We start from the raw sequence: 54,370 nt of genomic DNA on the forward strand, positions 1-54,370 counted from the left end.
GGAAAACGCCACCGGGACCGGAGATCGAGATACCGGTGAGAGTCCCGACCTTCTCGCCTGCAGCGGTGAGGGCCGCGTTCAGCAGGTAGGTCGTGCTCGTTTTGCCGTTGGTGCCGGTGACTCCGTAAACGTCCATTGCCCACGACGGATACGAATGGATACGTGCGCTGACCGGTCCGGCGCATCGTCGAGGATCATCGACGACGACCGTAGGCAAGATCGCTCCGGCACGATCGGAGACCGCCGCGACGGCACCCCGGGCACATGCTTGGGCTTCGAAATCGAGCCCATGTGCATGTGCGCCGGGTAGCGCCAAATACAAATCTCCCGGTTCCGCGGCACGTGAATCGGTGCAGACTCCGGTAAAAATGACAGCCGCACTGGAGGGGACCGAAGCTTCGAGCCACTCGGCCAATTCGACGAGGGTGAAGGCCGGTTCGGCCGACATCAGGTCGGGCAGGGGCCGCGGGGTACCGCTGCACGTCATCGTCACTCTCTACCCCCGCGATGACATGGGCAAACAATCCAGAAGCACCGAGTCAGGAACGAATCTGTACCACGGTGAAGTTCCAGATGCGGTGGTGTCCTACGCGCCATGGGCGTAGGTTGGACACATATCGCTTAAGCCGTCAGGCGTATTGACCGTGCAGATACCGCAGTCAATCAGTAACTCGAATTCGCTGCGGCACTTCCCGATTAACTGATGCAGCGGAGGGTCGTTGATGGAACCGATCGTGTGGCCTAGAACAGATTCGATGGACGACTGGTGGAAGGGCGTGATGGCCCACGAGGACGTCGGGCATGCACCCACTCGCAGCTACCCTCCGGACTCGGCCATGGACGCCACTCGCCCTCCCCCTCAGGCACACCCGATGGCAAGTACCCACCCCAAACCCCGTCGAGCAAGCTGACCGCGTAAAGGACGGATACAGCCACCCGCGCTACTGTCGGGAGGATGACGGACGCATCGTGGGATGGGTATGTGCGCGTTCGCGGCGCCACCGAGCACAACCTGGCGGCAGTGGATGTCGATATTCCGCGCAACGCGTTCGTCGCGTTCACGGGCGTGTCAGGGTCAGGCAAGTCGTCTTTGGCGTTCAGTACCTTGTACGCCGAAGCGCAACGACGCTACTTCGAGTCGGTGGCCCCATACGCCCGTCGGCTCCTGCAGCAGGTGGGCGCACCGCACGTTGCTTCCATCACCGGACTACCCCCTGCCGTAGCGCTACAGCAACGCCGAGGCGCGCCCAGTTCACGCTCCAGCGTCGGCACGATCACCACTTTGTCGAACCTGCTGCGGATGCTTTACTCCCGCGCCGGTACCTACCCGGATGGGGCGTCACGCCTCGAGGCGGAATCGTTCTCCCCCAACACCGTCGCCGGAGCATGCCCACGATGCGGCGGGCTCGGCGTCTTCCACGACGTGACAACGAAGCTGCTGGTTCCCGACCCTTCGCTGAGCATCCGTGAGGGAGCAATCGCGGCCTGGCCCGGTGCCTGGCAGGGTGCGAACTTGCGCAGCATCGTCAGCGGCCTGGGCATCGATATCGACGCGCCATGGCGCAAGCTCAGCCGGAAGGACCGCGACTGGCTCCTCTATACAGACGAGCAACCGAAGGTATTCATCGAACCCCAGGCCGACCGCGTCGACCACAGTTACGAAGGCAAGTTCTGGAGCGCTCGCCGCCACGTCATGCATGTCCTAGCGGACTCCACGAGCGAGCGGATGCGCGAACGCGCGCTGCGATTCACCGAGAGTGTCCGCTGCCCACAGTGCTCGGGCAGCGGGCTACGGGCCGACGCATTGGCCGTCACTGTCGCCGGATACTCCATCGCCGCGCTCAACACGCTCTCATTGACCGAGGTCGCCACAGTGTTGCGACCGATCGCCGAACAGTCCGACATGGTCGCCGCGACGCCGTCGGCATCGTCCGGGGAAACAACCGAGGTGGCGGTACGCATCACCGCCGACCTGCTCGCCAGGATCGAGGTGCTGCTCGGTTTGGGTTTGGGATATCTGTCGCTGGGACGTAGCTCGACGACGCTGTCGCCCGGTGAGGCACAGCGTCTGCGGATCGCCACACAGCTTCGTTCCGGGCTTTTCGGTGTGGTGTACGTCTTGGACGAACCGTCCGCCGGCCTGCATCCGGCCGACGCCGAACCGCTGCTCGACGTGTTGGATCGGCTGAAGGAATCCGGCAACTCACTGTTCGTCGTCGAGCACGATATGGACGTGGTCCGACGGGCCGACTGGGTGGTCGATATCGGACCTGCTGCAGGTGAAGGCGGTGGCCGGGTGTTGTACAGCGGCCCGGTGGCCGGGCTCGAGCAGATCGAGGAGTCGGTTACCGGGCACCATCTGTTCGGGCGTGCAGAGTCCCCGCGTCGTCAGGCGCGACCGACCCGAGGCTGGCTTACTCTGGCCGGCGTCACCCGCCATAACCTGCGCGGGTTGTCCGTGCAATTCCCCTTGGCGGTGCTGACCGCGGTGACCGGTGTGTCGGGGTCTGGGAAGTCGACACTCGTCACCCAAGTCTTGTTCGAGGTGGCGCGTCATCGACTCGATACCGCTGCAGATGAGGACGTCGACGCGCAGATCGAGATCGACGTGACCGACGTCGACGGGTTCGACGAGTTCAGCCGGTTGGTCCGGGTGGATCAACGACCCATCGGCCGCACACCCCGCTCGACACTGGCCACCTACGTCGGAATGTTCGACATCGTCCGCAAGCTGTTCGCCGACACCGACGAGGCCAAGGCCCGCGGCTGGGCGCCCGGCCGGTTCTCCTTCAACGTCCCCGAAGGACGCTGCCCCACCTGCCAGGGCGACGGTTTCGTCGAAGTGGAGCTCCTCTTCCTTCCCGGCACCTACGGCCCCTGCCCCACCTGCCACGGCGCCCGCTACACCCCCGACACTCTCGAAGTCACCTGGCGCGAGAAAACCATCGCCGACGTGCTGGCGATGTCGGTGAACGAGGCCGCTGGGTTCTTCGCCGACATCACCAGCGCATCCCGCAGCCTCGAGACGCTGCTCGATATCGGGCTCGGCTACCTGCGGCTCGGCCAGCCTGCCACCGAGCTCAGCGGCGGCGAAGCACAGCGCATCAAGATCGCCAACGAACTGCAGCGCACCCGACCCGGCAACGTGCTGTACCTACTGGACGAACCCACCGCCGGGCTGCATCCAGCTGACGTCGCACTACTCATGCGCCAGCTCCACCGCCTGGTCGACGCAGGCAATACCGTCGTGATGGTGGAACACGACCTGGACGCCATTGCCTCTGCCGACTGGGTCATCGACCTCGGACCCGGCGGTGGGGACAAGGGCGGCACCGTGGTCGCAACGGGGACACCGACCGAGGTGGCCGCGTCTACGGACAGCATCACGGGCCCTTACTTGGCTCGACGGCTGCACTCCTGATCCGGAGAAACGCGGCCTGACATGATCGGCTACATGATCGAATCCCCGTCCGTCGAGCAATTCCGCCGGTTGGCTCAGTCGTCGCCGTGGCGCTGGACGACAGTCGAGTTCGAATTCGTCCCTCCCCGTCAAACTTCCGCCGTGCACGCCTGGATTCGACGCCCCGGATCTCTGCGGGTGGAGACCGCCGACGGCGAGATCGACGAACTCTGCTGTGCAACAGATCCTTTCGCAGGAACGACGACAGTGTACTCGGACGGAATATCGCGGCAGACCGAGACGAAGTGGGCCTCGGACGTGACTCCGGTCTTCGACGTCGACGGACTGGTATCGGCGCTGCCGTCAGTGACAGATTCGTGGCTGGTGGACTGGGATGACCCGTTCTACCAGAACTATCGGTGGATCGCGATGCTCAACCCGATCGAGCTCACCCGATCGGCCCACGACCATGAGTCCACGACGACGGTCACGGAACTGTCCGACGCGCAGATCGTGGACCACCACGGCCGACCGGCTTGGCAGGTGATCGCCCGCACCACGGACGAATACGACGCCCGATGCGAATGCTGCCCCCTACTGAACGGGCACTTCGACTACGAGACCGATCATTGGGTTACGGGGGCTCCGGTGACCGTGCGTCTCGACGCCCAGACCGGCATCTGCGTCTACATCGGCCCGGCGCCGGCAAATCCGACGTACGAGTGCGACCTCGATATAGCGATCCTCGCCGTCGACGCTCGGATGGACGACAGCCTGTTCACGCGCTCAGGCAGCTAGCTGTTCCAGTAGGTACGCGACCGGGCGGTCACTGCGCTGATGCGCGAAGTCGCAGGCTCGAGAACACGTGCAATCACCGGAATTACTACTATCGTACGTCGGCCAATATTCGGCGGAAGTCGTTGTGACCCAGCTTCAGCAGCGGTGAATGTGCGCACCCGCGTCGGCGATTGCCGCGTGGTGCTCGGTCGGGTCAGTTGCGCGTACCTGCTCGAGGAATACGTCGAGGTCGATCGGCTTGCCACCCACCCAGGTCCCCTCGACCGCCACGTCGGTAGTCAGCCGGGAGGCCTCCACTTCGTAGGGGTCGCGCGAAAGCACTGTGAAGTCCGCGAGCTTTCCGACCTCGATCGAGCCGATCTCGTGGTCTCGATGCAGGACGTGCGCCGCGTTGATCGTCTGCGCTTTGATGGCGTCATCCAGACTGATGACCTGCTCCGGGCCATGTAGCTGTCCAGACGGAGTCCTCCGCGTGATCACGGTCTGAATGTTCAGCAGCACATCGGGCGGGCTGACCATTCCGTCATTGTGAAATGCCACGACAGCACCTGCACGGAACGCGTCTCCGATCCGCTGCCACTGCGCCCCGATCGAGCTGTCGAAGATCTCGCCGTCCAGCAAGTCTCCCCAGTAGATCAGCTGGTAAGGCCCCATCGACAACACGACGCCAAGATTCGCAGCGCGCACGAACTGATCTCCCCTGCAGGCACCGAGGTGTTCCACCCGCCACCGGTGATCTGTACCGGTCATATTGTTGAGCGCCAGCGCGCGCTCGTAGGCGTCGAGAACGATATCGAGTCCGACGTCGCCGTTGACATGGAACGCGAACTGAAATCCTTTGTCGGCGTGGGAAGCAAGAGCCGCGTCCAGTGCGGCTCGAGAGTAGTTCATCTTTGTCTCGTAGGTCGCGCCGGGAGCGATCTGCGCGTTACGGGTGGTCGGGGTATCCAGGTAGGGAAAAGAAATCGCAATTGTTCCGACCCACGGGGCACCGTCCGCCCACAGTTTGATGCCTTGTTTGCGGAGCATGCTGTCCGGGACCGGCGAGCTGAACGGCTCGCCACAGGTCGACTCGGTCGACACGTGATAAAGCGAGACCCGAATCGGGCAATCCGACGTCGAGGCCAATGCCTCGAAGATCGGCTTGCTGTCATCGGAGTACGAGTGATCCGAAGTCGCGGTCACTCCGTGGCGAGCCATGAGCGCGTACCACTGAGCGCACGAGTGCAGCGGATGACTGACGATCTTCGGCAACATCGGCATCAGGACCTGAGCGATCGCCGTGCTTTCGTAAGCGAGTCCGTTCGAGGAGCCGTCCTCGAGGCGGCCGAACGACGCGCCGGCAGGATCCGCTGGGGGTGTGCCGTTCGGCCAGCCCAGCGCGGCGATCACGCCCGAGTTGAAGTACACCTCGTGACCCGAGTTGTCGAAGACGATCACCGCTCGATCAGGGAAATAGGCGTCGAGCTGCACTCGGTCGAGCTCCGGCGCTCCTTGAAGCATTCGATCGAGACCGTTGAACAACAGTGGCTGACCGGCAGGCTCTTCTGCGTTGGCCTTGTGGAAGAGCGCATCGACGTCGGCAAACGATGGGTAGCCGACGTAGGGAGCAATCCAATAGGCCGGTGCCTGCGTGACAAGCCCGGAGAGTCCTGGGTGATTGTGCGAGTCGATGAAACCAGGCAGCAGAACGCTGGACCCCAGGTCGGTCACAGTCGCATCCGGAGAGGCACCTTGGCAGTCAGCCAAGGAGCCTACCGCAATGATCACACCGGTCTCGGTGTCCACCGCAACCGCTTCTGCGCGCGGACGCTCCGCGTCGACTGTGATCACTGTCGATGCCTTGACGATGACGTGAGACATCTACGGCTCCTCGATTCCGGCGAAAAGAAAGGCCGGAGTCGACCGGCGAACCGGCTTTCTCCGCCGTCGAGACGGCCGTGAGGTGAGTCGAATTCAGGTCGAACACTCCGCCTATCACTGCTAGGAGATCACCCTATATCCGAGAAGACCGGACAGGTGGGGACTCATCACTCTTATGGCAGCTTTGGTTCGCCCATTGCAGAGATCGTTCAATTCTTGCTTTTCGCCTCGACGCGGCCGACGAAATGATCCATGGTGTTGTTGACGCCGAGCTGATTCATGAGCTTGTCGAACCAGCGAACCGGGAGCACCCGGGCCGGTGACAACAGGTTCACGAATCGGGGCATGATCAACTCGTGCCGGCCCTTCTCGATCGCTGTCAAAGTCTTCTCCGCCACGAACTCGGGCGTGAGGATCGGCAGGAGGAGTGGGTATTTCGTCTGCACACCCTTGAACATCCCGGTGCTGACGAAGTACGGACACACAACCAACGAGTTGACACCTGCGTTGGCTTTCGAGAGTTCCACACGGAGTGATTCAGCGAAACCGAAGGCGGCGAACTTGCTCGCGGAGTAGTCGGTTTGCTTGGCGACCCCCACAAGTCCAGCAGCGCTGGAGACGGTGACGACGGTACCGCGACGGTTCTCGATCATGTTGCCGAGGAAGGCCCGGGTGACCCAGAAGAGGGAAAGCGTGTTCACGCGGATCGTTCGCTCGATGGCTTCGTCGGAGGCGTCGAGGAGGTTCTTGCCGGTGACGATCCCCGCGTTGTTGATCAGGACGTCGACAGGCCCAGTTAGCTTCGCGGCGGCCTGGACGGAATCGCGGTCGGATACATCGACGGTGTAGGCCTCGGCGGAGTGACCCGCGGCAACGATCTCCCGGCTGACGTTCCTGCCGGCTTCGTCGGAAAGATCCCACACGATGACCCGGGCTCCGCGTTCAGCAGCGCCCAAGGCGAGAAGTCGGCCGATACCACTGCCGCCGCCGGTGACCAAGACGCTTTGGTTCCTCAGGGAATGAGACACAATTCTTCTCCTAGCAGTCGAAATCGATGAAGCAACATCCATACCGCAAGTATTGACCAACTGGTCAATGACTGCAATGTGAGCCTCGACAACTTCATATCTGCTGGTCGTATCGCTGGACAGGTCTAGGCTCTCGAAAGTGGCCGGAGCAAAGAAGTCAGAACCCGAGCGGCGGAGCGACATACTCGCCGCCGCAAAACTGGTGGCCCTCGATGGCGGACTGGAAACAGTCACCGCCCGGACTGTCGCTGCTGAAGCTGATCTCTCCAGCGGCCTCGTCTACTTCTACTACCAAACCAAAAACGGACTGCTTCACGCTCTGCTCGCGCAATTGCTCGAGACAACCCTGGACGGGCCGGAAGACGGTTTCGGCGAGGACCTTCTCGCAGACGTCGCCCTCCGCGAGATGATCACCACAGAACTGGAAGGCCTCCACACTCAGCGTGATGAAGTCGACCTACTTTTCCAGTTCTACTTCTTCCGAAGAAGCATCGACTTTCGTGACCAGATCAACACGGGCCTCCGGTTGTATACCGACGCGATTCACCCCGTCACCGACCGATTCGCTCGGGAACACGATCTCGATCCCGACGCCTTCCGATCCACACTTGTCGCTCTCATCCAAGGAGCTGCGATAGACGTCGTACGTCGGCCCGAAAGCTTCAGTGCCGCAAATCTTCTCCAAGTCGTCGCCGCCCTCGCGTCAGCGGCGCCGCGCACTTCCGAGCGCACCATCTGAGCTCGTCCGCATTTTCGATGAGCGAATCGGCCCAGCGTCAGGTGCGAGTGTTTCGCTTCACCCAACCCCACGCAGCGGTCGCTGCGAACAACACGATCCCGATGACGGCCAACCAGAGCAAGCCTTTGAAAACGAACCCGAGAATGACGAACACCAGCCACACAACGAGTAACAATCCAATGAGTCCAAGCATCCCCCGATCATGACAGACCTTTACGTCAGCTCGGTAGGAACCCATCGAAACGAACACCCTAGGTCCCTCGGATCGAAGACCGGTTTCCGTATTGATCTTCGACTGCGAGCTCCCGTGTTTTCGCGTTGACATACTCGTCGAACCACTTCGGCGTCCGCATGTGCACTTCAGCTTTCAGTCGCCAATTCTCCTTGCCGGAAACGTGACCGAACTCCCACTTCGGATCGACCGGATACCTGGTCAGCTTCGTCTCCGCATCGCGGAGGCGATCTAGGACAAAGAAAAATAGCCTTACACTTTGCGTTTCCGCAAGTGCAAGGCTATTTCTTGTGCGCCCGAAGGGATTCGAACCCCTAACCTCCTGATCCGTAGTCAGGTGCTCTATCCGTTGAGCTACGGGCGCATGTTCAATTGTGTTGATCCTTACGAATCAACGGTCCTGCGTCAAACTGGCTGGTCCTTGCGGATCAGCTTGGCGGAGGCGAGAGGATTTGAACCTCCGGACCCGGTGAAGGGTCAAGTCATTAGCAGTGACTCCCATTCGGCCGCTCTGGCACGCCTCCTAGGCTGCCGGCCCTCTCGGACCGCCGAGGAACGAGATTACACACGGTTGAGAGGAGAACGCAAAACGCCAGGTCAAATCCCGTTCACCTGAGGAACGAGTCGAACCAATCGAAAATTCTGGCCTGAGCTTCGATCAGGGCCGCCGCCGCCGGATCGCTGTCTTCGGTACTGCCGGGTGACGGCTGCGGTTCGTCGGCGCGGTGGCGCAGTCCGCTGTAGCTGACGACGTTGGTGGCTACGGATGACCGTGTGGCTGCGTCACGGAGGCCCTCGATGTGCTCCGGTGGGGTCCTGGGGTCGTTCTCGCCGTACAGGCCCAACCAGGGCGCCTGGAGCGAGGGCGCGGCGTCGATCAACGCGATGGCGTCGGCGTTCAGTGGTTCGACGATGCCCGCCGCCGCGACGCTGACCGCGGCACCGATCGGTCGGTTCGTTGCGACGATCAGCGCCGCAGTTCCGGCGTCGTCGAATCCGATGACGCCGACGCAGTCCGGGTAGACACCCCGGGAAGTGAGCCAGTCGAAGGTCGCATCGAAGTCGGAGAACAGATTGTCGCCGAAGACCTCTTCGCCCTCAGTTCCTCGATGGAACAGGTTCGGGGCGACGGCCAGCCATCCTTCGAGCGCGAGCGCACGCAGCAGGTCGAGTAACGATTCCGGTAGTTCGCGGGATTCGTGCAGCACCACGATCCCGCCTCGGACGTGCCCTTCCGGGGAGATGGCCGTCAAGGGCACCTTGTGCTGCACAGGCGGATGCTCATCGTCTTCCACATCGATTCGAAGCACTGCCACATCCGTGAAGATTCCCGACATGACACCAAAATAGTGCGACCGGCCGCGCCCCGCTGGATTACCAGCGGACGCACAGGAAATGATCAGCCCCACCTGGCGCATAATGTGAGCCGTGACCGCCCGCATCCGCACCGACCTCGACGCAATCCCCGCTTACGTACCCGGACGCAACTTCCCGGGCGCGATCAAGCTGGCCAGCAACGAGACGACGCAGGGCCCGCTCCCGGGCGTCCGCGAGAAGATCGCCGAGTCGGTCAGCACCGTCAACCGCTACCCCGACATCCGGGCCACTGCCCTCGTGGACGCCGTCGCCGCGCATGTGAAGGTCGACCCGGCCAATGTCGCAGTAGGCAACGGATCGGTGTCGCTGTGCCAGGAAGTCGTCCAGATCATGTGCGGCCCCGGTGACGAGGTGATGTATGCGTGGCGGTCCTTCGAGGCGTACCCGATCATCGCGCGCGTCGCCGGTGCGACGCCGGTAGAGGTCCCGCTGAACGCGGCGCACGTGCATGATCTCGACGCCATGCTCGCCGCGATCACCGAGCGCACCCGCGTGATATTCGTCTGCAACCCGAACAATCCTTCCGGCACCGTCGTGGCCAGATCAGCCCTCGAGCGGTTCCTGGACGCGGTGCCCGCGCATGTCCTCGTGGTACTGGACGAGGCCTATTTCGAGTACGCCCGCGAAAATCCGGAGGGTGAGTACACCGACGGTGTCGAACTGGCCCGCGACCGTCGCAACGTTCTCGTTCTCCGCACCTTCTCCAAGGCATACGGGTTGGCCGGGCTACGCGTGGGATATGCCATCGGCGATCCGGCGGTGATCACCGCGATGAGCAAAGTTCGCATCGCTTTCGCGGTGAGCTCCGTCGCCCAGCAGGCAGCTCTGGCGTCACTCGAGGCAAAGGACGAGCTCCTCGCCCGTACCGATACCCTTGTCGCAGAACGCGAACGGATTCGAACGGCACTGATCGAGCTAGGTTACGATGTCGCGCATTCGGAGGCGAACTTCGTGTTCCTACCACTCGGCACCCTCTCCGGCCCCTACACCGAAGCCGCGGCAGAAGCCGGAATACTGTTGCGCGCCTACGGAAACGACGGGGTTCGCATCACAATCGGCGACCCACACGAGAACGACACCTTCCTGAAATACGCAGCTACCGCCGCTCATTGATGACCCGCGCCTGCCGAGGGCTCATCCCGAACTCCTCACGGAACACCGCGTTGAAGGTACTGACCGAGCCGAAACCCGACTGATGGGCGATCTCGGCGACCGTCCGGTGACACTGAGCGGGGTCGTCGAGCCGAGCACGCGCCCGAACGAGCCGGCTGGTCCGAATCATCTCCGAAGGGTTGGTGCCCACCGACTGCGTGACGGCCTGCACATGTCGCAGCGACCAACCGAGCCGTCGAGCAAGGGTTTTCGGCGTAAGAGTCGGGTCGTCCGACTGCGTTTTCACGAGCGCCGACGCGGCCTGCGCGACATCCGGCCACCGGGACACATCGGATGCGACACCGACCAGCATCCTGGTGAGTGCATCGGATACCTCACGAAAACTGTTCGCCGAGAGGGTATCTCGTTGTACCGATAGCTGCTCGGTCATTACAGCTGCGACGGCGCCCATACCCGAGGCAAGGTCGAGAACCCGCGGCTTCACAGGAACGACCGAACGTGGCCAGGCCGATTCAGGGACGCTCACCACCCATGCGCGTGCATCCGGACCGTGCTCGATGGAGAATGGAGCTGCCATCGACATCGCGACCGCGGTGCCCGGGCCCACGATCGCGCGATCGTCACCGTGCGCAAATCGGAACGTGCCAGCCCGAGGGACCACGACTCGCAGGGTCCGGTCGTCGTCGGAGCGAGCAGCTGCGGCGCTTCGCGAGTAGACGATCGCATCCGAACTGAACTCCACCAGTTGAAATTCTTCGGACCGCTGCACGACGGTCTTCCCGCTGAAACCCATCGTTTCGTCGAAGGCGAAATCGAGACCACCATGGTTGAAGCGAACGTGCTCACGCCAGAAGCCCGGCCGATCCGTGGCAGGCAACAGTGTGGTGTCGATGGTCGACACCACATAATCCGCTGTGGCAGTCATAAGTTGTACCTTTCGCGCCTGAATCCGTGCGCCCGGCCGTCGATTCCGTGCGCGTCACCGGCAGACCCGTCGCATACATGCGCCTTACCGTGCAGAGAGTACACGTGTCCTCCATCACAGCGGAGGGTCACCGCGGCGGCAAGAATCTGTCAGGAGTCCGACATGAACACGATCCAGGTCAACGGCGCGACGCTGTCTTACGAGGTATCGGGACCGGAGGACGGCACCCCCGTCGTCCTCAGTCATTCACTGTTCTTCGATCATCGAATGTTCGACGCGCTGGCCGAGTTCTTGGCTTCCGCAGGGCACCGCGTCTTCGCCTACGACCACCGCAACCACGGCGAGAGCTCGACGCATTCGCGCGCCGAGGTGACCGTAGACATCCTTACCGAGGACGCTGCTGCGTTCATCGAAGAACTGCAACTGGGTCGAGTACATTTTCTGGGAAACTCGCTCGGCGGATTCGTCGCGCTTCGATTGGCGGCAAGGCGCCCCGAGTTGCTGCTGTCCGCAGTCGCAATGGGCTCTTCGGCGGAGGAGGAGCACCAGCTGGAGGTGTTTGCTCCCCTCGTGGAGCAACTGGCCGACATCGGGGGACGCGAGAATATCGACATCGTTTTGTACATCATGTTCGGAGACACCAGCTTGTCCGCAGGCACACCCGCCGTCGAGGAGTGGCGTGGCCGGATCGCGGAGCTGAAGCCCAGCATCGGCGACTCTGCCTACCAGGTGATTCACCGGTCGCGAATCGTCGAGGAATTGAACGGCTGCACGGTGCCGGTGCTCGCAATCTCCGGCACGGAAGATCACGCGTACCCGCCGCCCATCTCGGACGTCAACATCGCCGAGGCATCCGGCGGGACCCACTGCAGCGTCGACGCTGCGGGCCACTCGGTGTCGCTCGAGCAACCCGCAGCCGTTGCCGAGCACGTGCTCGCGCACTTCTCGGCGATCTGACCCCGTCGCGCGAGTCCTAGATGTTCAGAGCGTCGCGGAGCGTCGGCCAGGACTCGCGCAGATCGTCTTGCCAATAAGGCCACTGGTGGATGCCGTAAGGCCGATAGACGAACTTGGCCGGGATGCGAATAGATCGAAGTTTCGTATCGAACAATGTTGTGCAGTAGAGCGCGGCAGCTTCGAGCGGTCCGCCCATGGCGGCCGACTCGATGCCCGTGCCACCCGGTCCCAGTTCGTACGGGCCGGGCAAACCGGTGCCGACAGAAACATAGATGTCCTTGCCGCGCAAGGCTTCTGCGTTGCGCGACGGGTCATGCTCGACCCACTTCGGATCGTCGTTCTCACCCCACATGTTGCTCGCATTGCCACCATTTGTTGCGACGGTGGCGCGCACGGCATCTTTCAGGTTCGGCTGCGAGTTGTCATAGCAGCCACTCAGGCCTGCCACGCCGGTATAGAGATCGGGGTGACGGGTGATCAGATCCATTGCGCCTTGAGCACCCATGGAGACGCCGGCAATCGCGTTGGTACCGTTGCCGGAGAACCGAGCATCGATCAGCGGGGGAAGTTCCGAGGTCAGGAACGTCTCCCACATGTTGACGCCGAGAATTGGATCCGGAACATTCCAGTTGGTGTAATAACTACTTGAACCGCCTACCGGAAGAACGACGTTGACGTCCTTGTCCGCGAAGAAGTCCACGATGTCGGTCTTCTGCGTCCAGGTGCTCTCGGCGTAGTCGGATTCTTTGCCGGCACTGACGCCGTCGAGCATGTAGAGGGTAGGGCGCGGACCGCCCCTTGCAGGCAGCAACACCTGAACCTGAATGATCTTGTTCATCGACGGCGACTGCACGAACACAGCAGCACGACGGGGTGTGATCATCTCGATACGGTCGATACGAGCCGAAGAGGACTGTGCGGACTCGCCGAACGGCGCCGCAGGCCCATCGGAGCTTCCGGTCCCGGGCAGCGGTTGAGCAGACACCACACCGGTCCCCAGTATCGACAGCGCAATGCTGGTTCCTAGCGCTGCCAGAACACGACGGTGCATTCGACTGATCAATCCTCCTCCGCCGCACCCCTTCGGGCGCAACACGAACAACGTTTGATTCAAAGTGACCCACCAGTAGGTTCGCCTACTGCGGCCCGCGGTTCCGCCCAGAGTAGCCCTGATAGAGGTTGTACAAAAGTTCTGTCGATTCTTTGGGACATATCCAAGTAGGCCGCATGAGCAGGGCCGCAGCAGTCGGATTCGAACTGCCGCGACCCTGATGTACTACTTGCGCTCGCCCCAGTTAGCCGCGGCCGGTCTCACCTTGCAATTTGTCGATCATTTCCGACGCCTGTGCCTTGGTCAGATCGTCCGGTATCTCTTCGCCCGCTTCCTGCGCCAGAGTGCTCAAGTAACTTTTCTGCGGACCGGTGATCGGCTCGTCACCGGTCACCCAGTCCTCGGGATCCTTCTCTGGGTTCTGATTCACTCCACTGTCTTCGCTCATACGTTCGGAGTACGCACGTGGCTAGATTTTCAAACACGTAGTCCGATCGAATGACTTCGTTGACTCTTCGAACTCCTTAGCTAAAAGATCGACGCTGACAACCCCCTCTATCAGGAGCTATGAATGACAAGCAAGACCCTCTTCGCCCGAATTGGATTCGGTGGCTTCGTACTCGCCGCAGCAATGATGACGACTCCGGCCGTTGCCGCAGCAGATCCAATCACCGACTTCTTGTGCGGCACCGGCTCGGCACAGTTCTGCCCGCCGCCGCTCGCACCGATCCTCCCGCCACCACCAGCGCCGGCTCCTCAGAGTGCACCGCCCGCGCACGCTCCCAGCACGTTCCAGTACAAAAACTGCACCGAGGCACGTGACGCCGGTGCGGCGCCCGTCTATCGCGACGAGTATGGATACGGTCCGCATCTGGACCGCGACAACGACGGCATCGGCTGCGAGTAGAAGACTGTCGGCGGCACCGGTCGTACTTGCGCGAGCGAATACGACCGGTTCCCGCTCATCGAACGGCTGAACCGCTAATCGGAATGCCGATCACGCTCGGACTTCACCAGTTCCTTGGTTCGCACCAGGCGTAGGGCGGTGACCAGCCCGACGCCACCGATGATGTTGAAGCCCACCGTGTATCCGAACCAGTCGATCCACGCTCGGTAACCGATGTCCGCGCCCGCGTGGATGGCCCCGAAAATCAGCAGGGAGTCCAGGATCGAGTGGAAGAGCTGCAATCCGGCGAGCAGGAATGCAGCCGACATCGCCGCGATGATCTTCGCTACATCGGAATTGGTTCCCTGCTGCATGCGGGTCAGCAGGGTCATCGTGCTGCCGCCGAGGATCGCCAGGCAGATCGACTGCAGGTTCAGCGGGGCGTCGACGAAGTGGTGCGCGGATTCCGACAGTACAGACAGCCATTGTGGGAAGGCCTGCGCGATCAACCACATCACACACCACCCGCCTACCAGGTTCGACAACAATGTCCCGATCCACAGTTTCGCCAACTGCGCAGGTGTGCCATTGCGGGAAACCAACGCCGCGATCGGCATCAGGAAGTCCTCGGTGAACAATTCGCCGTGCGCCAGGAAGATCGCCACCAGGCCGATTCCGAACGCAAGCCCCGCCAGCAGATGATTGCCGGTCTCGTACAGCACCGCCAGATAGGCCATGACACCCAGCGCAACTTCGAGACCGCCGAAGAGTCCTGTGATCAGCACCGTGCGCACGGTTCGATGAAGACGCTCAGCGCCTTCGGAGACGACGGCATCGAAGCTCTCCTCGAGTTCCTCTTCGAGCGGACCGTCGTTGTCACCGTCGTTACGTCGCGCTTCTTCGCTCATCCGCAGGTAGTACCCGCTAGTCACCATTCGATACCTGCTCGTCGACGCAGTGCCGAATGCGGCCGGATTCGGTGCGTCGAAAGCGCGATCGAGTCTCCAGCACTAGGAACCCAAAATACTCGCTAAACAGGGCTCGGGTCGCTTAAACCTGGTTTTTAAAGACTGCAAACCTGATAAATCGACATCATTCTGTTACGGTTCGAATCGATTTCATTCGACTGCGCTCAGTCGGAGGAAGTCGATCAATGTCCAACCGGGGGATAACAGACTTCAATGGCAGACGCGAAGAGGCATTGGACCGCATGAAACACGATGCACAGACAACCTCGTGGTGGTCGATCGGCGAATGGCGCCTCGGCTGGAAGGTTATCGCGGTCTTCGCGGTTCCGATGTTCGTCGCCGTTCTTTTCGGTGGCCTCCGGATCCAGAGCGAACTGACCGACGCCGCAGACCTCAATACGTCAGCCGAACGTGCATTCGCTGTTCCTGCGGCACTTCAGCTGGAACAGGCTCTCAAGGCAGTGACAGTTGCGGCTGCTTCCGGTGCCGACACCGCCACAGCTACCGAACAAGCGACAATCGCGCTGCAGGATTTCACTGTTGCCGCGAACGTGTTCCGCACAGACGCAAAGCTCAGTGGCCTGGTCGACAAGTCACTGCAGAACAGCCGGACACTCATCGACGAGGTTCCGACCAGCTCTGAACGGCCCATCCAGCTGGTCGCTCGCTACAGTCAGGTGTCGACCGAGCTATGGATCCCGTTCTCAGATCTCTTGTCCCAATCCGAGCTACCCCTTCTGCGTGAGCGTGGTGCCGAGTTGGCGCCTTTGTGGGGCGCCCGTCGAACATTGGCCAATCAGCACATTCTGTTCGGCAACGGCGACGTCGATCCACAATCGCGCACCATCCTGATTTCCACTGCTGGTGCAGAACTTGGCAGTCTTGGTGGTCTCATGCCACTAGCTACGCCCGGTGGAGTACTTCCGCCCGTCCAGGCGGACACCTCTCAGGACCCTTTGGCCGAGCTGAACTCTCTACGCGCATCCACTCAGAGTCGCCTGGGCGCAATCGCGGCCACACCCCCGGGATCCCCTTTGAGCAGGGAGATCGGCCTCGGGCTCCAAGCCAGTAGCGATCAGTACGACGCCATCGCCGATGCCGCAATCGCGCGGTTCGTCCCCACCGCGAACTCCGAAACCGGCGCCGCCCAATCCGCAGCGCTTCGAGACGCCGCGCTGGTCGTCGGCACCGTCCTCGCAGCCCTCGTCCTCGCCCTCGTCATCAGTCGCTCGCTGGTCGAACCTATCCAGCGGCTCCGTTTTGCCGCGCTCACAGCAGCACGCCATGGACTCCCCGAGGCGATCGAAAGAATCCGCGCCGGCGAGCGAATAGTCGACCTCGAGATACCTCGTGTACCGGTAGAGACACACGAGGAGATCGGGCAACTCGCACGCGCGGTCGACGACATGCACGGGCAGGCGATTACGTTGGCCGGCGAGCAGGCAACTCTCCGCCGCCAGGTCAACGACATGTTCGAAACGCTCTCCCGTCGCAACAAGTCGCTCGTCGAACAACAGCTCGTACTCATCGAGCAACTCGAAAAGGACGAGGACGACCCGAACCGCCTCGAGAATCTATTCCGTCTCGACCACATCGCCGCCCGAATGCGACGCAACAGCGACAATCTCCTCATCCTCTCGGGCAATGAGGGACGACGCGCACGAACCGCACCGATCGCTCTTGCCGACGCTCTGCGCGCCTCGGCTTCCGGTGTCGAGGACTATCTGCGTGTCGAGCTCGGACAGATTCTGTCTGCTGTCGTCAGCGGCCAGGCCAGTGCAGACGTCGTGCACCTCGTCACCGAACTGCTCGACAACGCCCTGCGCTACTCACCGCCCGAAACAACGGTGACGATCGACGCCGCACGCACCAACGACGGTTCCGTGCTCGTAGAGATCACCGATTTGGGTATCGGAATGTCACCGGACGACTTACTCGACGCCAACAGACGCCTCTCTGCCGGAGGCGAGATGAGCCCCGACACCGCCCGCCACATGGGGCTGTTCGTGGTCAGCCGTATCAGCCTTCGCTACGGTATTTCAGTACGTCTGCGCCCGTCCGCGGGCACATCCGATCGCAGTGGCATCACTGCGATGGTTCATCTGCCGATTGCACTTCTCGAGGCGTCACGCGACACCGCGATCAGAACGTCGACGGCTGCAATGGCCTCTCAGGGTCGCGCAGTATCGCCGGTTCACTCTGTTGCGGCGGGTACACCTACATCGGGTCAAGGCGCCGTCTCATACCCGGTAGCAGGCGCCCATAATCCTGATTCTTCGGTGGCATCAGGGAACTGGCTACCCCATCGTCAATCTTCACACCCTGTTGCTGCCACTGTGCCGCAAGCTGTTTCAGGTGCGCCCTCTGCGTTTGCTTCGCAGACCAACTCCAGCGCCCCTCCCATGGTGAACGGACTTCCACGCCGTACCCCGGGGAGCAGTGGGGTACCCGGTACCGCCAATGCCTTCACGACCCAACCGATGGCTCCGCCGCCACCCAAGGCGGAAATGGTTGTCGACCAACCGCATACAGGTGAGTTCCCCGCCGCTCGACCTGCGCCCAGAGCCCCGTTCGGCGCCCCTAACCCGAACGTCACAGCGGCGTTCTTCTCTTCCCGGCCTCGCGACTCGACACCACGTCGCATCCCGACTCCACCGCGCGAAACGACACCACCTCGCGACTGGACTCCACCCCGAGACCCGACCCCACCGCGCGAAACGACACCACCGCGCGACTGGACTCCACCCCGAGACCCGACCCCACCGCGCGAAACCACACCACCCCGCGACTGGACTCCACCCCGAGACCCGACCCCACCGTCCGTGAGCGTCTTCAGCGCGAACGATCCCGAGGCCGGCTATGACGTTCCACCGGTTGCATCGCCGATCTTTGCCGGAATGGTGTCCGAGTGGCTGATCGACCCCACGGACGAAAAGTCCGGTGCCACGAACAGAAGCATCTGGACAACCGAGGCTGACGAGGGATGGGTTGCAGCTCACGCGTCGACGGACATGCCCTCCAGCAAGATGGCCGATTCGGGACTCCCGATCCGGGACCGCGGTGCGCGGTTGGTTCCCGGAACTGTCAGGCCCACCAATAGCTCTGCCCGTTCAGGATCCCACCGTCAACGCGTCGACCCGGAAACGATCAGACGCGGGTGGAGTGACTACCAATCCGGCCTCAGCCGGGGACGCCGACACGTTAACAGCGAGAACAACACAGCGTTGCACTCGATAACACATGTGCAGAAAGACGAAGGAGAACAGTGAATTCTGTCGGAGCCCCAGAAACTCCTCGCGCACTCGACTGGCTGGTGTCGGGTTTTGCACGCGACGTTCCGGGAGTAAGCCACGCCATCATCGTCTCTGCCGATGGATTGCTGAGCGCGGCGAGCTCGCACCTTCCTCTGGATCGTGCGGACCAGTTGGCTGCCGTCACATCCGGACTCGCCAGTCTCTCTGCCGGCGCGTCTCGGCTGTTCGACGGCGGCGCAGTTCTGCAATCGGTGGTCGAGATGGAAAACGGCTACCTACTCCTCATGGGCGTCGGCAGTGGCGCCTACCTTGCTGCGCTTGCCGTGGCGGGATGCGACATCGGTCAGATCGGTTTCGAAATGGTCACCCTGGTCGATCGAGTCGGAACGACCATGGACATCGCTCCCAGATCAGGTCGGGATACCTGACGCCGATGCCCCAAAACTACTCCGAGCACGCTGATCCCGAACCGAGTCTCGTTCGCTCGTACGCCATCACCGAAGGTAGGACGAAACCGTCCATCGACCTTCCGCTCGAAGCGATCGTCGCAACGGTAGAGGATGTCATCGCCAGCGGCCTGGCGCCCGAAGACATTCGCGCGTCGATTGTCGCGCTTTGCGGGCAGCGCATCTCGATCGCGGAAATCGGGGCATACCTCGGTGTACCGATCGGGGTGGCTCGGGTTCTGGTGGCCGATCTTGTTGTCAGCGGGGCATTGAAAGTGCAAGCCACTCTGCGAAGCGACGCGACTGCGGTCGAGCGCCGCGAATTGATCGAAAGGACCCTCCGTGGACTTCGGCAACTCTGACGCTCCGTCTCGCGTCACGTCGACAAAGATTGTGATCGCTGGAGGATTCGGCGTAGGTAAGACCACCCTTGTCGGGACGGTCTCCGAGATCGTCCCCTTGCGTACCGAAGCGATGGTGACCGACGCCAGTGACGGCATCGATCACCTCAGTTCGACACCGAACAAAGAGACGACAACAGTCGCAATGGATTTCGGTCGCATCTCGCTCGCCGACGACCTGGTTCTCTACCTGTTCGGTACACCCGGTCAGCGGCGATTCTGGTTCATGTGGGACGACCTCATCACGGGCGCGATCGGCGCGGTCATCCTTGTCGACACGCGCCGTCTCGAAGACAGCTTCGCTGCTGTCGACTTCTTCGAAGCCCGTGGTTTGCCGTTCATCGTGGCAGTCAACCGTTTCGACGATGCTCCGGTGCATGCAACGAATGACCTTCGTCAGGCTCTCGCGCTGTCCGACCACGTACCAATGATCGACGTCGACGCGCGTAACCGAGAATCGTCGAAGCAGGCCTTGATCACGATCACCGAGTACGCGCTCGAACGTATCGCGGCGACAGCGCCCTGCTGACACCCGGACAACAACGAATCTAAGGAACTGGCATGTCGGATGAAATGAACCATTTCTCCATGGGGCTCTGGCTGCTCGGGTTGGCGTTCGCGGTTGCAGTCTCGGGATCGGTCATCGGGTTGGAGTGTGCCCGACATGGCATGGCGGCACGTCACCCTGCGGCGCGAATGCGCTGGTTTCTCATGGGCGCATTGTCCATCGGTGGTGTAGGTATCTGGTTGATGCACTTCGTCGCAATGCTCGGGTTTGCGTTACCCGGCAGTCCCCTTCGCTACAGTCTGACCTGGACGATCATCTCCGCTCTCATCGCCGTCATCGCGGTCTTCGCCGCGTTGTACATGCTCGGAAACGAGTTCAGTTGGTCGCGGCTCCTGGCCTCCGGCTCCCTCGTCGGCATGGGGATCACCGTCATGCATTACACGGGCATGCAGGCCGTGCAATTTCAGGGCCAGATCAACTACAACACGCTATTGATCGCACTCTCACTCGTGATCGCTGTCGTTGGCGCCACAGCCGCACTGTGGTTCATGACGGTGATGGGATCCACCACGCTGCGATTGATCGCCGGTCCGATCATGGGCATCGCCGTAGTCGGCATGCACTACACCGGAATGGCCGCAGTAGAAATTGTCCGCGACACGTCCGCACCCGCACCCGTCGGACTAGCGTTGTTCCCGTTCATCTTTCCAGTCTTCGTCCTCGGGCTTCTCGCATTGGCCGTGCCGATCGTCGCCATCATGACAGTTCGCGACCGCGAGATCGCCCGCATGGACGCCACTTCAGACGACCTCGCTGACGAAGCACGAGAGTTCGCTGACCAGTAGGTCTGGACCGTTGATCGCGGAGCTCGCCGTGCCGGTGAAAGCATGGGCCGAAACGTTCTCGATCGCGAACAGCGCATCGTGAACTTTTAATGCGCCAGGCGGTACTGCGCAGCCTCCGCAGTGATCTGCGGAAACTGAGCACCCATCGCCTCGGACAAGGCCTTCGCCGCGGACAGTGGGCGGACCATCACCACGAAATCATCGATCAAGCCATTCTCGTCGAGGTGGAGGAAATCGCATCCGTTGATCTTCTTTCCGTCGACCGTCGCTTCGAAAACCAGCGCATGGTCGCGTCCGTCCACGCTCTCAATTGTCTTCGTGTAACGAAAATTCTCGAATACGCGGAGGACGACGCCACGCAGGATCGCCGACGTAATCGCCTTACCGTCATAGGGTTTGAACGCAACGGGGCTGGTGAATCGAACGTTATCGGCGAGGAGTGCCTCCACCGCGCTGTGATCGCCGGCCTCGACGGCATCTGTGAACTTCCGCATGATGAATAGACGACGTCAGTTGACGGTCAGCTTTCCGACGTTCGTCGTGCAGTAGATCGGAACGGCAATGTTGATCAACGTGCGGGACTGAGCGTCGTCGAGTCCGGTCGTCTCCGCAATCTTGACTCTGGTGGCGTCGAGGCTCGTGTCACCGGACAGCTCGTCGCAGGCGGTGCGAGCGGCCGCGACTTGATCTTCGGTGCTCCCGAAGCTGACGCCTTGGCTTTCGAGCGCCTGAAGGTACGCAGTGTCCTGGACGTTGCCCACCGCAGCCGACGCGGTGGCTTTGACACTGCTGGCCGCGGCCGAGGCACTACCCTGCACCTCGCTCGCGACACTGGACGCAATCTCGCGAGTGCTACTCGCCGATGTGTCGGTAGAGTTCGCGTTCTCGGTGTCGTTGTCGCTGCACGCCCCTGCGAACAATACGAGTCCGCAGAGTGCAAACATGGCCACAGTGCGCTTCATCGCCGCAGTACGTTTCATGAAGACGAGCATCCCGCTGACCGCGGCCCGTCACATCATCCGTCGCGGATGAAACCGCGACAGTGCTTCGCAGGCCTGCTGTTATTTTCAGAAGCTGCTGCACTCTCTGCCCTTACTTCCCGCAAGGCCCATACTGTCTGCTGTTGAAGTCCGCTCCACGGGCTAACATGCGCCAGTGGTCCTCGAACATGCGCTACTTCAGATCAAAGCTGGGCAAGCCGCTGAATTCGAAGCGAATTTCCGTCGCGCCAGGCAGATCATCTCGTCCATGACTGGGTTTCGAAGACTCAGTCTGTCGCGGTGTCTCGAACGAAGCGACTCCTACTTACTACTGGTGGAGTGGAACACGCTCGAAGATCACACTGAAGGATTTCGCGGATCGGCTGAATACCAAGAGTGGCGCACACTGCTGCATCACTACTATGACCCGTTCCCTGTAGTCGAACACTACGAGCAGGTGGACGGCGCATAGCTCGTGGCAGTCGAATTCTGAAAAACTGACACCTCCATCAGCGCTGGAGTCAACGCCGCTCTGATGATGCTGCGACCGCACAGCGTGCACTAGGCAACCGTCCGGACGCTGCCAGGATTTTGACGCAGCGTGGTGGGCAAAGGTAGGCAGAGAACGCTGCCACTGTGGGCGGAGCAGACAAAAGGCCCTGACCTACACCGACTGGTGAGATCAGGACCTCTGCCCATGGCGGAAGCGGAGGGATTTGAACCCTTCCCTATTGCCCTGTTGATATGCACTTAACAGTTCCGACCAGCAAATATAAGACTTTTTCGGTCCTACTTGATCTCAACCAATCGTGGCCAAGTGTGGCCAATATGTGGCCAGGAAAGACTGCCCCGTTCGGGGGATGGTAGCGATGGCTAAGCTCGGCTAGTGAAAAAATCGTCACCTAATGTCGAACGCGAGGGTCGAGACACTAGCTCACGGGGCTGGTGGCGCGCCGGGCTCGGCACGGCTGTCGGTGGCCTTTTGCTCGCGGCAGGTCCAGTCGTCGTCAGTATCGCGTACGGCAGCATCACAGGCCAGTCGTCCAGCTGGCGTGCCGGCGTCTGGTTCACAGTGGGCGTCATCATTTCATTGACAGGGGCCACGCTGGTCGGCTGGCAGCAACACTTATCAAATAAGTCGGCGAATCAGTCAGCGATGCATCTTACTAAGTACAACGACGAATTGAGTGGTCTCCACAAGGCTGTTGCACATCTACTTAACAGCGACTCGTCAGATCGTGATCGTCAGGAGTTCTTTCGCTCGGTGGTCGGCACGGCGAGTCATCTATTTCCGCTGACCGGCGTACGCGTCTGCGTATACGAACTCGACCGTTTCGAGAACGACAACGACATCGACGACGCGGTTGCTCTGAAATACGTCGCCTCCGGAGGTCGCCACGACGAGCCTCGACAAGCCTTCACGATGAACACAAAATACGGACGACGGGCGATCGAGACCGCTCAAGGGACCCAACACCGCTGCGTCGAAAACGCGGACGGATCGACAGGTGATATCAATCGCCCGCAAGGATCCACATGGAAGTCCTTCATGCAGGTCCCGCTCCGCCTAGACGCCGAAGCTTTTGGCCTCTTGAGCATCGACTGCCGAGACCAGGTTGCGTTCACAAAAAGTCATGTGACAATTGCGCGCGCGGCCGCAGCACTGATAGTCCTCGGAATGAAAGAGGTGAAACGTGCGGCCGATGACACGAAACCGGAGTTGGACCAGACCATGGCGCGGATTAGCGAGATCAGAGGATCGAAGGAGGACGGCAGGTCCAGCAGATCAACATCGACGCCGAGCGGTAGCATGGTAGAACCTGGAGCGAAGGACGGTGATAGCGATGGTGTCGAGCGTTGACGATGTTGCAGCCTACGTGATCAACGAGTTTCAGTCTCCGATCTCCACGATGAAGCTGCAGAAGCTGTGCTATATGGCACAAGGGTGGTCTCTGGCGATCACAGACGAGGCGCTCTTTAACGATGACTTCGAGGCGTGGAAAAACGGCCCCGTCAATTACCGGCTCTTCGACCAGCATCGAGGTCAGTTCCTAGTCGACGCTTGGCCTAGCGGTGACCCCCAAACCATCGCCCCGATAGCGCGTGCAGTCTTGGACGGCGCGATCAGAAACTACGGTGGGTTGAGCGGAATGCAGCTCGGAGAGCTCACACATCAAGACGAAACTCCATGGAGTCGGGCACGAGCAAAAACCAAAGCTACCAACGATGGTCGGTCTCGAATGACCATCGCGCGCGAGGATATTCAGTCTCACTTCAAAAAGCTGCTCGGGCTTAAAGCGGCCTAGGCCTTCCCCTACCTGAAGGTTCGGGCGCCTCGCTCAACTTAATGAGTGGCCTGCTGGTCCGCTTAGCCTCGGAAAGATTATGCCGGGGGTCTCGCCGGTTCGATCCGGTCGTCGGCAGTGAGTCGGACGCGAGCGCTCACGGACCCACGAGGCCTGTACTGCACTGGGATTTGGAAGCCGCACACCTCAACAGCTCGACCAGCTTCGAGGTCGGCGAGCAGTCGCGGCCATGGCGAGATGAAGAATCCGTCCTCGCACTCGACGCGTGCGGTCTGAGTGTCGACGAGGTGGCGGGTGCGCTCGATCATCGCGGCACGGAGCCCACTCTCGGGTCTACGCCCCACAGCGGAACGCCGGGCCATCAGCTCGGCACCTGCCAGCGCTTGGCATCGTCGGCGCGGCTCCACCTGGCGTTCGCGGCCCGCTGGTGCCGATCGGACTTGGCCTGTCCTTCGCCGTACGGGTTGAGCTTCCCGACGAGATCGACGACGAGACGATCGAGCGCACGAATCTCGGCGGACAGCTTCACGACGATCGACGGGTTCGGCTCGTCGGCTCTCATCTGAATTTGGAGCAGCTTTCGCACCGTTTCGGCACGGTCTACGGTCTCACCGGCACGCTCGAGCGCGACTGTTTCAGCCTCGGACCACACCAACTCTTCACCGGTCTGCGAGCTCGTACGGGCCAGTGCTGCATTCTGTTCCGCGAGCAACCGCTTCCCGGCGGCCGTGCGAGGTGCTCTCATAGCGGTGGGTCCTTTCGATCGATTCCGGTGGATTTCTCGTCGCAATGCACCGGGTGGGAGCTGCTATGCCCTCCGAAGGAACGCACCCCCCGGGGGGAGGACGTCACCGCACCCCCTTTGACCTGGTGTTTTGGTGCCGGGCTTGGTGCGTCGGTGTCGGGGGTGTTGTTGTGCGGCGGTGTTCGCTTGGTGTGCTGTGGTTCGTAGGGTCGAAGCCGGGCACGTTGTGGACCAACCGTGCCCGGCTTCGAGTTTGTGGGGTGGCGGGTCAGGCGGTGCCGGTGGTGCGGACCCGTCCCAGTAGCTCTTCGAACTGGGGGTCGGAGAGAGTGGCCAGGTGCTGTTCGAGGGCGAGTCGGTAGTTTTCGAGTCGCGTGAGTCGGGACTGTGTCTGGGTCGGTGCCATGTTGGTGTCCTCTCGGTTCAGGCCACTGGGGCGGGTTCGGTGGATCCGAGTGCGCGGCGGGCGGTCATGGCGTCGGCCAGTGTCGGTGTGTCGACGGGTGCTCGTACTGCGCGTTCTGCTGCGTGGAATCGTTCGGTGATCGCATTGCCTGATGGAACGAACGCGGAAGTGTCAGCGACTGTGAGCAGCCATTGTGTTCTGGTCATTCCGCTGGGCCAGATGCTGGTTCGTGTGCTGTGCTCTGGGCTCGCTGGTGCTGATCGGAGCCACTGCAGGTGTTCGGCAGTTGCGGCGTTGTCGAGCACGCCGGGCCTGTTCTGGGCGGCGCGGCGTAGGGCGTGCCACCAGGGTTCGATTTCGAGGCATTGTTCTACTTGTCCGGCGTGGACGAGTTGTGCGAGGCCGGCGCCGCTGCCTTCGGCGTTGATGAGGGTTGCGTGCGCTGCCCTGATGTCGTGGTAGCGGTCTGTCAGTTCGGAGCTGAGGGTGAACGCTTTCGGGTTGCCGGATCTGATGGCGTCCTCGGCGGTGAGGGCGGCGGTGAGTGCGGGGCGGTGGTCGTTGACGGTGGCGTACAGATCGGTGAGGGCGGCTTCGAGGAAGGCGAGCCCGTCACCTACTCCCGCTTTCACTACCTCGGCGAGCTGCTGGCGTGCTGCCTCGTAGGTCTCACGTAGGAGATCGTTGCGGCGGGTGGCGTTGGCGATCGTCCGGTCGGCGTCGAGCAGTTCGTCGACGGTGGCTTCGGGGATGGCTTTGCCTGCCTGCGCTGCGGTCATGAGTTGTTGGTGGACGGTGCGGGCGATCTCGACTGTGTTGGTGTGGACGGTACCTTCGGTGACCCATCGACGGCTGGTGTCGACGGCGCGGGCGGCTTCGGTGTATCCGGGTATCGCCTCGTGTGCCTGGTCGATGATCGAGGTCATTTGAGGCCGCCACCTCGGCGTGCCGCGTATGCCGCGCGACCCTTCGCGATTCCACCGGTAGCTGGTTCTTTCTGGGCGTTGTCGTCGGGTCGGGCTTCGGTGATCAGCTCGTCGAGTTCGTCGTCGGACAATGCGGCGATGAAGTCGATTACCTCGGATTTGGTTGCGGCCATTATGTTGTCGTCCCTTCGATGTGTTCGGTGATGGCGGCGGCGTCGAGTTGCCAGCGCCCGTTGATCAGTTGCCCACCGAGCTGTGGTGCTCGGCGTCGAACGTTGCGTGTCGAGCAGTGCATCCTGTCGGCGGCTTGTTCGGTGCTCAACCATTCGATGGGTTCATCATGCGTCTCGGGGTTGTTGTCTGTGTCCGATTGTCCTGTTGCGGAAGCGATTTCGAGGGCGGTGGATAGCGCTTCGAGGGCGCGTGACTCAGGGTGTCCGTTGCGTTGGCGTGCTCGGCGTGCGATGGCGAGTAAGTCGCGGGCGGCGGGGATGGCGCTACCGGTGAGCAGCACCACGCCCGGGGCGAGCACTTGGATCGGCGGTGGGGTCATGAGATCACCAGCGAGGCTCGTTCGGCGGCGTCGACGAGTCGGTCTGCGAGTTGTAGTGCTTCCGTTGTGGTCATTGCCAGTTCGAGGCCGGCGACCACGATGACGACGGGCCTGGTGTCCGTTCGTCGGACGTCGACTGATGGCGTGGCGTCGGGGATTCGGGCCTTCATGCGACGTCCTCTCTGGGTGTCAGGCGTGTGGATCGAGGGATCAGGCCGGCGAGGACGCGTCCTCTGCCCTTTTCGGTCTCGGCCCACGCCCGGCATTCGTCGAGGACAGGGCAGGCGTAGAGACACGTCTTCTGGGCGGCGAGGTGGCGGTAGCCGACCGAGTCCGGGTGCTCGTCTGGTTCGGCCGGATCGAACAACTCTGGAGAGCCTGCGCACGCGGCGCCAGCGAGCCGTGGACGGTTGGTCAGGATTTCGGTCAGCAGCACTTCCCAGGTCTGCCCTGGGCCTTCCTTGCGTGCACCCTGGCGTGTTCTCGGCTCGGTCATGATGCACTCGCCAATCTGCATTCAGCGCATCGTCCGGTGGAGTTCTCTCGGTTCAGTTCGGCGCCACAGTCCCGGCATGCAGAGATTGACCGTAAATGATCCCCGCTATACCCGCTATCTCCGTTCCTCCTGGTCAGGGGGTTAGCGGCGGCGAGGTTTGGCGGGTTAGGCGGGTTAGTGCCCTGGTTTGGCGGGTTAGTGGACCTCGGTGGCGGGTTAGCGGAATCGGCTTTCCCTGCTTTTAACCCGCCACCGTGCACCCCTTCCGAGCTGCCTTTATGTTCGCTCGGCGGGTTAGGCGGGTATGGCGAGGGTTCGTTGCGGGCAATCTCTGGACGAGGAGCCATCAGACGCCAGCGGACGGTCTTGTCCTTGTTCGCAGATCCCAGATTCTCCACCGACCATCCCATCGAACGCAGTGCCGGTGCGGACCGACGCAAGGTCGATGTCACGGACCGAGCCGACCGAGGCCACCCTCGTGGAGCTCGCCACCGATCAGATACTGGCGTGGCCATCGCCAGAATCTCGGCGGCCGATCCCTCGAACTCGTAGACCACCGATTCGGTGACCGCGGCGAGGAAGGGATCGGATGCGATGGTGTCAGCGGCGAGTGTCGCGGACTGCCCGGCGTAGCGAGCCAACCCGGCCGTGCCAATGACCTGATCGACAGCAGCAAGGATTCGGGCGAAGTCGGCCATGCGCGGCGATTCAGCCAGCACTACGGTCGGCAGGATCGAATACACCGTGGCGGCGAGATCGAGCAGACCACCAAGGATGCTCGGGTACACCGTTGCCCACGATTCGGCGAGGTCCGCCTCCGATCGACGTTGCTCGGGAGGTATCCGCTCCAGCGTGACGATCAGTGACCGCTCGGCGAGATCGCCCCGCATCGCGCCCCAGTCGATGCCGTTGACGACGATCACCCTGCGGAACGCCACCACGGACAGGCCAGAGTCGGTGTAGAGAGCTCGTTTCACGTCACCCTCCCCCGTTGCCGCTCGGCACAGTGAATCGGAGAACCAGTCACCGATCGTGGAGATGTTGTCGATGCCGACGACCCAAGATCCCGCGGCCGCGGTGACCCACGAGTCCATATCGCGAGGCGGTTTACGGACCGGCACCGACGATGGATCAGTCAGTGCTACAACAGTTTTCGTGGTCGTTGTCTTGGCCGTTCCTTGTTCCCCTGCCAGGGCGAGGACCGGATGCGGGACGTCGGGGGCGATGAGTGCAGCGACCATGGCGGCGAGCAACAGTGCTCGGTCGGACTCGGCGACATTGAGCGTGGACCACAGTGCTTCGAGATCTCCGTCACGTGACGGTTCGGGGAAGGGTCCAGTAAGCACGGTGCGACGAAACAGGACCGGGACGTCGAGGTTTCCGTACTCCCACCGTCCACTGCGGTCGATACGGATCACCGATTCGGCCACGTCGCCGACGTCGAGGTAGATAGCTCCGTCCGACTCTGCGACCCGTAGATGATTCGACGCTGGCTCGGCTTCGCAGCTTTCGCCTTCGAGAACCAACAGTGCATCGGCGAGGGCCTGTTGCGGCGCCGCGCGCTCGAACGTCCTGAAATACTCGCGAGAGAGTTCAGCACGTAGACCCGCCTTGCCGCCCCGAAGCGACCGTGCGACGTGGCCGCCGGACTTCGCGATTGCGTACGGGTCACCCTCCGGTGTCACACCGAGGGTGTAGCGGGCCATCGCCAGCTCCACGAGCTGAGTTGCAGCACTCTTACGCTCGGTCTTTTCTTCCGCAGGCTCGGCAACCGCGACGCAGTTCTTCACGGCAGCTCGGATGACGACGAGCTCCGAAGCATCGAGGCCGGCAGCAACGTGGTCAGCGAGGTCCTTACCCACGGCAGACTCGGCGATCGTCACACCCGCTTTGCCGTCGAGCAGTTCGGCGATCTGCTCGGCGTGCTTGCGACCCGGTTCGTCCTTGTCTGCGACGATCACCACGGTCTTGCCGTGCAGCGGCGTCAGGTCGACCAGGTGGGCCTTGCCTGCGCCCATCGGTGTGCACGTTGCAACGAGCCCGATCGACTCGGCGGCGAACACGTCCTTCTCCCCTTCCACGACATAGACCGCGGTTGCCTTGGCGAGCCGATCCGAGCGAAACAAGCTCGTACCCTTGGTGTTTCCCGCTTGTCGAAACTTCTTCTCAGGGCTGCGGTACACCTGGCGGCCGTCGGGGTAGTCGTAGCGCGCACCCTTGGGTTCGTCGAACAGATCACGTGGTGCGAGATTCAGCGCGTCGAGAACCTGATCGGTGGGGTCAGAGTGCGAGTAGATCAACACTTGCCCTGCGATGCCCGTGATGGTCACCGACCGATCTGCAGTTGAATGATTCGGCGCCTGCGCAGCGGCTCTGCCATGCCCTTTGTCGTCGACTATCAATCCGGCATCGCGGAAAGTTTCAACGACGCGCTCGTATGCCTTCATGCGACACCTGCCTCGGACTGGGCGTGGCGGGCGCATACGGGCCCGAGATGGCGCTTCACCGAGGATGGCGCAACGAGCCACGTTCCGCAGCGTTCGCACTGCACGGCGAGGCGGAAGCCACCTTGGGCGAGTGCGGCCCTGAGCAGCTTGTCGGCCGGATCTCGGAGCATCTCGAGGTGATCGTCGAGTCGATCGTTAACAGGTTCTTGCTCGGTAGAATCGGGTTGTGTGGTCATGCGTGACCGCTTTCTGGTGAGTGGGCCGGGCCGGTGAGGTTGAGAAACTTCACCGGCCCGACTGCGTTCGGAAAGGATTCGTTGCACCGGGCCCTTACGTGAACGCCATCAGCTGCCGATTGACCACCGCCGGAAGTCGAGCGCAATCCACAGAAAAGACTGTCCCGCAAGCAGAATGGCGAGTACGAACTCGGTAACCGTCATCCCAGTGTCTTACTCGCGTGGTCGCGGGATTCGATGAGCTTTGCCCTGAAATTGAGCTGAGGCGCGAGCTGGTCGAGTACCTCGAGCACAGGGCCGAGTACGTTCCGGGCGATGAGCGACAGTGCCGACGCCGAGACATAGCCCATCGAGTCGGAGTCGAGCTTGGCGATCCACGCGATCGAGACAGCGTCGACGGCGTCATCGTCACCGGCCGCGGCGGCCATGTCGTACATCATCAACGTGGCGTCGGACTGGATTCGGTCGATGTCAGCGATACCGCGGGGTGTCCCGTCACCGTTGACGATCATTGCGTGACTAGGGGTCTCGTTCATTGCAGTGCCTCTCGTACGGTGGCAGCGCTACGGATCTCGGTCTCGTCGCGTGCGAGCTGCCTGCTCTGGTGTGCTGTCTGCTCGCGGATAGCGCCTTGGAGCTGGTCGACGAAGCGGTGGGCTTCGTCGACGTCCCGGACCATGAAGGTGACGTCGTAGCCGATTCGGATGACGATGCAATCGTGTGCCGGCATAAAACTCACGCGGGGCTCGGCCGCGTCGAACATCACTTGGCCGTCCATCAGACACCACAGAGTTCGTCGAGGGCGCCGCGCCGCAAGGTGGGCCTGGCGTCGAGTTCGTCCACCACGAACTGTTCGATCTCCTCACGAGAGCGTCCGTCGAGGCGCATTGCCCTCGCTGCAACCGAGACCTGGAATGCCAGCATGAAGCTGGGCTGATCCTCGACAGGAATACCAGCGAATGTAGAAGCGTCGTCGGGGTCGTATCCCCACAGAATGAAGACTGCGAAGAGGTTGAAGGGCAGGTGAGCTATCGTGGTCATCAGTTCGTTTCCTTCGTGAGAGCTGGATTCGGGTGTTTCGCCCCCGATGCCCCTTGCCGGGCATCGGGGGTGTTTTCGTTCGAGGTCTGAGTGAGCGCTCGGTAATCCGCGACGATCTCGACGACCGTTTTCAGGAAGTCCGAGACGTGCTCGGGCAGCACCGTTAGATCGTTGAAAGCCGCGCCGCCGTCCTGATCGGAGCAGTCGAGTTGGATTCGAGGCGCGTCCTGCCATGCTTCGGTGCCGTCTTTGCCCTGGTAACGGGTGACCTCAGCCTCGAACGGGCCATGCTCCACACGCGCAAGCACCGTGTTCTCGCCACCGTCTGGATGCAGCCGAGCGATTACCTCGGCCGCGCTCAGCGTGTCCGGCAGTACGGACATCAGACCGCCACTGGACGATCGTCGGTGCGCTGGAACGTGTTCGCCTCGACGTAGGCGCGGAGATCGTCCCAGCGGTATAACACTCGACGCGGTCCGTGCTTGACGAACTTTGGACCGCGGCCCAGGTAGCGATCCTGGTTGAGACTCTTGGTAGTTGTGCGCAAGAACTCGGCGGCCTCTTGGGGCGTCGCCAGGGGTGACTGATTAAAAGAGGTCACGATCTTCCCTTCGTTCGAATGATGCAGTTTATCGGTCGGATGATGCTCAATACCTGTTAAGTCTTACCCGATCAATTGGAAACCTGCAAGCACTGACCTAGAATCTGCATCATGGCGACAAGGCGGGTAGCACTAGGTCCGACCGGTGAAACAGTTCGGGCAAACATGGCGGATGTCAGGAAGCGGCAGGGGCTTACCCTCCGAGATCTCGCAGATCGACTTCAGAACACAGATCGCCCGCTGGCGCATAACACCATCAGCGAGATCGAACGCGGTGCGAGACGGGTCGACGTAGACGATCTGGTTGCCATCGCGGGAGCACTCCGCGTGGCACCGAACCTACTGTTAATGCCGCGAACGGAATCCGGTGACACCGTTGTGACTGCCACAACTCGCCCCGAAATTTCGGCCCGCGAATACTGGTTCTTCCTCGAAGGTATGCGCCCACTGGACGTGGAAACGCTCACCCGGACAGAGGCATTCGACTTTGCTCTGCGGTCGTTGCCTGCATTCTTACCACTTCACACTTCCATGCTTCAGCGATCGAGCAACGAATCCCCGTTGCTCGTCAGACGCCGAATGCAGAGCGATGGTCTATCTGTTGAACTCGAAGCCGGTGTGAGCTCTCAAAGCATCTTCGTGGCCGGCTCAGGTCCAGTGCCGGAGATCGACTCGAATCGCATTCACTAGATGGCCACCGTCGAGAGCTACGTGACCGCGGCCGGAAAGCGTTGGCGCGTCCGGTATCGCACACCTGAGCGTCGATCGACCCAGAAACGCGGGTTTGCGTCCAAACGTTTGGCTCAGGACTTCGCCGCAACCGTCGAAGTCGAGATGATGCGCGGCGAGTACGTACCGCCGAAACTTGGCCGAATCACCGTAGGCGAATTTGGTCCAAATTGGCTGCAACGCAAAGAGTCTGATCTCAAGCCGTCAGCATTCAAGTCCATCGAGACGGCATGGCGTGTCCACGTGCAGCCGCGGTGGGGAGCAGTGCAAATTGCCGACATCACGCTCGATTCGGTCGAGCGATGGATCGGGGATCTCGGTCGAGCTGGCAAGGGCGCGACGGTCATCATCCGCGCCTACGGTGTTCTCGCTGGCGTGCTCGACTCAGCTGTGAAGGCGAAGCGACTGGCGAAGAATCCCGCACGCGGCGTCGAGAATCTGCCACGCAAACAACGTAAGACCCACGTGTATCTCTCACACGACGACGTCGAGCTGCTCGCGACGGCAGCTGGTCAGCACCGGGTGCTCGTGCTCGTCCTGTCGTACTGCGGTGTGCGATGGGGTGAGGCGATCGGCCTACGTGTTCGTCATCTCGATCTACTCCGGAGGCGTTTGAACGTCGTCGACAACGCGGTTCAGGTCGAGCAGCAGATTCACGTCGGGACTCCGAAGTCGCACAAGTCGCGTGCGGTACCGGTGCCGGCCTTTCTCGTCGACGAGCTGGCGCAGGCATGCGAGGGCAAAGGCCGTGACGAGCTGGTGTTCTCCGGCCGTGGTGGCGAGTACCTCCGACGCTCGGTCAGCTCGACGGGATGGTTCACGCGGGCCGTAGCCAAATCGGGGGTACCTCGGCTCACTCCGCACGACCTTCGGCACACCGCGGCAAGCCTGGCCATCAGTGCGGGTGTGAACGTCAAAGCCCTGCAGCGGATGCTGGGGCACGCGTCGGCGGCGATGACGCTCGACGTGTACGCGGACCTGTTCGACGATGATCTCGACGCCGTTGCGACCGCCCTCGATCGCGCTGTTTCCTCACGGAATGTGGCCAAAGTGTGGCCAGAAGGCACGCCGGCCGTCGTGATCTTGGCAGACAAAAGGCCCTGACCTGCACCGACTGGCGAGATCAGGGCCTCTGCCCATGGCGGAAGCGGAGGGATTTGAACCCCCGGACGCTTTTACACGTCTCTCGCTTTCAAGGCGAGTGCATTGGGCCGCTCTGCCACGCTTCCGTAGAAGATACTAAACGCCCCGTGCGCCGCGGGGCGAATCGCGGTCGGTCAGCGCGCCTGTACCTCCGACTCCTCCATCGCTGCGTCTACCTCCTCGAAGATGTCGCCGAGTACCGTCAGCTGCCGCCGTGTCAGCAGATCGACCAGATGCTTCCGGACGCTCGACACATGTGTCGGAGCCGCTTCAGCGAGCCTTCGGGCGCCTTCGTCGGTGATGACGGCGAGCACGCCTCTGCCGTCGTCGGCGCAGGTGTTCCGCGAGACCATCCCGTCGCCTTCCATGCGGCGAATCTGGTGCGTCAACCGGCTACGCGAGGACAGGACGCCGTCGGCGAGATCGCTCATACGTAGCGATCCGTCCGGTGATTCGGACAGCATCACCAAAATCCGGTACTCCGCCATCGTCAGGCCATGTGCGTCCTGCAAATCCTTGTTGAGTACCCCCATCAATCGTTGGCCGCCGTCTACATAGGCGCGCCACGCTCTCATTTCCGCAGCATCGAGCCACTGCGGGTCCCCCCCTGGACCAAAGGATCTTTCGGCCGTCACCCGACCATATTAGGCAAGGACTGCTACCGGTTAGTAGATCCCTGCCACCGATGTCCGATTTGTCCTGACAATACTTGCCGAAAACGTGCCGGGATTTACACTCCGCTGGGACGTTGAATGTGACTACAGCGCCGCGCCTAGGCTGGAAGCCATGCACGCAATCACACTGACCGAGTTCGGGTCCCCCGACGTCATGGCGTGGACCGAGGTCCCAGATCCGCGCGCGGGCCGTGGCCAAGTCGTCGTCGACGTCGCTGCCACCGCGATCAACCGTGCCGATCTCATGCAGCGGCAAGGCAACTACCCACCGCCTCCCGGCGCGAGCGAAATCATGGGGCTCGAATGTTCGGGCGTGATTTCCGAGCTCGGCGAGGGCGTACACGACTGGAAGGTCGGCGACCGAGTATGCGCACTCCTCGCGGGGGGCGGATATGCCGAGCAGGTCGTCGTGCCGTCGACCCAGTTGTTCCCCATTCCCGGTGAACTCGATCTGCACGCAGCTGCGGCACTTCCCGAGGTGGCATCGACTGTGTGGTCGAATCTCGTCATGTACGGCGGCATGCGATCCGGACAGGTCCTGTTGATCCACGGCGGCGGCAGCGGCATCGGCACGCACGCCATTCAGGTGGCAAAGGCGTTCGGCGTCACCGTCGCAGTCACAGCCGGCTCGACGTACAAACTCGACTTCTGTAGGACGCTCGGTGCGGACATCACCATCGACTACAAGAACCAGGACTTCGTCGAGGTGTTGCGGTCCGAGACCGACGGCCACGGCGCCGATCTGATACTCGACAACATGGGCGCAAAGTACCTGCAGCCCAACGTGAATGCGCTCGCAATGGACGGCACGCTCATCACGATCGGCATGCAGGGCGGCGTCAAGGGTGAGTTGAACTTCGGCGCGCTACTCGGCAAACGCGGAACCGTCCACGCCGCTGGGTTACGCGGTAGACCCGAAACCGGTCCCTCGAGTAAAGCGAACATCGTCTCGGACATGACCGCTCGCCTGTGGCCGATGATCAGCGAAGGACGGATCAGTCCTGTCATCCACGCCGAAATCCCGATTACCGATGCGGCACAGGGACATCGAATGCTCGACGCCGAAGACACCATCGGCAAGGTGATCCTGCGAGTGCAGTAATCGTGCAGTAGATGGCCCGGCGGTACCTACCTCGTGCCGTCCTGGCGTCTACGCCAGCTTGGACAATGCTTCGACGAACTGATCGATCTCGTATCGCGTCGTATACGGAGCGAGCCCGATGGTGACGGCACCACCCTCGTCGTTGACACCCAACGCATCGAGCAACCGGCTTCCGCTGTGGATTCCGCTCACCGTTCCGATCCGGGCCTGAGCGAGATGCTCGGCAACCTTGTCGGCAGAGGTTCCCGAGACTGTGAAGCTGAGCGTGGGAATGCGACTCGGCGAGTCGCCGAGGACCATCACATGATCGAGCGTTGCCAGTCGCCGAATCAAATAGTCGAACAGTTTGTCGTGGTAATCCTGCAGCGAACCGATGGACAGCTGAAGGCGTTCGCGTCGCGTCCCGGTGGCCCCCTCGTCGAGATTGGCGAGATAGTCGATGGAGGAGACGACACCGGCGAGCAATGCGTATTGATGCCCACTGACCTCCAACCGCTCGGCGCCCTTCGCAAACGGGTCGAGCGACATCGACGGTATGCGGTCGATCAAGCTGGGATCACGAAACACGAGCGCACCGACCTGAGGCCCGCCCCACGCGGAAGCGTTGACGGCGAGCACGTCGGCCCCGAGTTCTTCGATATCGACGTGGGCGTACGGCGCCGCACCTGCAGCATCTACGACGATGAGGCCGCCGACGGCGTGGACACGATCGGCCGCGACGCGGACGTTGGGAGCCGAGCCGACGATCGGTGACGCAGCGGTGACAGCTACGAGACGGGTACTGGAGGTGATGAGCTCCTCGAACTGCCAGCTGGGCAGCTCACAGGTGTCGATCTCGACCTCGGCCCAGCTCACACGTGCGCCGTGGCGATTGGCGATGCGCAGCCATGGCGCAACGTTCGCTTCCTCGTCGAGCCGGGAGAGAACCAGGCCGGTCCCGAGCCCGAGGCGGGTCGACAGCGACTCCGCCAGCCACGCCAGCATCGTTCCGCGATCGGGCCCGAGCACTACCCCTGCCGGATCACCGCCGACGAGGTCGGCGATGGCCTGCCTGGCCGCTTCGAGGAGCCCGGCGCTACGACGGGAGGACATGTGTCCGGAGTTGTGATTCGGCGCACTTCCACGAAACGCCGTCGATACCGCGGTCGACACACGATCGGGGATCTGCATCCCGTTTTGTGGGTCGAGGTGAATCCAACCGTCGCCCAGTGAGGGAATCGACCCTCTGACACGTGCGACGTCGTACCCCATGCCGGACACTCTAAGCGTCGATTTCGTGAGCGTGTTTTCCACATCCCTTATTCGCATCCGCCGCCCTGTCGACTCGCACGGTTGTTTCCCCCGATCCCGCCCCACAAACAGGATAGTTGGACCCGCTCGTCGCGCAATCCCTGGCAACGCGCAAGGATAGCGTTATGACGCAATCGGACTCGAACTCGAATCCCGAAGCCGGTGACCATGTCGTCGTGATCGGCCCCAACGGAGAGCCTCTCGCACTGAGCCGCGCGGAGGCAACCGCTGCGGCTGCACGAGCAGCGGGAAGCAGCCCGCATCGGCCCGCCGATCCGGGCGACGCCGACCAACCTCTATCGGACATGGTCGAGCAACCCGCCAAGGTCATGCGGATCGGCACCATGATCAAACAGTTGCTCGAGGAAGTGCGCCTCGCGCCCCTCGACGACGCCAGCCGAACCCGACTCAAAGACATCCACCAGTCGTCGATTCGTGAGCTCGAGCAGGGATTGGCACCCGAACTCCGCGACGAACTCGAACGCCTGGCACTGCCCTTCGGGGAGGACGCCATTCCCTCCGACGCCGAACTGCGCATCGCACAGGCCCAGCTCGTCGGGTGGCTCGAAGGTCTCTTCCATGGAATTCAGACGGCACTGTTCGCGCAACAGATGGCCGCGCGCGCCCAGCTCGAGCAGATGCGCCAGGGCGCATTACCGGCCGGGGGAATGCTCAGCCCTGGCGTCGGCGGCCCTGGTGGCGGAGGCGGTACCGGTCAGTACCTGTAAACGGGTAGGGTCGACCGTCGTGTCGGCCCCACCGAAGAATTCCGAGAGCGAAGCAGGAGAACGCGTGCCCGTTCCTGTTTCGGACTCACAGACGTTCAAGCGCGCTTTCGGCGATCTGACGACGGGATTCAGCCAACGCGAACTGTGGCTGCATCTCGGTTGGCAGGACATCAAGCAGCGCTACCGCCGCTCGGTGATCGGACCCTTCTGGATCACTATCGCCACCGGCGTCCAAGCCGTCGCGATGGGCTTGTTGTATTCGGTACTTCTCGACGTCGACCTGAAGACCTTCCTGCCGCACGTCACTGTCGGCCTCATCATCTGGGGTCTGATCAGTGCGTCGATCCTCGAAGGTGCCGATGTGTTCGTCGCGAACGAGGGGCTGATCAAACAACTGCCCAGCGCGTTGAGTGTGCACATCTATCGGCTGGTGTGGCGTCAACTGCTGCTGCTGGGCCACAACCTGCTGATCTACGTGATCATCATCGCCGTGTTCTTCCCGCCGAACGGTTTCCATTGGTCGGATCTGGCTGCAATTCCGGCTCTCGTATTGATCTCGCTGAACGCGCTGTGGGTGGCCATTCTGTTCGGCATCGTCTCCACCCGCTACCGCGACATCGCGCCGATTCTGGGCAGCATGGTGACGCTGTTGTTCTTCATGACTCCGATCGTGTGGACCACAGCAGGCCTCGAGTCGATGGGCGGCGACGCTGCCAAACGCGCCAAATTGGTCGAGCTCAACCCGCTCTTTCACTATCTCGACATCATCCGGGCACCCATGCTCGGCGAAACTCAGGAGCTGTACCACTGGTACATCGTGATCGCGTTCACGATTGTCGGCTGGCTGCTCGCCATCTTCGCGCTCAAGAAGTACCGGGCCCGCGTGCCCTACTGGGTTTAGGGGTCTGAAACTTTGTCTGTCAGCATCAGCACGCACGACGCTTGCGTCGACTTCCCCATCTTCGACGCCAAGACGCGTTCGTTGAAGAAGGCGTTCCTCGGCAAGGCCGGTGGATCCATCGATCGGAACTCCTCCGACGTGGTCGTGGTCGAGGCGCTCAAGAACATCACGATGAACCTCAAAGACGGGGACCGCATCGGGCTCGTCGGACACAACGGTGCAGGAAAGTCGACGCTACTGCGGCTGCTGTCCGGCATCTACGAGCCCACCCGGGGCAGTGCCTCGATCCGCGGCCGCGTCGCGCCGGTGTTCGATCTGGGGGTCGGAATGGACCCCGAGATCTCCGGCTACGAGAACATCATCATCCGCGGATTGTTCCTCGGCCAGACACGCAAGCAGATGCTCGCGAAAATGGACGAGATCGCTGATTTCACCGAGCTCGGCGAGTACCTCGACATGCCACTACGGACATACTCGACGGGTATGCGGGTGCGCGTCGCGATGGGCGTCGTCACCAGCATCGACCCAGAGATTCTGCTGCTCGACGAGGGTATCGGTGCCGTCGATGCCGAGTTCATGAAGAAGGCCCGTATCCGCCTTCAGGAGCTGGTGAAGCGCTCCGGAATTCTGGTGTTCGCCAGCCACTCCAACGAATTCCTGGCCCAGCTGTGCGATCGCGCGATGTGGATCGATCACGGGGAGATCCGTCAGGAAGGCGGAATCGAGGACGTCGTCCGGGCCTACGAGGGCGAAGATGCAGGCGATCACGTCGCAACGATTCTGAAGGAACTCGAGCGCGACAGTGCCTGAGAAAATTGTCGGGGTGATCGTCACGCACAAGCGTCGTGAGCTCCTAGCCCTGTCGCTGGACGTCGTGGCGCATCAGAGCCGACCGCTCGATCATCTCGTCGTCGTCGACAATGCGCACGAGGACGCGGTCCGCACACTCGTCGAGTCGGCAGACATCCCGACCACCTATCTTGGGTCACATCACAATCTCGGTGGAGCCGGCGGCTTCGCACTCGGCATTCTCTACGCGCTGTCCCTCGGGGCCGATTGGGTCTTCCTCGCCGACGACGACGGCAGGCCCGAGGGTCCCGACGTCCTGGCGACGCTCTACGCCTGTGCACAGAAGCACGGCCTCGACGAGGTCTCCCCCGTCGTCTGCGACATCGACGATCCCGATCGGCTGGCGTTTCCGTTGCGCCGCGGAACCTCGTGGCGACGCCTTCGTTCGGAATTGATCGACCCGCAGAATCCCGAAGACGATCTACTCGAAGGGATCGCTTCGCTGTTCAACGGCGCACTGTTCAAGGCGTCGACCATCGATGCGGTGGGTGTACCGGATCTGCGACTGTTTGTCCGCGGCGACGAGGTCGAAGTGCATCGACGGCTGCAGCGGTCGGGCTTGAAGTTCGGTACCTGCTTGACGACGGCGTATGTGCACCCCAACGGTGCCGCAGAATTCAAGCCGATCCTCGGCGGACGTATGCATACGCAGTATCCGGACGATGCGACGAAGCGGTACTTCACGTACCGAAATCGCGGATATCTGATGTCGCAGCCCGGAATGCGAAAGCTGCTGCCGCAGGAATGGATTCGGTTCGGTTGGTATTTCCTTGTGACGACTCACAACCCGAAGGGGCTCGCCGAGTGGCTGCGGCTCAGGCGGCTCGGCCGGCGGGAGCATTTCCGGCGGTAAGTCGGTGGCCCTGGTCATGTGACATAGGGCCGTCCTCGGCTACCGTGTGCGCATGACGGAACCTCGGAAGCTGACGGATCGACTTCGGCATTCGGCACGCGAGAAAATACAGCGGGCAATCGGCGAAGTTCTCGACAAGCAGACGGCCCAATTGGCCGAGCAGACGGGCGATCAGCAAGCCAAGCTTCTCGAGATCCTCGACCGTCAACGCCGAGAGATCGACGATCTCCACGCGTTCATTCGCGGCCTGGAAATGCGTATGCGTCGCGACATCCCGTACGCGTCCGACGTCGAGGCAGCGGCGCAGAGCGCCGAGTTCGCCGAGGAGGTCATGCCCAAAGCGCCGACCTTCCTCCGTCCGCACGCAACGCTCCGCTTCGCGCTCGGTGAAGTGTCCGTCCCCGGCATGGCACTCGAATTCGGGGTAGCCAGCGGCACCACCCTGGAAATCATCGCCGAGGAGTCGGCGTCGAAGAAGGACGTGACGATCGTCGCCGGCTTCGATGTCTTCTCAGGGTTGCCCGAAACCTGGCGCAGCGGATTCCCGAAAGGCCTGTTCGAGCAGGAGAACCTGCCCCAGGTCCCCGGTGCCGAAATCGTGCCCGGCCTGTTCGAGGAATCGCTGCCCGAGTTCTTGAAGCACCATGACGACAACCTGGCGTTCCTACACCTCGACGCGGACCTGTACTCGTCGACGATCACGGTGCTCGACCTGGTCGCCGACCGACTCGTCGTCGGGACCGTCATCGCCTTCGACGAGTACTTCAACTTCCCGGGCTGGCGTAATCACGAATACCGCGCGTGGACCGAGTTCGTCGCACGCACGGGTACCGAATTCGATTACCTCGGCTACACCGCGGACAACGAGCAGGTGGTCGTGCGGATCAGGCGAGCGCCGTCACTGTAGGCGATTGGAGGCCGGGTCAGGCCTGCGAAATGCGTACGAGGTTTCCTGCCGGGTCACGGACGGCGGCGTCACGGACGCCCCACGGCTGACTCGCGGGTTCCTGCAGGATTTCGGCGTTACCCGCTGCCCGCACCTTTTCGAACGTCGCATCGAGGTTGTCGGTACGGAACAACACGCCGGGAAGCTCGCCCTTCGCCAGTAGAGCCGCCAACTCGTCGCCGAGTTCCACCGATCGACCGGCATGAGGCTGCGACAGGACTATCTCGATTTCGGGCTGCTCGGCAGGGGTCAAGGTGATCCAACGGAACCCGTCGTTGGCAACCTCGTTCTTCACCTCCAACCCGAGGGTGTCGCGATAGAACAGCAGCGCGGCGTCGGGATCGTCGACGAGGACATGTACGTGGCTCAATGAGACTGTCATGTCTGCAAATCTAGAACTCCGGGACGACCTGTGCTTCTTCGATCCTGCTCGGTTGTGCCCGAGTCCGACGCGGGCGTCCCAGCACCATGGCAGAGCAACTGGGCACCACCCGACTGTCGTCGTGATCGCGTGACCGATATGCGCTCGGTGTCTCACCCACGACCTCGGTGAAGCGAGCACTGAAAGAACCGAGGCTGGTACAGCCGACGGCGAAGCACGCCTCGGTCACACTCGTGTCTCCGCGACGCAGAAGCGCCTTGGCACGCTCGATACGCCGTGTCATCAAATGGGCATAGGGCGTCTCACCGTAGGCATCGCGGAACCGGCGACTGAAATGAGCCGTCGACATGTACGCCGCGCGAGCCAGCGTCGGGACGTCGAGAGGACTCGCGTACTCGCGATCCATCAGATCGCGGGCACGACGAAGATGACGAAGTTCTTCGAGGTCGGCCCCACTCATGAGTGAAATCCTACGCCCGGGTTCAGCTGTAGAGCCGTGCCCAGTTCTCGCGACTCGTCAGTTGCGGAGCGGCTCGCCGGTACTCCGACTGTGTTTCCGCTGCCTCCTGGCGGAATCGCGCGAGCAACTTCGCTGCGCGAGCCGACAGCTCGGATGCTTTTTCCTTGTCGCGCTTACGGATCCGGACACCAGACTGCGATGCGTCGGTGACCACCGCATGATCGAACAGTGATACGTGCCACCAATGGGCTTCGGCTGCAGGGATACTCGCAATTCCTGGAATAGTGCGACCAAGCCATTGAAACGCTGCCCGCTTGCCGAGCACGAGATCGATACGATTCTTCTTCGGTTCGAACCCGGCATGACGTGTCACCAGATCCGACGATCGAATGCCGGGCATGTCGGATGCCGGGTGCTTGACGGTTTCGGGGAATTGCCCACGCTCGGCTCGGATGGACTTCAGGACGGCCATTCCACCGTCCTCGAGAATCTTGGGTCCCTCGAGAAAATCCTCGATTCCACGAATCATCGTGAACGCCAGACCGTATTGCATCGAGACCAGGTACTGAGCGATATCACGCGCCATCTGCCGGCTCAACGATCTCGCATCGAAATCACTATGCAACGCAGCAACGATCAGAGAGTTGCGGACACTGAAGTATTTCGCCCAGTCATCGCGGTCTTTCCAGTGAAAGTCTGCGTGCCAGACACCGGCATTCGGGAGCGTGACGGTAACAAATCCGTTCGCACGTGCCCGAATTCCGTATTCGATGTCGTCCCATTGGAAGAAGAGCGGAAGCGGAAGCCCGATTTGCGCGATGACCTCGGCGGGGATCAAGCACGACCACCACGCGTTGTAACCGGCGTCGACCCGCTTGCTCTGCTGACGCTTCTTCTTCAGAAGATTGGCGTCGTGCTTCGAGCCTGCCGCCCATCGACCGGCCCTCAGCTTCGACAGGTCCGCTTCTTCGGCGCTGACGTGCAAGTGCTCGGGGTTCATCAGGTACAGCATCTGCGCGCCGACCAGAGTCGGCTCGACGGTGACGTTGGCGAACGCGTTCATCCGCAGGACCGTTTCGGGTTCACAGAGAATGTCATCGTCCATCAAGATCAGATTTGCGTGCTCGTTGATGGCTGAGACCTCGAACATGCCGCGGGTGAATCCGCCGGCGCCGCCCAAGTTCGGTTGCCGGATGTAGACCAGTTTGTCTCCGAGACGGGAGGCAACGTCGGTGAACAGTTCGCGATCCGATACATGATCGGTGCCCTGGTCCACGACATACACCGCGTCGATTCCAGCGACCATCCCGTCGTCACCGGCGATCGCAGCAACCGTGGCTGCACAGTCGTCAGCGCGGTTGAACGTACAGATGGCAATCGCAGCAGGCCGAATCACCGGCGGAGCAGGCACGGTCCATTCGAGATCACGGATGGCCAGTTGCCCGTCGACGGCCGTGAACTCGGCCCACAGCGTGCCGCCGTCTACGAAGGTGTCGAGTGTGGCAGCGAGCGATGTCGTCCCAGAGCCTTCGAGGACGCGAGTGCTCAGAGTCCGAGCGTTCCCCGCCGAGTCGGACGCGCGGAGAAGCACCGTGGCATTGCTGTCGTTCTCGTGTCGGAACTGGAGCTGCACTTCGGTGACCGTGGTCCAACGCTGGAAATAACTAGCAGCGAACCGACCGAAGTAGGTGTCGGTGTCGACCGTCGCACCCTTCTCCAGGTGGACCACAAATCTTTCACGATGCGCGCGCCCTTTGACGATCGTGGCATAGAGATCATCCTTCACCAGCGGGGTGGGGCCGGTGAACAATCCTCGCTGCACCACCAGTCTCGAGGGACTCTCGTGCTCGGTGAGGGCCTTACGCACCGCGACAGTGCTCCCATCCACAGGCGCAACCGACGCAGGCTTTTCCATAATGCTCCCACTACTTCCCACAACTTGGATGTCGAACAATCACTTCGGCGCGAGGCGACTTGGTTCGCAGAGTAACAACCCAACCAAGCAATCCCAGTTCATACAGAGCGCGAAACGCTCCCCCATGTCGGTTTCGCGCCATGTTGATGACGCTTGCGGATTCGGAACAGGCCGAGCCCCATGGACACTACGTCTGCTCTGGAGACGCGTGTCCCGTGGCTGTCATGGTCCTCGCTGAGTCGGACCGGAACCTCCTGCGGGCGAATGTCGAGCTTTTCGACCAGATAGACCAATTCCGTCGTGAACAGAAAGCCAGGCTCCACGATGTCCGAGGCAAGGCCTCTGATCAAATCCCCGTCGACGAGTACGGTGCCCTGCGGATCACCCGTGCGCATGCCCAGCACAATCCGCCGTAGCGATGCGAATCCCCAGGTGAGGACACCGCGTAAAGCTCCCCGTTCGACCGAAGATTCGCTATGGGCTTTCGAGCCGACCACGAACGCCGGGAAATGACCGCCGTTCCGTGAGGCGAGTGCGTCCGCGCCGTCCAAGTCGTCGAATCCAAACGGTAGGTCATCCGCCGTCAGCAAGACATGGGCTCCGCGACTCGCCTGAACTCCCACTCGAAGAGCGTTACCCAGGCCCTTTTCGCTTTGCAATACGGTGAACGCCACATCGGTGCCGTCCCATCGCTTTGCCATGCTCGTGCACAAGGCGAAGGTGTTGTCGGTGGACCCATTCTCGACGACGATGATCTCGGCGTTGCCGCCCGAGAGACGGTTCATCAGTCGTCGCGCGGTGTTCTCGATCACCGCGCTGGAATTGTGTGCAGGTATGACAACGGATAAACCGACTGCCTCGGTACTGCCCGTCATCTAGTTCACTCGCCTTTCCAGCGTTCTCACAGGCATCGTATCGCGGGAGCGTCCGGCCATCTCGTAGGCTCTGGCTCCGTGGCCACTCCTGTTATCGCGCCCGATCCATCCCGACGGCGTGTACGACGTCTCCCCGAGTGGTCGATCGCGGCATTCATCGCCGTCGCGGTCGCATTGATCGCGACTGTTCCTCGGTTGATCAACGATCGCTTCTACTACGCCGGCGACATGCTCGAGTCTTTCGTGCCGTCGTGGCACCGTATCGGCACCGAACTGCGCTCCGGGCACTGGCTCGCCATGAACCCCGACGCGTGGGTAGGCGGAAACTATGCGGGTGAGGCCGCATACGGGTTGTACAACCCCGTCAATCTCGTCAACTACGTCCTGACGTCCTACTTCGAGAATCTGTCGGTCGCCGCCTACGTGGTCATGGTCGAGTTCCTGGCCCTGTTCGCGGTCGCGACGTTCTTGTTGTGCCGGGAGTACGGCGCACGTCGCGGTCCAGCGCTTCTGGCCGGACTGACTCTTCCGTTCGGCGGATTCACGCTGTTCTACGAGGCAGGTGGATGGCCCTCCGGCATGATGGCGGTGGCCTGGGTAACCCTTTTCTGGTGGTCGGCGCTGCGGCTTTCCCGCGGACGCACCAACCCCTTCTTCACATTCGTCATCGGCGCTCTGACCGTCAGCATGGGCAACCCCTATGCGGCCCTCGGTGCCGTGATCGTCCTCGCCGGAATCGGGCTGGAGCTTCTCCTCGATCGTCGATTCCGGCGGTTGCTCGTCGTCGTAGCGACAGGTGCGTGCGCGGGGAGTGCGGCGTTGGTCACCTACCTGCCGCTCTTCCTCAGCGTCGAGGTGACGACGCGGGCGGGCAGCACTGGCATCAGCAACGACGCGTTCCTTCAACCTCAGTTCGGCGGGCTGGCCGGGCTGAGCAGTCCTACATACTTTCCCGTCATCATGACGTTCGGCGGGCCGATCGAAGTTCTTCCCTCGTTGTACTTGGGGTGGTTCGTTCTACCTCTGATGCCGTTCATTCGATGGGGCCGGATCAGGGCACTGTTCGCCTCGCCCCGATTCCGAGCGACCTACGGCCGTCGACTGGTCAGCCTCGCTGCGATCACGGTCGTGTTCCTGCTGTTCACGTTCGGGCCCTCCAACGTCGGGATGTTCCGATGGCCCATTCGATTGGTCGAGTATCTCTATCTGGGGCTGATCGTTGCGTTGTCGCTGTCCATGTCGCTCGGCCTCGCCCGAGACCATGTACGTCGGCGACTGACCCTCTCGGCAGTGACGATTGCAATCGGCTTCTATCTGGCCTTCGCGTCGTCCCCAGCTCTCACCGGACGGCACACCGTCGCAACGGTAATCGTGCTTTTGCTGGCGATCGCGTCGTACTTGTCGTGGCGTCGGTGGAGCACTGGCGGACTGGTCACGGCATTGACACTAGGCACCGTTGTGGTGATGTCTTTTCAGGTCTTCACACTCAGTGTCGACGTAATCGCCGATTCGCGTCAGGATCCGTCCAGTACCGCGCGGCTTTCCGAACAGACCGACCGATACCAGGGCACCGTGTTGCAACTCGCCGAACTCGAGGACACGAATCCGAGCGAGATCACCGACGGTCGCATCCTTTTCGGCAACGAGATACTTGCGTCAACCGTAGATTCGAGTGTCAACTCCTATACCGGGATCGGATTCACCGACTTTCAGAACGCACTGTGCATGGACTACCGCGGCGCAGTGTGCCCCGAGCTGTACGACGCCCTGTGGCAGCCGGTCAACGGCGACATCGACATCCCGCTCGTGGACTACCTACGGGTCGATACCCTTGTCGTTCAAGATGCATTGCGTCCCGAAGTGGCCGCAGCGCCTGCTCCACCGGGCTGGCGTATCACCGAGCGCGACGGCGTCCGTACGGTGATGCAGCGCAACGAGATCAGTCGCCTTCCCGGCACGGTGTCCTACACGTCCCCCGGCGTGCTTGTCGCCGAGGGAGATTCGAGTGCGCAGAGCGAGAGTGTCCGGACGTCGGGCACCGGGGGCGACATTTCGTTCGCCCGCCTGGCTTGGCCCGGATACACCGCGACAATCGATGGCGTCGACATCCCGGCGAACGCAGGGTGGCACGGCCTCTTGGAAGTGACCGTGCCACCTGGTGATCATGAACTGGCTATCTCGTTCGCCCCTCCGCGGCAACGCCTGTCGATCGCTGCGTACGCGCTCGCTGCGGTCGCCGCACTCCTACTGACCGTTGTCGACATTGCCTACCGTCGACGGAAGGTGTCCGTAAGCAAACGAACTCAGGAAGAAGCCGACACCGTCGCCTCGTGAACGGCGCGATGCGCGGGAAGGATCGTGTCTCGTTCGCCAGCGATGTCACCCGTTCCAGCAACCAGTGACAGATAGTGATTGAGCTGGGCGGACAGCGGCTCCTCGCTGTATCGAATGGTGGGAATTTCGATCACTGTCTGTTGTTGGTAGCCGTCCCGGTCCGCCGGCATGTCGTCGGCGATGTGTCGATAGATCGTGATGTCTCGACGCAACAAGTCGATCTCGATCAATCGATCGGTCTCCAGAAGGGAAAGCTGACGGATCTTTCGCTGGCTCACCCTGCTTGCCGAGATCGTCGCCACTGAACCCGACTCGAAACGCAGAACGGCGTCGGCGCAGTCCTCCGCCTGATTGTCACGGGAGGCCGGATGGAAGTACCCGAATTCCCCCTTCACTCGAGTCGGTTCGGAACCGATGAAACCGATGGCCAGGTCGACGTCGTGAATAAGCAGGTCGGTGGCCACACCCGTCGCGATGCGAGAAACGAAAGGTGAATGACGTACCCCGTTCACCTGCCACACTTCCCCGGCGAACTCTCGTGCTGTGCGCACCGCAGGATTGAATCGTTCGAGCAATCCACACATCAGCGGAACGCCCGCAGCAGCGGCTCGTTCGACCAGGTCTGCGCTCTGCTCGTACGTCGTCGCAAGCGGTTTCTCGACCAACACCGGTTTGCCGAGATCCAATATCCGCCCGGCTATGTCGTAGTGCGCCTGCGTAGCCGCCGCCACGACGACAGCGTCGATTCCTTTCAGGTCGTCGAAATCTGCTGCCCACGTCGTGGAAAAACGCTCGGCGACGGCCCGGCCCTGCTCTTCTCGCGGCTCGATGAGGAGCGCAAGCTCACACGATGCCGACTGAGAGATGACTCGGGCGTGCAGCGAGCCCATCTGGCCTGAACCGACCAGGGCGATCCTCGGTAGAGAAGTGCTCATGTCAGACTCCCATTGCTTCGCGCACGGCGGAAACGATCTTGTCGATGTCGGTGCCGGATAGCCGAGCGTGAACCGGGATGCTCAGGCACCGCGCGGCAACCGACGTCGCTACGGGCGTGTCCTCGATGATCACGCGAGGATGCTCGCGATAGCAGTCGTAGTCGTACACCGTCTTGGGATAGTAAATGCCGCTTCCGATTTCGCGTTGCATTAGACGCTCAGCGAGATCGTCTCGGCTGATCGGCGCGTCTTCGGCCACGATGACGGTGAATTGGTGCCACACGTGCCCTCTTCCCGACAGTTCGCTTGGAAGGGTCAAGCCGACAACATCGTTCAATCCGTCTCGCAACAGCTCGGCATTTCTTCGGCGCTGAGCAACCTGCTCCAAATACGTATCCAGCTGCGGCAGAGCAAGACTGGCCTGCAGATCCGTCATACGATAGTTGTGACCGACCATCTCGTACACGTAGCGCGACCGCATGCCTTGATTACGGAGCACTCTGAGCCGATCGGCCACCGCATCGTCGTCGGTCGTGATCATTCCGCCCTCGGCGGTCGTGAGATTCTTCGTCGCATAGAACGAGAAGCAGCCGGTGCCGAAAGTCCCGACGCCCTTTCCATCCAACGTCGCCCCGTGCGCCTGCGCGGCATCCTCGACGACTGCGAGACCGTGCGACTGCGCGAGCGGCATCAACGCACTCATATCGGCCGGTTGACCATAGAGGTGAACGGGCATCAAGACCTTCGTCCGGTCGTTGATCTTGCTCTCGGCGGTCGCCGGATCGAGATTGAAGTCCGATTCGGAGATGTCCGCGAACCTGGCGGTAGCCCCCGATTCGAGAATGGCATTGAGCGTCGCGACGAAAGTGAAGGGTGTGGTGAGCACTTCATCACCCGGCTCGAGATCGCGCACCTGCAGCGCAGCGGTCAGCGCCGTTGTGCCGTTGTTGACGGCCACGGCGTGGCGTGCGCCGACCAACTGGGCGAAGCCGACCTCCAGACGCTTCACCTTCGGTCCCTGGGCGACAATTCCCGATCGCAAGGTGTCCAGCACTTCGCGCTCGACATCCTCCCCGAAAGAGATGCTGGAAACAGAAATCACTAGGCGTCTCCTCGGAAGACTTCGTTCACGACTCGATAGCCGCCGATGTGGACAATCACACAAGGACACTATCGAACCCACCACGCGGTTCTTGCCGCCCTGGCCCCGCGGGTACTGTCCCTGCTGAATGATTGTCGACGAAACAGTGGTTCGACCAGGAGGGCAGTCTCGAGTGTCAGCAAGTTCGGTAGGCAGCAATTGCCAAATCCATGAGACGGCAATCATCGGCGACGGAGTACGAATCGGTGACCGAGTCACGATCGGTCCGTACGCCGTGCTCACGGGCCCCCTGGAGGTGGGAGACGACTGCTGGATCGGCGCGCAGACCGTCCTCGGAGCACCACCCGAAATCTACGGGCATCCTCACTTCGCGTCGTACACCGAGGCCAGCGATGGTTTCGGCGTCACTATCGGACCGCGCACCGTCATTCGCGAACTCACCGCCGTGCACAAAGGTAGCGAACGCCCGACCACGATCGGCTCCGATTCGTTCATCATGAATCGAATATCGGTCGGCCATGACTGCCAGTTGGGCGATGGCACGATCGCTGCGCCGGCCGTGACCTTCGGCGGACATGTGACCTTGGGCGCCGGATGCAACATGGGTATGAACAGCACGATCCATCAGCGGCGCGTGATGGGATCCGGCGCCATGGTCGGCATGGGCGGCATCGCAACCAAGGATGTTCCGCCATTCGCCACCGTCGTGGGAAATCCTGCAGTTCTGCACAGCGCGAATACCGTCGGCATGTCGCGCAAAGGCTATGACTCTGCCGATATCGACGCCATTGCCGCCGCCTATTCCGAAGGCTCCCTGCCGGCGTTCGACGAGCTGAGCGAAACAGCGGCACAGGCATTCGCCTGGTGGAACGGGCTGGTCACCAAACCACTTCTGACCTGACCACCCGCGGGTTCGTCCAGAGAACGGCTGGGCTATTGGTATCGTCGGGATTCGTTACATTGTCGTTGAAAGGGTGAAACCCGGTGAGTTCTATCGAAGAACCGGAATCCACGCCTGCTGACGACGCTCCGAAACGTACGAAACGTACCGTCCTCGCGAACGTCGCCCGCGTCGCGGTCACTCTGGCGATTCTCGTCGCCATCGTCTTCGCAGTGAAATCACAGTGGTCCGAGGTGAAGGACACCATCGACCAGCTGAGCTGGTGGTCACTCATCGCGTCGGCACTGTTCGTGTTTCTCGGAATGGGTGCGGCCGTTCGTGCTTGGCAGCATGCGCTCGGCGCACTGGAGCAGCCGATCCCCGCTTTCGACGCCGCCCGCTGTTATCTGGTCGGCCAACTCGGAAAGTACCTTCCCGGCAGCGTATGGGCCTTCGTTCTCCAGACCGAGCTTGTTCGACGCGCTGGTGTATCTCGCGCAGCAGGCTTCACCGCCGTTCTCGTCACAGTCGGGCTCAGCACGACCTCTGCTCTCGTCGTCGGGTTACTTGGACTGCCGGCGCTGTTTCAGGTCAGCACCGTGGCAGCGGTCGCCGTCATCGTGCTGGTTCCGATAGCACTCGTCTGCGCGTATCCCCCGGTCCTGACGCATCTCGTCAACCTGGCGTTGAAGCTCCTGCGGCGCCCGCCGCTCCACAAGCCGCTGACCATGCGCAAGATCGGCCTGGCTTTGGGATGGTGCGGGGCAAGCTGGATTCTGTACGGAGTCCACTTGTGGATCCTCGCGTCGAGCACTGCCGGTTTTCAAGTCGGTGGACTCATCGAGTGCATCGGGGCTCTCGCCCTCGGAATGTGCGCAGGTGTGTTGGTCATCGTCGTGCCATCGGGAATCGGCGTTCGCGAAGCGGTGATCGTTGCCGCGCTGTCGCCGTTCATGGATGCCGGCGTCGCCCTGGGTCTGGCACTCGCCTCACGTCTGGTGTTCACACTCTGCGAAGTCCTCGCGGGAATAGTAGCGGCACTGGCCGGCTCTCGCGCACTACGAAACATGTTCGTCCACGAGCATTCTCGGGTAGCGCAGCCGATCAAGGCGTAGCTGCCAGTCAAGGTCTAGCTGGGGACTCGGCTTTGGGCGCCCAGACACCGACGAAGCTGCCACACGATACTGCGCGACCTTTCAATCGAGAGCGAATGTCCGACAGGACACCGGATGGGTCCACGATCGGAGCTGTAGGTGCGACCACCGCAGGAACCTCGGATGCACTCGCCAACTGCTCGGGTCCGACGGTTGCGAACAAGACCAGGTACTGACCGTTCTCCTGCATCCGATCCGCCTCCGCCCGTATCCTCTCGCGCGAATCTCCGATCAACTCGATCGGCAGCATCCAATCGAGCGGAAATGGATTGTGCAAATGCAGCGCAGGGTAAACGAACGCATTGTCGGGAAGAATGGCGACATCTTCCGCCGGATAGGCCTCGATGCACTGACGTATCTGCTGAATATAGGCGAACGTACTGGCGTTGGATTCGATCCCGCGCATTTCTGGAATCGCCGTACCCAGATCCGCCACCAGTTCATCGCGTGGGCGGTCACGATACGGATTCTGCGCCTGCTCCACAGTCACGAACCCGGCAACGACGACAGTGACCGTCACCGCAGCAGCAAGAGCGCCGCCCCGTCGAATCCACAAATTCTGTTCCGATACGGTCGGCAGAAGCAGGTTTCGTTTCACCAGGTCGAGCGTCAACAAGACCATGCTCCCCGCCAGGAGCGTCGGTGAGTCGTAACCCCAGGACAGGCTCGCCATCCAGGCCAACAGGAGCAATCCCAGCGGTCGCCACGGAATGGTTCGATGGGAGAGCGCGTCGACGAGAACACACGCGGCAAGCATCCAGAAGAGGGCGATGCCCCACACTCCCGCACGTTCCAGCCTTCCGTGGAAGACGACGAGTAGCACCGTTGCTACAGCCACCGACGCTGGCAATACACTGAGCCACCTGGACCATCGGGCCGGAACACGTTGCGGAAGAACAATAATGAAAACAATGGCCGAGACGAACACCGCGATCGCGATTACAAACGATGACGAAAAACCTGGATCGAAGATGCGTCTGCCCGTGGCGGCGACACCACCGGTCAGTTGCGAAAGCATGTCACCGAAACCGCCGGCCGCAGTGACAACCAACAGATAGGCCAGCGGCGCCGCCAGGAGCACCACGATGTCGATTCCGAGACGCCGAAAACGCGGACGCTTCTTCGAAGCGGGATGCACAAGCAGGACAACGAGACCGACTGCGACTGCAGGAACGAAACTTTGTTTGGTTATCGAGGCGAATCCGAGCGCGAAGAGACCGAACCTATAGAGGAGTGTTCGATCTGTACGTAGTCCGATATCCAATGCCCACCAACCACATACGACGAGAAAGATGCCATCGATGGTGTGCCACGCATTGATCGGGAACAAATGGATGTTGAGAAACACCGCTGCGACAACCATCGATGTCCGCAACAGGCCCCATTGCCTGAGTGGATAATCTGACGTCCACGACGCGAGGACTACGGTCAGGATGATCATCTGAAGTGTTGCAACTGCAATCGATATCAGAAACAACGGGCCTGGTAGCAGTAAATCCAGAACATGCAGATACGCAGACCCCAATGGCCGTGCCGAAATGATGTCGAGATGCGGAATCTCTCCGTGAAGGACCCGCCAGCTTTGAGCTACAACGAAGCCCTGATCAGTCGGATTGAACCCGAACCGCTCGATGCCGAGAGTGATAGCACCGGTGAGAACAATTATCCAGAGTAAATGAAGCGCCATCCTGCGGGTCGACGCATGCTGCAGCACACTCCGACCCCGCAGGACACCACTGTCAGTTCTCAGCGTGCTATTACCGATTCCTTCTCGGCATAACCGGATTCGGTTGCATCCTTCTGCGGACGCCACCACTGCTCGTTCTCGCGGTACCAGTCGACCGTCGCCTTCAGGCCGCTGCGGAAGTCCACGTACTCCGGTGTCCAACCCAATTCGGTTTCAAGCTTGGTCCAGTCGATCGCGTAGCGCAGATCGTGGCCCGGTCGATCGGTGACGAAATCGAATGCGTCGGCGGCCTGTCCGGTTTCCTCGAGGATCGTCTCGAGGACCTCACGGTTGTTCTTCTCCCCGTCGGCGCCGATCAGATACGTTTCGCCCATCGCGCCCTTCTCGATGATCGTCCACACCGCGTGGTTGTGATCGTCGACGTGGATCCAGTCCCGCACGTTGTGCCCGGCGCCGTACAGCTTCGGCCTGGCACCGGACAGAATGTTGGTGATCTGCCGAGGAATGAACTTCTCTACGTGCTGGTACGGGCCGTAATTGTTGGAGCAGTTCGAGATCGTGGCGCGAACCCCGAACGACCGCACCCACGCCCGCACCAGAAGGTCACTCGACGCCTTCGTCGAGGAATACGGGCTCGACGGGTTGTACGGAGTCGACTCGGTGAAACGCGCCGGGTCGTCGAGCTCGAGGTCCCCGTAGACCTCGTCGGTAGAAATGTGGTGGTAGCGGACGTCGTGCTCGCGGACGGCCTGCAGCAGCGTCGTCGTACCGATGACGTTGGTGTGGACGAACGGCCACGGGTTGCTCAAGCTGTTGTCATTGTGCGACTCAGCGGCGAAATGAACCACGAGATCGGTCTCCGCGACAAGCCGGTTCACCAGTTCTGCATCAGCGACGTCACCTTCGACGAAGTCGATCTTGTCTGCCACCGAGTCCAGTGACGAGCGGTTACCCGCATAGGTGAGCGCATCGAGCACCGTCACCTGCGCATCGGGTCGCTCGGCAACGGTCTGATGCACGAAATTGGCACCGATGAACCCGGCGCCACCGGTAACGAGCAGTTTCATAAGGGTGACCATACCGGCCCTACCGCTTTCGAGCCGACCTTGTCGTTGCGTCGTGTTAGCGTGCCGGCGACTTCGGGGGGGAGTGCCATGGGGCTACGCAAAAAACTTCTAGGACTGGCAGTAAGCCTGGTCGTCTTCAACGCACTGCTGTGGGGACTGCCGAAGATCTCGCCTGAAGTGCCGGAGCGATGCGAGGGTGTGACAGCCGCGACGCCGCCACCGGGGACTGCTGCGAAGGCCACCGCGTCTCCCCTCCCACCGGGTTTTCCGTCGATAGAACGGCCGCCCCCGAAGATCGTCGTGCCCGACGGGCAGCCTCAGCCCCTTGCAACCAAGCTCGGGTTGACCTACGAGGTTCCTACCGGCTGGGACGTCTGGCAGACGGGCGTTGCGGGGTGGACCGGCGATGACGGGACATCTGCAAGGTACGGCGCCCTCGGCTTCTACGACAGGACAGACTGTTCGGACGGCGAGCACTCGGAACGCGCGATGACCGGCATAACTGGCCGGCGCACTCTGGATCTGAAGGCGACCGCTTTGGCCGAGGTCGCGAAGGCAGAAATGATCTTTTCGGGTGCTGATGATTCGCAGAAGCCGAACGTGTCGATCAGCGGCCCCGAGAAATTCGTGATCGACAACCAACCCGCTGTTCGATACCGGGCCACGGTGAAAGATATCCCCGAAGCCGAGGAACATTGCGCCTCGGGAGAAGCAACATTCGACGTGGTCGCCACTCCCGGATACGCGACCGCCGAGGTCGTTGTCTTCATAGTCCGAGCGGAACGCGACGTTGACAATGCACTGAGCTATTCCGAGATCGACGACCTGATTTCCAC

General features: G+C 61.7%; 63 protein-coding genes and 3 tRNA genes (2 of these 66 only partly in view). 26 read left to right on the forward strand and 40 right to left on the reverse strand.

Translation table 11 applies throughout. The annotated features are described in order from the left end of the window. A protein-coding gene (locus QMK32_RS05330; protein WP_283473487.1) for a Mur ligase family protein crosses the window boundary here: on the reverse strand, positions 1-487 show its 5' end (the start). The gene continues 1,037 nt to the left of window position 1, outside the view; the window shows 487 of its 1,524 coding nt (coding positions 1-487); the start codon lies at positions 485-487; its stop codon lies beyond the left edge, outside the window. A 468-nt stretch (positions 488-955) separates the two neighbouring features. Between QMK32_RS05330 and uvrA the strand changes: the two genes are divergently transcribed. Continuing rightward, the gene (gene uvrA, locus QMK32_RS05335; RefSeq protein WP_283473489.1) at positions 956-3,421 is read left to right on the forward strand and encodes an excinuclease ABC subunit UvrA; all 2,466 of its coding nucleotides are present in this window, start codon (positions 956-958) and stop codon (positions 3,419-3,421) included. A gap of 33 nt (positions 3,422-3,454) precedes the next feature. Continuing rightward, a complete protein-coding gene (locus QMK32_RS05340; RefSeq protein ID WP_283473491.1) occupies positions 3,455-4,198 on the forward strand; it encodes a hypothetical protein in 744 nt (247 codons plus the stop codon). Between the two features lie 135 nt (positions 4,199-4,333). On the opposite strand, the gene QMK32_RS05345 is transcribed toward QMK32_RS05340, so the two are convergent. Beyond that, positions 4,334-6,061, reverse strand: coding sequence for an amidohydrolase (locus QMK32_RS05345; RefSeq protein WP_283473493.1), 1,728 nt, complete (start codon positions 6,059-6,061; stop codon positions 4,334-4,336). Positions 6,062-6,270: 209 nt separating this feature from the next. After that, on the reverse strand, positions 6,271-7,089 hold the full coding sequence (locus QMK32_RS05350) for an SDR family oxidoreductase (protein ID WP_283473494.1): 819 nt from the start codon (positions 7,087-7,089) through the stop codon (positions 6,271-6,273). A 139-nt stretch (positions 7,090-7,228) separates the two neighbouring features. Here QMK32_RS05350 and QMK32_RS05355 point away from each other — a divergent pair, with 139 nt between their 5' ends. Further along, positions 7,229-7,828 (forward strand): TetR/AcrR family transcriptional regulator, encoded by a 600-nt coding sequence (locus QMK32_RS05355; protein WP_283473496.1) that lies wholly within the window; start codon positions 7,229-7,231, stop codon positions 7,826-7,828. 37 nt (positions 7,829-7,865) lie between these two features. Here QMK32_RS05355 and QMK32_RS05360 read toward each other — a convergent pair whose 3' ends face one another. From QMK32_RS05360 to QMK32_RS05375, 5 genes are all read right to left on the reverse strand, one after another. Beyond that, positions 7,866-8,021 (reverse strand): hypothetical protein, encoded by a 156-nt coding sequence (locus tag QMK32_RS05360; RefSeq protein WP_283473498.1) that lies wholly within the window; start codon positions 8,019-8,021, stop codon positions 7,866-7,868. 58 nt (positions 8,022-8,079) lie between these two features. Further along, complete coding sequence (locus QMK32_RS25330) at positions 8,080-8,397, reverse strand: GH-E family nuclease (protein ID WP_502943545.1); 318 nt, start codon at positions 8,395-8,397, stop codon at positions 8,080-8,082. Then, positions 8,352-8,424 (reverse strand) — tRNA-Arg (locus QMK32_RS05365). Before QMK32_RS05365 ends, QMK32_RS25330 begins: the two co-directional genes overlap by 46 nt. A 70-nt stretch (positions 8,425-8,494) precedes the next feature. Next, positions 8,495-8,584 (reverse strand) — tRNA-Ser (locus tag QMK32_RS05370). An 84-nt stretch (positions 8,585-8,668) separates the two neighbouring features. Further along, positions 8,669-9,397 (reverse strand): dienelactone hydrolase family protein, encoded by a 729-nt coding sequence (locus tag QMK32_RS05375; RefSeq protein ID WP_269306873.1) that lies wholly within the window; start codon positions 9,395-9,397, stop codon positions 8,669-8,671. 91 nt (positions 9,398-9,488) lie between these two features. Between QMK32_RS05375 and hisC the strand changes: the two genes are divergently transcribed. Continuing rightward, positions 9,489-10,550 (forward strand): histidinol-phosphate transaminase, encoded by a 1,062-nt coding sequence (hisC, locus tag QMK32_RS05380; protein WP_283473501.1) that lies wholly within the window; start codon positions 9,489-9,491, stop codon positions 10,548-10,550. Here the strand turns inward: hisC and QMK32_RS05385 are convergent. Then, positions 10,534-11,475, reverse strand: coding sequence for an AraC family transcriptional regulator (locus tag QMK32_RS05385; RefSeq protein ID WP_283473503.1), 942 nt, complete (start codon positions 11,473-11,475; stop codon positions 10,534-10,536). The two genes, hisC and QMK32_RS05385, sit on opposite strands and share 17 nt — an antisense overlap. 162 nt (positions 11,476-11,637) lie before the next feature. Between QMK32_RS05385 and QMK32_RS05390 the strand changes: the two genes are divergently transcribed. Continuing rightward, entirely contained in the window at positions 11,638-12,432 is a 795-nt protein-coding gene (locus tag QMK32_RS05390) for an alpha/beta fold hydrolase (RefSeq protein ID WP_283473505.1), read from the forward strand. Positions 12,433-12,448: 16 nt separating this feature from the next. Here QMK32_RS05390 and QMK32_RS05395 read toward each other — a convergent pair whose 3' ends face one another. Both QMK32_RS05395 and QMK32_RS05400 read right to left on the reverse strand, forming a co-directional pair. Then, positions 12,449-13,483: an alpha/beta hydrolase gene (locus tag QMK32_RS05395; protein ID WP_269306882.1), complete on the reverse strand. Its 1,035-nt coding sequence runs from the start codon at positions 13,481-13,483 to the stop codon at positions 12,449-12,451. Between the two features lie 244 nt (positions 13,484-13,727). After that, positions 13,728-13,931, reverse strand: coding sequence for a DUF3072 domain-containing protein (locus QMK32_RS05400; protein ID WP_269306884.1), 204 nt, complete (start codon positions 13,929-13,931; stop codon positions 13,728-13,730). Between the two features lie 123 nt (positions 13,932-14,054). On the opposite strand from QMK32_RS05400, the gene QMK32_RS05405 reads away from it, so the two are divergent. Continuing rightward, complete coding sequence (locus tag QMK32_RS05405; protein ID WP_283473506.1) at positions 14,055-14,390, forward strand: excalibur calcium-binding domain-containing protein; 336 nt, start codon at positions 14,055-14,057, stop codon at positions 14,388-14,390. 74 nt (positions 14,391-14,464) lie between these two features. Here QMK32_RS05405 and QMK32_RS05410 read toward each other — a convergent pair whose 3' ends face one another. Further along, positions 14,465-15,277: a formate/nitrite transporter family protein gene (locus QMK32_RS05410; RefSeq protein WP_283473509.1), complete on the reverse strand. Its 813-nt coding sequence runs from the start codon at positions 15,275-15,277 to the stop codon at positions 14,465-14,467. 245 nt (positions 15,278-15,522) lie between these two features. On the opposite strand from QMK32_RS05410, the gene QMK32_RS05415 reads away from it, so the two are divergent. Genes QMK32_RS05415 through QMK32_RS05435 form a run of 5 tightly spaced genes read left to right on the forward strand, consistent with a single transcriptional unit; the run spans position 15,523 to position 20,791 of the window. After that, positions 15,523-18,606: an ATP-binding protein gene (locus QMK32_RS05415; protein WP_283473510.1), complete on the forward strand. Its 3,084-nt coding sequence runs from the start codon at positions 15,523-15,525 to the stop codon at positions 18,604-18,606. Further along, positions 18,603-19,019: a roadblock/LC7 domain-containing protein gene (locus QMK32_RS05420; protein WP_136170428.1), complete on the forward strand. Its 417-nt coding sequence runs from the start codon at positions 18,603-18,605 to the stop codon at positions 19,017-19,019. The genes QMK32_RS05415 and QMK32_RS05420 overlap by 4 nt, the downstream gene beginning before the upstream one ends. A gap of 5 nt (positions 19,020-19,024) precedes the next feature. After that, entirely contained in the window at positions 19,025-19,399 is a 375-nt protein-coding gene (locus QMK32_RS05425) for a DUF742 domain-containing protein (protein WP_084348379.1), read from the forward strand. Continuing rightward, positions 19,380-19,967 carry a GTP-binding protein gene (locus QMK32_RS05430; RefSeq protein WP_088941995.1) on the forward strand — a complete coding sequence of 196 codons (588 nt, stop codon included), beginning with the start codon at positions 19,380-19,382 and terminating at the stop codon, positions 19,965-19,967. The genes QMK32_RS05425 and QMK32_RS05430 overlap by 20 nt, the downstream gene beginning before the upstream one ends. Before the next feature lie 32 nt (positions 19,968-19,999). Continuing rightward, complete coding sequence (locus QMK32_RS05435; protein WP_283473521.1) at positions 20,000-20,791, forward strand: MHYT domain-containing protein; 792 nt, start codon at positions 20,000-20,002, stop codon at positions 20,789-20,791. A gap of 86 nt (positions 20,792-20,877) precedes the next feature. On the opposite strand, the gene QMK32_RS05440 is transcribed toward QMK32_RS05435, so the two are convergent. Both QMK32_RS05440 and QMK32_RS05445 read right to left on the reverse strand, forming a co-directional pair. Beyond that, complete coding sequence (locus QMK32_RS05440) at positions 20,878-21,285, reverse strand: nuclear transport factor 2 family protein (RefSeq protein ID WP_283473523.1); 408 nt, start codon at positions 21,283-21,285, stop codon at positions 20,878-20,880. A gap of 15 nt (positions 21,286-21,300) precedes the next feature. After that, a complete protein-coding gene (locus QMK32_RS05445) occupies positions 21,301-21,771 on the reverse strand; it encodes a DUF732 domain-containing protein (RefSeq protein ID WP_283473525.1) in 471 nt (156 codons plus the stop codon). A 175-nt stretch (positions 21,772-21,946) separates the two neighbouring features. On the opposite strand from QMK32_RS05445, the gene QMK32_RS05450 reads away from it, so the two are divergent. The 3 genes from QMK32_RS05450 (at position 21,947) to QMK32_RS05460 (ending at position 24,077) form a co-directional block, all read left to right on the forward strand. After that, positions 21,947-22,243 carry an antibiotic biosynthesis monooxygenase family protein gene (locus QMK32_RS05450; protein ID WP_283473527.1) on the forward strand — a complete coding sequence of 99 codons (297 nt, stop codon included), beginning with the start codon at positions 21,947-21,949 and terminating at the stop codon, positions 22,241-22,243. A gap of 414 nt (positions 22,244-22,657) precedes the next feature. Then, entirely contained in the window at positions 22,658-23,632 is a 975-nt protein-coding gene (locus QMK32_RS05455; RefSeq protein ID WP_283473529.1) for a GAF domain-containing protein, read from the forward strand. After that, positions 23,616-24,077 (forward strand): Panacea domain-containing protein, encoded by a 462-nt coding sequence (locus tag QMK32_RS05460; RefSeq protein ID WP_283473530.1) that lies wholly within the window; start codon positions 23,616-23,618, stop codon positions 24,075-24,077. The genes QMK32_RS05455 and QMK32_RS05460 overlap by 17 nt, the downstream gene beginning before the upstream one ends. Positions 24,078-24,154: 77 nt before the next feature. Here the strand turns inward: QMK32_RS05460 and QMK32_RS05465 are convergent, their stop codons facing one another. The 15 genes from QMK32_RS05465 to QMK32_RS05535 all read right to left on the reverse strand — a co-directional run bounded on the left by QMK32_RS05465 (position 24,155) and on the right by QMK32_RS05535 (position 31,528). Further along, positions 24,155-24,439 carry a hypothetical protein gene (locus QMK32_RS05465; RefSeq protein WP_283473532.1) on the reverse strand — a complete coding sequence of 95 codons (285 nt, stop codon included), beginning with the start codon at positions 24,437-24,439 and terminating at the stop codon, positions 24,155-24,157. Then, positions 24,439-24,822 (reverse strand): hypothetical protein, encoded by a 384-nt coding sequence (locus tag QMK32_RS05470; protein WP_283473534.1) that lies wholly within the window; start codon positions 24,820-24,822, stop codon positions 24,439-24,441. Before QMK32_RS05470 ends, QMK32_RS05465 begins: the two co-directional genes overlap by 1 nt. Positions 24,823-25,090: 268 nt before the next feature. Continuing rightward, entirely contained in the window at positions 25,091-25,228 is a 138-nt protein-coding gene (locus QMK32_RS05475) for a hypothetical protein (RefSeq protein WP_283473536.1), read from the reverse strand. 17 nt (positions 25,229-25,245) lie between these two features. Further along, a complete protein-coding gene (locus QMK32_RS05480; RefSeq protein ID WP_283473539.1) occupies positions 25,246-26,154 on the reverse strand; it encodes a hypothetical protein in 909 nt (302 codons plus the stop codon). Next, positions 26,151-26,327: a hypothetical protein gene (locus tag QMK32_RS05485; protein ID WP_283473541.1), complete on the reverse strand. Its 177-nt coding sequence runs from the start codon at positions 26,325-26,327 to the stop codon at positions 26,151-26,153. The genes QMK32_RS05480 and QMK32_RS05485 overlap by 4 nt, the downstream gene beginning before the upstream one ends. After that, positions 26,327-26,707, reverse strand: a complete 381-nt coding sequence (locus QMK32_RS05490) for a hypothetical protein (RefSeq protein ID WP_283473542.1) — start codon at positions 26,705-26,707, stop codon at positions 26,327-26,329. The genes QMK32_RS05485 and QMK32_RS05490 overlap by 1 nt, the downstream gene beginning before the upstream one ends. Continuing rightward, entirely contained in the window at positions 26,704-26,877 is a 174-nt protein-coding gene (locus QMK32_RS05495; RefSeq protein ID WP_283473544.1) for a hypothetical protein, read from the reverse strand. Before QMK32_RS05495 ends, QMK32_RS05490 begins: the two co-directional genes overlap by 4 nt. Then, positions 26,874-27,203, reverse strand: coding sequence for a WhiB family transcriptional regulator (locus tag QMK32_RS05500; RefSeq protein WP_283473546.1), 330 nt, complete (start codon positions 27,201-27,203; stop codon positions 26,874-26,876). Before QMK32_RS05500 ends, QMK32_RS05495 begins: the two co-directional genes overlap by 4 nt. Then, entirely contained in the window at positions 27,200-29,650 is a 2,451-nt protein-coding gene (locus QMK32_RS05505; RefSeq protein ID WP_283473548.1) for an AICE element replication initiation protein, read from the reverse strand. The genes QMK32_RS05500 and QMK32_RS05505 overlap by 4 nt, the downstream gene beginning before the upstream one ends. Further along, a complete protein-coding gene (locus tag QMK32_RS05510) occupies positions 29,647-29,886 on the reverse strand; it encodes a DUF6011 domain-containing protein (protein WP_283473550.1) in 240 nt (79 codons plus the stop codon). Before QMK32_RS05510 ends, QMK32_RS05505 begins: the two co-directional genes overlap by 4 nt. Before the next feature lie 200 nt (positions 29,887-30,086). After that, the gene (locus QMK32_RS05515) at positions 30,087-30,422 is read right to left on the reverse strand and encodes a hypothetical protein (RefSeq protein ID WP_283473551.1); all 336 of its coding nucleotides are present in this window, start codon (positions 30,420-30,422) and stop codon (positions 30,087-30,089) included. Further along, positions 30,419-30,664, reverse strand: coding sequence for a hypothetical protein (locus tag QMK32_RS05520; protein ID WP_283473552.1), 246 nt, complete (start codon positions 30,662-30,664; stop codon positions 30,419-30,421). Before QMK32_RS05520 ends, QMK32_RS05515 begins: the two co-directional genes overlap by 4 nt. Further along, positions 30,664-30,927 (reverse strand): hypothetical protein, encoded by a 264-nt coding sequence (locus QMK32_RS05525; protein WP_283473554.1) that lies wholly within the window; start codon positions 30,925-30,927, stop codon positions 30,664-30,666. The genes QMK32_RS05520 and QMK32_RS05525 overlap by 1 nt, the downstream gene beginning before the upstream one ends. Further along, entirely contained in the window at positions 30,927-31,310 is a 384-nt protein-coding gene (locus QMK32_RS05530) for a hypothetical protein (RefSeq protein WP_283473556.1), read from the reverse strand. The genes QMK32_RS05525 and QMK32_RS05530 overlap by 1 nt, the downstream gene beginning before the upstream one ends. Then, complete coding sequence (locus QMK32_RS05535; protein WP_283473558.1) at positions 31,310-31,528, reverse strand: helix-turn-helix transcriptional regulator; 219 nt, start codon at positions 31,526-31,528, stop codon at positions 31,310-31,312. Before QMK32_RS05535 ends, QMK32_RS05530 begins: the two co-directional genes overlap by 1 nt. Before the next feature lie 111 nt (positions 31,529-31,639). Between QMK32_RS05535 and QMK32_RS05540 the strand changes: the two genes are divergently transcribed. After that, positions 31,640-32,218 (forward strand): helix-turn-helix domain-containing protein, encoded by a 579-nt coding sequence (locus QMK32_RS05540; RefSeq protein ID WP_283473560.1) that lies wholly within the window; start codon positions 31,640-31,642, stop codon positions 32,216-32,218. Next, positions 32,219-33,361, forward strand: a complete 1,143-nt coding sequence (locus QMK32_RS05545; protein ID WP_283473562.1) for a site-specific integrase — start codon at positions 32,219-32,221, stop codon at positions 33,359-33,361. A 35-nt stretch (positions 33,362-33,396) separates the two neighbouring features. Here the strand turns inward: QMK32_RS05545 and QMK32_RS05550 are convergent. Together QMK32_RS05550 and QMK32_RS05555 are read right to left on the reverse strand one after the other, a co-directional pair. Then, positions 33,397-33,486 (reverse strand) — tRNA-Ser (locus QMK32_RS05550). Positions 33,487-33,534: 48 nt separating this feature from the next. Beyond that, entirely contained in the window at positions 33,535-34,035 is a 501-nt protein-coding gene (locus QMK32_RS05555) for a MarR family winged helix-turn-helix transcriptional regulator (RefSeq protein ID WP_502943531.1), read from the reverse strand. Between the two features lie 151 nt (positions 34,036-34,186). Between QMK32_RS05555 and QMK32_RS05560 the strand changes: the two genes are divergently transcribed. After that, positions 34,187-35,176 carry an NAD(P)H-quinone oxidoreductase gene (locus QMK32_RS05560; RefSeq protein ID WP_283473565.1) on the forward strand — a complete coding sequence of 330 codons (990 nt, stop codon included), beginning with the start codon at positions 34,187-34,189 and terminating at the stop codon, positions 35,174-35,176. A gap of 48 nt (positions 35,177-35,224) precedes the next feature. Here QMK32_RS05560 and QMK32_RS05565 read toward each other — a convergent pair whose 3' ends face one another. Continuing rightward, complete coding sequence (locus QMK32_RS05565) at positions 35,225-36,427, reverse strand: cysteine desulfurase-like protein (RefSeq protein ID WP_269301816.1); 1,203 nt, start codon at positions 36,425-36,427, stop codon at positions 35,225-35,227. Between the two features lie 164 nt (positions 36,428-36,591). Between QMK32_RS05565 and QMK32_RS05570 the strand changes: the two genes are divergently transcribed. The 5 genes from QMK32_RS05570 to QMK32_RS05590 are packed head-to-tail and all read left to right on the forward strand — an operon-like array spanning position 36,592 to position 40,704. After that, positions 36,592-37,194 carry a bacterial proteasome activator family protein gene (locus tag QMK32_RS05570; RefSeq protein ID WP_269301817.1) on the forward strand — a complete coding sequence of 201 codons (603 nt, stop codon included), beginning with the start codon at positions 36,592-36,594 and terminating at the stop codon, positions 37,192-37,194. A gap of 19 nt (positions 37,195-37,213) precedes the next feature. Beyond that, positions 37,214-38,095: a galactan export ABC transporter permease subunit Wzm/RfbD gene (wzm, locus tag QMK32_RS05575; protein WP_502943532.1), complete on the forward strand. Its 882-nt coding sequence runs from the start codon at positions 37,214-37,216 to the stop codon at positions 38,093-38,095. Between the two features lie 12 nt (positions 38,096-38,107). Then, on the forward strand, positions 38,108-38,905 hold the full coding sequence (gene wzt, locus QMK32_RS05580; RefSeq protein WP_283473568.1) for a galactan export ABC transporter ATP-binding subunit Wzt/RfbE: 798 nt from the start codon (positions 38,108-38,110) through the stop codon (positions 38,903-38,905). Continuing rightward, complete coding sequence (glfT1, locus tag QMK32_RS05585) at positions 38,898-39,797, forward strand: galactofuranosyltransferase GlfT1 (RefSeq protein ID WP_186627568.1); 900 nt, start codon at positions 38,898-38,900, stop codon at positions 39,795-39,797. Before wzt ends, glfT1 begins: the two co-directional genes overlap by 8 nt. 52 nt (positions 39,798-39,849) lie before the next feature. Then, positions 39,850-40,704, forward strand: coding sequence for a TylF/MycF/NovP-related O-methyltransferase (locus QMK32_RS05590; RefSeq protein ID WP_269301821.1), 855 nt, complete (start codon positions 39,850-39,852; stop codon positions 40,702-40,704). 16 nt (positions 40,705-40,720) lie between these two features. Here QMK32_RS05590 and QMK32_RS05595 read toward each other — a convergent pair whose 3' ends face one another. From QMK32_RS05595 to QMK32_RS05610, 4 genes are all read right to left on the reverse strand, one after another. Then, positions 40,721-41,125, reverse strand: coding sequence for a VOC family protein (locus QMK32_RS05595; RefSeq protein WP_283473570.1), 405 nt, complete (start codon positions 41,123-41,125; stop codon positions 40,721-40,723). Between the two features lie 10 nt (positions 41,126-41,135). After that, on the reverse strand, positions 41,136-41,585 hold the full coding sequence (locus QMK32_RS05600; protein ID WP_283473571.1) for a helix-turn-helix transcriptional regulator: 450 nt from the start codon (positions 41,583-41,585) through the stop codon (positions 41,136-41,138). Between the two features lie 22 nt (positions 41,586-41,607). Next, on the reverse strand, positions 41,608-43,500 hold the full coding sequence (locus tag QMK32_RS05605) for a glycosyltransferase (protein ID WP_283473572.1): 1,893 nt from the start codon (positions 43,498-43,500) through the stop codon (positions 41,608-41,610). Between the two features lie 98 nt (positions 43,501-43,598). Then, the gene (locus QMK32_RS05610; protein ID WP_269301825.1) at positions 43,599-44,375 is read right to left on the reverse strand and encodes a glycosyltransferase; all 777 of its coding nucleotides are present in this window, start codon (positions 44,373-44,375) and stop codon (positions 43,599-43,601) included. Between the two features lie 78 nt (positions 44,376-44,453). Here QMK32_RS05610 and QMK32_RS05615 point away from each other — a divergent pair, with 78 nt between their 5' ends. Beyond that, positions 44,454-46,709, forward strand: a complete 2,256-nt coding sequence (locus QMK32_RS05615) for a glycosyltransferase family protein (protein ID WP_283473573.1) — start codon at positions 44,454-44,456, stop codon at positions 46,707-46,709. Here QMK32_RS05615 and QMK32_RS05620 read toward each other — a convergent pair. Then, complete coding sequence (locus tag QMK32_RS05620) at positions 46,679-47,644, reverse strand: Gfo/Idh/MocA family protein (RefSeq protein ID WP_283473575.1); 966 nt, start codon at positions 47,642-47,644, stop codon at positions 46,679-46,681. The two genes, QMK32_RS05615 and QMK32_RS05620, sit on opposite strands and share 31 nt — an antisense overlap. 1 nt (position 47,645) lies before the next feature. Next, complete coding sequence (locus QMK32_RS05625) at positions 47,646-48,746, reverse strand: DegT/DnrJ/EryC1/StrS family aminotransferase (protein ID WP_283473576.1); 1,101 nt, start codon at positions 48,744-48,746, stop codon at positions 47,646-47,648. 172 nt (positions 48,747-48,918) lie between these two features. Here QMK32_RS05625 and QMK32_RS05630 point away from each other — a divergent pair, with 172 nt between their 5' ends. Next, positions 48,919-49,647 carry an LbetaH domain-containing protein gene (locus tag QMK32_RS05630; RefSeq protein WP_283473578.1) on the forward strand — a complete coding sequence of 243 codons (729 nt, stop codon included), beginning with the start codon at positions 48,919-48,921 and terminating at the stop codon, positions 49,645-49,647. A gap of 83 nt (positions 49,648-49,730) precedes the next feature. Then, a complete protein-coding gene (locus QMK32_RS05635; RefSeq protein ID WP_283473580.1) occupies positions 49,731-50,741 on the forward strand; it encodes a lysylphosphatidylglycerol synthase transmembrane domain-containing protein in 1,011 nt (336 codons plus the stop codon). A gap of 7 nt (positions 50,742-50,748) precedes the next feature. Here the strand turns inward: QMK32_RS05635 and QMK32_RS05640 are convergent, their stop codons facing one another. Beyond that, on the reverse strand, positions 50,749-52,467 hold the full coding sequence (locus QMK32_RS05640) for a hypothetical protein (RefSeq protein ID WP_283473582.1): 1,719 nt from the start codon (positions 52,465-52,467) through the stop codon (positions 50,749-50,751). A 59-nt stretch (positions 52,468-52,526) separates the two neighbouring features. After that, the gene (gene rfbB / locus QMK32_RS05645; protein ID WP_283473584.1) at positions 52,527-53,534 is read right to left on the reverse strand and encodes a dTDP-glucose 4,6-dehydratase; all 1,008 of its coding nucleotides are present in this window, start codon (positions 53,532-53,534) and stop codon (positions 52,527-52,529) included. An 87-nt stretch (positions 53,535-53,621) separates the two neighbouring features. Between rfbB and QMK32_RS05650 the strand changes: the two genes are divergently transcribed. Continuing rightward, a protein-coding gene (locus tag QMK32_RS05650) for a DUF8017 domain-containing protein (RefSeq protein ID WP_283473586.1) crosses the window boundary here: on the forward strand, positions 53,622-54,370 show its 5' portion. Its footprint extends 16 nt past the window's final position; only the first 749 of its 765 coding nucleotides appear in the window; its start codon is at positions 53,622-53,624; its stop codon lies off the right edge, out of view.

It is taken from the genome of Rhodococcus sp. H29-C3 (assembly GCF_030063405.1).
In the GTDB taxonomy this organism is placed as follows: domain Bacteria; phylum Actinomycetota; class Actinomycetes; order Mycobacteriales; family Mycobacteriaceae; genus Rhodococcoides.

Excerpts from the sequence above, each read along its gene's own strand:
- QMK32_RS05565 (WP_269301816.1), bottom strand. The coding sequence starts at position 36,427 with ATGGGGTACGACGTCGCACGTGTCAGAGGGTCGATTCCCTCACTGGGC.
- QMK32_RS05405 (WP_283473506.1), top strand. The coding sequence starts at position 14,055 with ATGACAAGCAAGACCCTCTTCGCCCGAATTGGATTCGGTGGCTTCGTA.
- QMK32_RS05610 (WP_269301825.1), bottom strand. The coding sequence starts at position 44,375 with ATGACGGGCAGTACCGAGGCAGTCGGTTTATCCGTTGTCATACCTGCA.
- QMK32_RS05545 (WP_283473562.1), top strand. The coding sequence starts at position 32,219 with ATGGCCACCGTCGAGAGCTACGTGACCGCGGCCGGAAAGCGTTGGCGC.
- QMK32_RS05595 (WP_283473570.1), bottom strand. The coding sequence starts at position 41,125 with ATGACAGTCTCATTGAGCCACGTACATGTCCTCGTCGACGATCCCGAC.
- QMK32_RS05540 (WP_283473560.1), top strand. The coding sequence starts at position 31,640 with ATGGCGACAAGGCGGGTAGCACTAGGTCCGACCGGTGAAACAGTTCGG.
- QMK32_RS05605 (WP_283473572.1), bottom strand. The coding sequence starts at position 43,500 with ATGGAAAAGCCTGCGTCGGTTGCGCCTGTGGATGGGAGCACTGTCGCG.
- QMK32_RS05475 (WP_283473536.1), bottom strand. The coding sequence starts at position 25,228 with ATGGCACCGACCCAGACACAGTCCCGACTCACGCGACTCGAAAACTAC.
- QMK32_RS05640 (WP_283473582.1), bottom strand. The coding sequence starts at position 52,467 with ATGGCGCTTCATTTACTCTGGATAATTGTTCTCACCGGTGCTATCACT.
- QMK32_RS05525 (WP_283473554.1), bottom strand. The coding sequence starts at position 30,927 with ATGACCACGATAGCTCACCTGCCCTTCAACCTCTTCGCAGTCTTCATT.
- QMK32_RS05515 (WP_283473551.1), bottom strand. The coding sequence starts at position 30,422 with ATGAACGAGACCCCTAGTCACGCAATGATCGTCAACGGTGACGGGACA.
- QMK32_RS05510 (WP_283473550.1), bottom strand. The coding sequence starts at position 29,886 with ATGACCACACAACCCGATTCTACCGAGCAAGAACCTGTTAACGATCGA.
- QMK32_RS05485 (WP_283473541.1), bottom strand. The coding sequence starts at position 26,327 with ATGGCCGCAACCAAATCCGAGGTAATCGACTTCATCGCCGCATTGTCC.
- QMK32_RS05520 (WP_283473552.1), bottom strand. The coding sequence starts at position 30,664 with ATGGACGGCCAAGTGATGTTCGACGCGGCCGAGCCCCGCGTGAGTTTT.
- QMK32_RS05460 (WP_283473530.1), top strand. The coding sequence starts at position 23,616 with ATGGTGTCGAGCGTTGACGATGTTGCAGCCTACGTGATCAACGAGTTT.
- QMK32_RS05570 (WP_269301817.1), top strand. The coding sequence starts at position 36,592 with ATGACGCAATCGGACTCGAACTCGAATCCCGAAGCCGGTGACCATGTC.
- QMK32_RS05600 (WP_283473571.1), bottom strand. The coding sequence starts at position 41,585 with ATGAGTGGGGCCGACCTCGAAGAACTTCGTCATCTTCGTCGTGCCCGC.
- QMK32_RS05385 (WP_283473503.1), bottom strand. The coding sequence starts at position 11,475 with ATGACTGCCACAGCGGATTATGTGGTGTCGACCATCGACACCACACTG.
- QMK32_RS05425 (WP_084348379.1), top strand. The coding sequence starts at position 19,025 with ATGCCCCAAAACTACTCCGAGCACGCTGATCCCGAACCGAGTCTCGTT.
- QMK32_RS05620 (WP_283473575.1), bottom strand. The coding sequence starts at position 47,644 with ATGAGCACTTCTCTACCGAGGATCGCCCTGGTCGGTTCAGGCCAGATG.
- QMK32_RS05505 (WP_283473548.1), bottom strand. The coding sequence starts at position 29,650 with ATGAAGGCATACGAGCGCGTCGTTGAAACTTTCCGCGATGCCGGATTG.
- QMK32_RS05340 (WP_283473491.1), top strand. The coding sequence starts at position 3,455 with ATGATCGAATCCCCGTCCGTCGAGCAATTCCGCCGGTTGGCTCAGTCG.
- QMK32_RS05470 (WP_283473534.1), bottom strand. The coding sequence starts at position 24,822 with ATGAGAGCACCTCGCACGGCCGCCGGGAAGCGGTTGCTCGCGGAACAG.
- QMK32_RS05390 (WP_283473505.1), top strand. The coding sequence starts at position 11,638 with ATGAACACGATCCAGGTCAACGGCGCGACGCTGTCTTACGAGGTATCG.
- QMK32_RS05360 (WP_283473498.1), bottom strand. The coding sequence starts at position 8,021 with ATGCTTGGACTCATTGGATTGTTACTCGTTGTGTGGCTGGTGTTCGTC.
- QMK32_RS05500 (WP_283473546.1), bottom strand. The coding sequence starts at position 27,203 with ATGACCGAGCCGAGAACACGCCAGGGTGCACGCAAGGAAGGCCCAGGG.
- QMK32_RS05490 (WP_283473542.1), bottom strand. The coding sequence starts at position 26,707 with ATGACCCCACCGCCGATCCAAGTGCTCGCCCCGGGCGTGGTGCTGCTC.
- uvrA (WP_283473489.1), top strand. The coding sequence starts at position 956 with ATGACGGACGCATCGTGGGATGGGTATGTGCGCGTTCGCGGCGCCACC.
- QMK32_RS05440 (WP_283473523.1), bottom strand. The coding sequence starts at position 21,285 with ATGCGGAAGTTCACAGATGCCGTCGAGGCCGGCGATCACAGCGCGGTG.
- QMK32_RS05400 (WP_269306884.1), bottom strand. The coding sequence starts at position 13,931 with ATGAGCGAAGACAGTGGAGTGAATCAGAACCCAGAGAAGGATCCCGAG.
- QMK32_RS05445 (WP_283473525.1), bottom strand. The coding sequence starts at position 21,771 with ATGAAACGTACTGCGGCGATGAAGCGCACTGTGGCCATGTTTGCACTC.
- QMK32_RS05410 (WP_283473509.1), bottom strand. The coding sequence starts at position 15,277 with ATGAGCGAAGAAGCGCGACGTAACGACGGTGACAACGACGGTCCGCTC.
- QMK32_RS05495 (WP_283473544.1), bottom strand. The coding sequence starts at position 26,877 with ATGAAGGCCCGAATCCCCGACGCCACGCCATCAGTCGACGTCCGACGA.
- QMK32_RS05345 (WP_283473493.1), bottom strand. The coding sequence starts at position 6,061 with ATGTCTCACGTCATCGTCAAGGCATCGACAGTGATCACAGTCGACGCG.
- rfbB (WP_283473584.1), bottom strand. The coding sequence starts at position 53,534 with ATGAAACTGCTCGTTACCGGTGGCGCCGGGTTCATCGGTGCCAATTTC.
- QMK32_RS05395 (WP_269306882.1), bottom strand. The coding sequence starts at position 13,483 with ATGCACCGTCGTGTTCTGGCAGCGCTAGGAACCAGCATTGCGCTGTCG.
- QMK32_RS05415 (WP_283473510.1), top strand. The coding sequence starts at position 15,523 with ATGTCCAACCGGGGGATAACAGACTTCAATGGCAGACGCGAAGAGGCA.
- QMK32_RS05375 (WP_269306873.1), bottom strand. The coding sequence starts at position 9,397 with ATGTCGGGAATCTTCACGGATGTGGCAGTGCTTCGAATCGATGTGGAA.
- QMK32_RS05530 (WP_283473556.1), bottom strand. The coding sequence starts at position 31,310 with ATGTCCGTACTGCCGGACACGCTGAGCGCGGCCGAGGTAATCGCTCGG.
- QMK32_RS05435 (WP_283473521.1), top strand. The coding sequence starts at position 20,000 with ATGTCGGATGAAATGAACCATTTCTCCATGGGGCTCTGGCTGCTCGGG.
- QMK32_RS05480 (WP_283473539.1), bottom strand. The coding sequence starts at position 26,154 with ATGACCTCGATCATCGACCAGGCACACGAGGCGATACCCGGATACACC.
- QMK32_RS05560 (WP_283473565.1), top strand. The coding sequence starts at position 34,187 with ATGCACGCAATCACACTGACCGAGTTCGGGTCCCCCGACGTCATGGCG.
- QMK32_RS05590 (WP_269301821.1), top strand. The coding sequence starts at position 39,850 with ATGACGGAACCTCGGAAGCTGACGGATCGACTTCGGCATTCGGCACGC.
- QMK32_RS05465 (WP_283473532.1), bottom strand. The coding sequence starts at position 24,439 with ATGGCCCGGCGTTCCGCTGTGGGGCGTAGACCCGAGAGTGGGCTCCGT.